Origin of the sequence: Pollutimonas rozaliensis, assembly GCF_048751585.1 — a bacterium.
Lineage (GTDB): Bacteria > Pseudomonadota > Gammaproteobacteria > Burkholderiales > Burkholderiaceae_B.
This window is the reverse complement of record NZ_JAZHOB010000005.1, coordinates 282,355-340,025: the sequence shown is the minus strand read 5'-3', so window position 1 is coordinate 340,025 and position 57,671 is coordinate 282,355. Positions and strand designations below refer to the sequence as shown.

Annotated in this window: 49 protein-coding genes, 1 tRNA gene and 1 riboswitch (2 of these 51 only partly in view); of the genes, 28 read left to right on the top strand and 22 right to left on the bottom strand. The window is 60.1% G+C overall.

What is annotated here, in order from left to right:
• The 3 genes from V0R37_RS11740 to V0R37_RS11730 form a co-directional block, all read right to left on the bottom strand.
• Window positions 1-720 carry the 5' portion of a COG3014 family protein gene (locus tag V0R37_RS11740; protein ID WP_420374690.1) on the bottom strand. Its footprint begins 624 nt before the window's first position, so the window shows 720 of its 1,344 coding nt (coding positions 1-720); it begins with the start codon at window positions 718-720; its stop codon lies off the left edge, out of view.
• A gap of 202 nt (window positions 721-922) precedes the next feature.
• Complete coding sequence (locus tag V0R37_RS11735) at window positions 923-1,837, bottom strand: cobalamin-binding protein (protein WP_420374689.1); 915 nt, start codon at window positions 1,835-1,837, stop codon at window positions 923-925.
• Window positions 1,838-1,841: 4 nt separating this feature from the next.
• Window positions 1,842-3,740 carry a TonB-dependent receptor domain-containing protein gene (locus tag V0R37_RS11730; protein ID WP_420374688.1) on the bottom strand — a complete coding sequence of 633 codons (1,899 nt, stop codon included), beginning with the start codon at window positions 3,738-3,740 and terminating at the stop codon, window positions 1,842-1,844.
• A gap of 127 nt (window positions 3,741-3,867) precedes the next feature.
• Window positions 3,868-4,032: riboswitch (cobalamin riboswitch) on the bottom strand.
• 150 nt (window positions 4,033-4,182) lie between these two features.
• Between V0R37_RS11730 and metH the strand changes: the two genes are divergently transcribed.
• Window positions 4,183-7,956, top strand: a complete 3,774-nt coding sequence (gene metH / locus V0R37_RS11725; RefSeq protein ID WP_420374687.1) for a methionine synthase — start codon at window positions 4,183-4,185, stop codon at window positions 7,954-7,956.
• A 19-nt stretch (window positions 7,957-7,975) separates the two neighbouring features.
• A complete protein-coding gene (locus V0R37_RS11720) occupies window positions 7,976-8,812 on the top strand; it encodes a helix-turn-helix transcriptional regulator (protein WP_420374686.1) in 837 nt (278 codons plus the stop codon).
• A 9-nt stretch (window positions 8,813-8,821) separates the two neighbouring features.
• Here V0R37_RS11720 and V0R37_RS11715 read toward each other — a convergent pair whose 3' ends face one another.
• Window positions 8,822-10,282: a DHA2 family efflux MFS transporter permease subunit gene (locus V0R37_RS11715; RefSeq protein ID WP_420374685.1), complete on the bottom strand. Its 1,461-nt coding sequence runs from the start codon at window positions 10,280-10,282 to the stop codon at window positions 8,822-8,824.
• A gap of 74 nt (window positions 10,283-10,356) precedes the next feature.
• Here V0R37_RS11715 and V0R37_RS11710 point away from each other — a divergent pair, with 74 nt between their 5' ends.
• The 4 genes from V0R37_RS11710 (at window position 10,357) to V0R37_RS11695 (ending at window position 12,608) form a co-directional block, all read left to right on the top strand.
• Window positions 10,357-10,545 carry a DUF3460 family protein gene (locus tag V0R37_RS11710; RefSeq protein WP_420374684.1) on the top strand — a complete coding sequence of 63 codons (189 nt, stop codon included), beginning with the start codon at window positions 10,357-10,359 and terminating at the stop codon, window positions 10,543-10,545.
• A gap of 9 nt (window positions 10,546-10,554) precedes the next feature.
• Window positions 10,555-11,433: a segregation and condensation protein A gene (locus V0R37_RS11705; RefSeq protein ID WP_420374683.1), complete on the top strand. Its 879-nt coding sequence runs from the start codon at window positions 10,555-10,557 to the stop codon at window positions 11,431-11,433.
• A gap of 37 nt (window positions 11,434-11,470) precedes the next feature.
• On the top strand, window positions 11,471-12,322 hold the full coding sequence (gene panC, locus V0R37_RS11700; RefSeq protein ID WP_420374682.1) for a pantoate--beta-alanine ligase: 852 nt from the start codon (window positions 11,471-11,473) through the stop codon (window positions 12,320-12,322).
• Window positions 12,323-12,383: 61 nt separating this feature from the next.
• Entirely contained in the window at window positions 12,384-12,608 is a 225-nt protein-coding gene (locus tag V0R37_RS11695; RefSeq protein ID WP_420374681.1) for a response regulator transcription factor, read from the top strand.
• A 22-nt stretch (window positions 12,609-12,630) separates the two neighbouring features.
• On the opposite strand, the gene V0R37_RS11690 is transcribed toward V0R37_RS11695, so the two are convergent.
• Window positions 12,631-13,290 (bottom strand): hypothetical protein, encoded by a 660-nt coding sequence (locus V0R37_RS11690; protein WP_420374680.1) that lies wholly within the window; start codon window positions 13,288-13,290, stop codon window positions 12,631-12,633.
• Between the two features lie 93 nt (window positions 13,291-13,383).
• Here V0R37_RS11690 and V0R37_RS11685 point away from each other — a divergent pair, with 93 nt between their 5' ends.
• The 7 genes from V0R37_RS11685 (at window position 13,384) to V0R37_RS11655 (ending at window position 24,859) form a co-directional block, all read left to right on the top strand.
• Window positions 13,384-14,151, top strand: a complete 768-nt coding sequence (locus tag V0R37_RS11685) for a prepilin peptidase (protein ID WP_420374679.1) — start codon at window positions 13,384-13,386, stop codon at window positions 14,149-14,151.
• A 13-nt stretch (window positions 14,152-14,164) separates the two neighbouring features.
• Entirely contained in the window at window positions 14,165-14,770 is a 606-nt protein-coding gene (gene coaE, locus V0R37_RS11680) for a dephospho-CoA kinase (RefSeq protein ID WP_420374678.1), read from the top strand.
• Between the two features lie 53 nt (window positions 14,771-14,823).
• Window positions 14,824-15,576: a cell division protein ZapD gene (gene zapD, locus V0R37_RS11675; protein ID WP_420374677.1), complete on the top strand. Its 753-nt coding sequence runs from the start codon at window positions 14,824-14,826 to the stop codon at window positions 15,574-15,576.
• 165 nt (window positions 15,577-15,741) lie between these two features.
• Window positions 15,742-17,013, top strand: a complete 1,272-nt coding sequence (locus tag V0R37_RS11670) for an MdtA/MuxA family multidrug efflux RND transporter periplasmic adaptor subunit (protein ID WP_420374676.1) — start codon at window positions 15,742-15,744, stop codon at window positions 17,011-17,013.
• Between the two features lie 9 nt (window positions 17,014-17,022).
• The gene (locus tag V0R37_RS11665) at window positions 17,023-20,130 is read left to right on the top strand and encodes a multidrug efflux RND transporter permease subunit (protein ID WP_420374675.1); all 3,108 of its coding nucleotides are present in this window, start codon (window positions 17,023-17,025) and stop codon (window positions 20,128-20,130) included.
• Window positions 20,127-23,309 carry an efflux RND transporter permease subunit gene (locus V0R37_RS11660; RefSeq protein WP_420374674.1) on the top strand — a complete coding sequence of 1,061 codons (3,183 nt, stop codon included), beginning with the start codon at window positions 20,127-20,129 and terminating at the stop codon, window positions 23,307-23,309. Before V0R37_RS11665 ends, V0R37_RS11660 begins: the two co-directional genes overlap by 4 nt.
• A gap of 47 nt (window positions 23,310-23,356) precedes the next feature.
• Window positions 23,357-24,859: an efflux transporter outer membrane subunit gene (locus tag V0R37_RS11655; RefSeq protein WP_420374673.1), complete on the top strand. Its 1,503-nt coding sequence runs from the start codon at window positions 23,357-23,359 to the stop codon at window positions 24,857-24,859.
• Here the strand turns inward: V0R37_RS11655 and V0R37_RS11650 are convergent.
• Window positions 24,850-25,920 (bottom strand): Nudix family hydrolase, encoded by a 1,071-nt coding sequence (locus V0R37_RS11650; protein ID WP_420374672.1) that lies wholly within the window; start codon window positions 25,918-25,920, stop codon window positions 24,850-24,852. The genes V0R37_RS11655 and V0R37_RS11650 overlap by 10 nt on opposite strands.
• The gene (locus tag V0R37_RS11645) at window positions 25,913-26,779 is read right to left on the bottom strand and encodes an ATP-binding protein (protein ID WP_420374671.1); all 867 of its coding nucleotides are present in this window, start codon (window positions 26,777-26,779) and stop codon (window positions 25,913-25,915) included. The genes V0R37_RS11650 and V0R37_RS11645 overlap by 8 nt, the downstream gene beginning before the upstream one ends.
• A gap of 139 nt (window positions 26,780-26,918) precedes the next feature.
• On the opposite strand from V0R37_RS11645, the gene V0R37_RS11640 reads away from it, so the two are divergent.
• The 3 genes from V0R37_RS11640 to V0R37_RS11630 all read left to right on the top strand — a co-directional run bounded on the left by V0R37_RS11640 (window position 26,919) and on the right by V0R37_RS11630 (window position 29,154).
• Entirely contained in the window at window positions 26,919-27,884 is a 966-nt protein-coding gene (locus V0R37_RS11640) for a polyprenyl synthetase family protein (RefSeq protein ID WP_420374670.1), read from the top strand.
• Window positions 27,885-27,956: 72 nt separating this feature from the next.
• Window positions 27,957-28,033, top strand: a tRNA-Pro gene (locus tag V0R37_RS11635).
• A gap of 212 nt (window positions 28,034-28,245) precedes the next feature.
• Window positions 28,246-29,154 (top strand): LysR family transcriptional regulator, encoded by a 909-nt coding sequence (locus V0R37_RS11630; RefSeq protein ID WP_420374669.1) that lies wholly within the window; start codon window positions 28,246-28,248, stop codon window positions 29,152-29,154.
• Here the strand turns inward: V0R37_RS11630 and V0R37_RS11625 are convergent, their stop codons facing one another.
• The 4 genes from V0R37_RS11625 to V0R37_RS11610 are packed head-to-tail and all read right to left on the bottom strand — an operon-like array spanning window position 29,155 to window position 32,148.
• The gene (locus V0R37_RS11625) at window positions 29,155-29,877 is read right to left on the bottom strand and encodes an amino acid ABC transporter ATP-binding protein (protein ID WP_420374668.1); all 723 of its coding nucleotides are present in this window, start codon (window positions 29,875-29,877) and stop codon (window positions 29,155-29,157) included.
• Window positions 29,878-30,579, bottom strand: a complete 702-nt coding sequence (locus V0R37_RS11620; RefSeq protein ID WP_420374667.1) for an amino acid ABC transporter permease — start codon at window positions 30,577-30,579, stop codon at window positions 29,878-29,880.
• A 13-nt stretch (window positions 30,580-30,592) separates the two neighbouring features.
• The gene (locus V0R37_RS11615) at window positions 30,593-31,294 is read right to left on the bottom strand and encodes an amino acid ABC transporter permease (protein WP_420374666.1); all 702 of its coding nucleotides are present in this window, start codon (window positions 31,292-31,294) and stop codon (window positions 30,593-30,595) included.
• Window positions 31,295-31,317: 23 nt separating this feature from the next.
• Complete coding sequence (locus V0R37_RS11610) at window positions 31,318-32,148, bottom strand: ABC transporter substrate-binding protein (protein ID WP_420374665.1); 831 nt, start codon at window positions 32,146-32,148, stop codon at window positions 31,318-31,320.
• Window positions 32,149-32,701: 553 nt separating this feature from the next.
• On the opposite strand from V0R37_RS11610, the gene V0R37_RS11605 reads away from it, so the two are divergent.
• Window positions 32,702-33,982 (top strand): aminotransferase class V-fold PLP-dependent enzyme, encoded by a 1,281-nt coding sequence (locus V0R37_RS11605; protein ID WP_420374664.1) that lies wholly within the window; start codon window positions 32,702-32,704, stop codon window positions 33,980-33,982.
• 94 nt (window positions 33,983-34,076) lie between these two features.
• On the opposite strand, the gene V0R37_RS11600 is transcribed toward V0R37_RS11605, so the two are convergent.
• The 4 genes from V0R37_RS11600 to V0R37_RS11585 all read right to left on the bottom strand — a co-directional run bounded on the left by V0R37_RS11600 (window position 34,077) and on the right by V0R37_RS11585 (window position 38,149).
• Window positions 34,077-35,054, bottom strand: a complete 978-nt coding sequence (locus V0R37_RS11600) for a Bug family tripartite tricarboxylate transporter substrate binding protein (protein WP_420374663.1) — start codon at window positions 35,052-35,054, stop codon at window positions 34,077-34,079.
• A 95-nt stretch (window positions 35,055-35,149) separates the two neighbouring features.
• Window positions 35,150-35,914 (bottom strand): enoyl-CoA hydratase/isomerase family protein, encoded by a 765-nt coding sequence (locus tag V0R37_RS11595; protein WP_420374662.1) that lies wholly within the window; start codon window positions 35,912-35,914, stop codon window positions 35,150-35,152.
• 32 nt (window positions 35,915-35,946) lie between these two features.
• Window positions 35,947-37,134 (bottom strand): CaiB/BaiF CoA transferase family protein, encoded by a 1,188-nt coding sequence (locus tag V0R37_RS11590; RefSeq protein ID WP_420374661.1) that lies wholly within the window; start codon window positions 37,132-37,134, stop codon window positions 35,947-35,949.
• A 13-nt stretch (window positions 37,135-37,147) separates the two neighbouring features.
• Window positions 37,148-38,149, bottom strand: coding sequence for a Bug family tripartite tricarboxylate transporter substrate binding protein (locus V0R37_RS11585; protein WP_420374660.1), 1,002 nt, complete (start codon window positions 38,147-38,149; stop codon window positions 37,148-37,150).
• A 139-nt stretch (window positions 38,150-38,288) separates the two neighbouring features.
• On the opposite strand from V0R37_RS11585, the gene V0R37_RS11580 reads away from it, so the two are divergent.
• The 7 genes from V0R37_RS11580 (at window position 38,289) to V0R37_RS11550 (ending at window position 47,853) form a co-directional block, all read left to right on the top strand.
• Window positions 38,289-39,077 (top strand): IclR family transcriptional regulator, encoded by a 789-nt coding sequence (locus tag V0R37_RS11580; RefSeq protein ID WP_420374659.1) that lies wholly within the window; start codon window positions 38,289-38,291, stop codon window positions 39,075-39,077.
• A 124-nt stretch (window positions 39,078-39,201) separates the two neighbouring features.
• Window positions 39,202-39,981, top strand: coding sequence for a response regulator transcription factor (locus V0R37_RS11575; RefSeq protein ID WP_420374658.1), 780 nt, complete (start codon window positions 39,202-39,204; stop codon window positions 39,979-39,981).
• 458 nt (window positions 39,982-40,439) lie between these two features.
• The gene (pgaA, locus tag V0R37_RS11570) at window positions 40,440-42,875 is read left to right on the top strand and encodes a poly-beta-1,6 N-acetyl-D-glucosamine export porin PgaA (protein ID WP_420374657.1); all 2,436 of its coding nucleotides are present in this window, start codon (window positions 40,440-40,442) and stop codon (window positions 42,873-42,875) included.
• A gap of 7 nt (window positions 42,876-42,882) precedes the next feature.
• Entirely contained in the window at window positions 42,883-44,922 is a 2,040-nt protein-coding gene (gene pgaB / locus V0R37_RS11565) for a poly-beta-1,6-N-acetyl-D-glucosamine N-deacetylase PgaB (RefSeq protein ID WP_420374656.1), read from the top strand.
• Window positions 44,919-46,256 (top strand): poly-beta-1,6-N-acetyl-D-glucosamine synthase, encoded by a 1,338-nt coding sequence (pgaC, locus tag V0R37_RS11560; protein ID WP_420374655.1) that lies wholly within the window; start codon window positions 44,919-44,921, stop codon window positions 46,254-46,256. The genes pgaB and pgaC overlap by 4 nt, the downstream gene beginning before the upstream one ends.
• Window positions 46,253-46,690, top strand: coding sequence for a poly-beta-1,6-N-acetyl-D-glucosamine biosynthesis protein PgaD (gene pgaD, locus V0R37_RS11555; protein ID WP_420374654.1), 438 nt, complete (start codon window positions 46,253-46,255; stop codon window positions 46,688-46,690). The genes pgaC and pgaD overlap by 4 nt, the downstream gene beginning before the upstream one ends.
• Window positions 46,687-47,853 carry a GGDEF domain-containing protein gene (locus tag V0R37_RS11550; RefSeq protein WP_420374653.1) on the top strand — a complete coding sequence of 389 codons (1,167 nt, stop codon included), beginning with the start codon at window positions 46,687-46,689 and terminating at the stop codon, window positions 47,851-47,853. Before pgaD ends, V0R37_RS11550 begins: the two co-directional genes overlap by 4 nt.
• A 74-nt stretch (window positions 47,854-47,927) precedes the next feature.
• On the opposite strand, the gene V0R37_RS11545 is transcribed toward V0R37_RS11550, so the two are convergent.
• Entirely contained in the window at window positions 47,928-48,977 is a 1,050-nt protein-coding gene (locus V0R37_RS11545; RefSeq protein WP_420374652.1) for an NADP(H)-dependent aldo-keto reductase, read from the bottom strand.
• Between the two features lie 155 nt (window positions 48,978-49,132).
• Between V0R37_RS11545 and V0R37_RS11540 the strand changes: the two genes are divergently transcribed.
• Window positions 49,133-49,591, top strand: coding sequence for an Rrf2 family transcriptional regulator (locus V0R37_RS11540; protein WP_420374651.1), 459 nt, complete (start codon window positions 49,133-49,135; stop codon window positions 49,589-49,591).
• Window positions 49,592-49,685: 94 nt separating this feature from the next.
• Entirely contained in the window at window positions 49,686-50,576 is an 891-nt protein-coding gene (locus V0R37_RS11535) for an NAD(P)/FAD-dependent oxidoreductase (RefSeq protein WP_420374650.1), read from the top strand.
• A gap of 21 nt (window positions 50,577-50,597) precedes the next feature.
• Here the strand turns inward: V0R37_RS11535 and V0R37_RS11530 are convergent, their stop codons facing one another.
• Genes V0R37_RS11530 through V0R37_RS11520 form a run of 3 tightly spaced genes read right to left on the bottom strand, consistent with a single transcriptional unit; the run spans window position 50,598 to window position 53,634 of the window.
• Window positions 50,598-51,584 carry a tripartite tricarboxylate transporter substrate binding protein gene (locus tag V0R37_RS11530; RefSeq protein ID WP_420374649.1) on the bottom strand — a complete coding sequence of 329 codons (987 nt, stop codon included), beginning with the start codon at window positions 51,582-51,584 and terminating at the stop codon, window positions 50,598-50,600.
• Between the two features lie 32 nt (window positions 51,585-51,616).
• Entirely contained in the window at window positions 51,617-52,840 is a 1,224-nt protein-coding gene (locus tag V0R37_RS11525; RefSeq protein WP_420374648.1) for a CaiB/BaiF CoA transferase family protein, read from the bottom strand.
• A gap of 14 nt (window positions 52,841-52,854) precedes the next feature.
• Complete coding sequence (locus V0R37_RS11520) at window positions 52,855-53,634, bottom strand: enoyl-CoA hydratase/isomerase family protein (RefSeq protein ID WP_420374647.1); 780 nt, start codon at window positions 53,632-53,634, stop codon at window positions 52,855-52,857.
• A gap of 56 nt (window positions 53,635-53,690) precedes the next feature.
• On the opposite strand from V0R37_RS11520, the gene V0R37_RS11515 reads away from it, so the two are divergent.
• Both V0R37_RS11515 and V0R37_RS11510 read left to right on the top strand, forming a co-directional pair.
• Window positions 53,691-54,722 carry a LysR substrate-binding domain-containing protein gene (locus tag V0R37_RS11515; protein WP_420374646.1) on the top strand — a complete coding sequence of 344 codons (1,032 nt, stop codon included), beginning with the start codon at window positions 53,691-53,693 and terminating at the stop codon, window positions 54,720-54,722.
• 10 nt (window positions 54,723-54,732) lie between these two features.
• Window positions 54,733-55,329: a 2-hydroxychromene-2-carboxylate isomerase gene (locus tag V0R37_RS11510; protein ID WP_420374645.1), complete on the top strand. Its 597-nt coding sequence runs from the start codon at window positions 54,733-54,735 to the stop codon at window positions 55,327-55,329.
• A 15-nt stretch (window positions 55,330-55,344) separates the two neighbouring features.
• Here V0R37_RS11510 and V0R37_RS11505 read toward each other — a convergent pair whose 3' ends face one another.
• The 3 genes from V0R37_RS11505 to V0R37_RS11495 form a co-directional block, all read right to left on the bottom strand.
• The gene (locus V0R37_RS11505; RefSeq protein ID WP_420374644.1) at window positions 55,345-55,824 is read right to left on the bottom strand and encodes a carboxymuconolactone decarboxylase family protein; all 480 of its coding nucleotides are present in this window, start codon (window positions 55,822-55,824) and stop codon (window positions 55,345-55,347) included.
• 173 nt (window positions 55,825-55,997) lie between these two features.
• On the bottom strand, window positions 55,998-56,894 hold the full coding sequence (locus V0R37_RS11500) for an RNA polymerase sigma-70 factor (RefSeq protein WP_420374643.1): 897 nt from the start codon (window positions 56,892-56,894) through the stop codon (window positions 55,998-56,000).
• Between the two features lie 35 nt (window positions 56,895-56,929).
• Window positions 56,930-57,671, bottom strand: the 3' portion of a protein-coding gene (locus tag V0R37_RS11495; RefSeq protein WP_420374642.1) for an MFS transporter. 458 nt of this gene lie beyond the right edge of the window; 742 of the gene's 1,200 nt are visible here — the last part of the coding sequence; the start codon falls outside the window, past its right edge — the gene reads right to left on this strand; its stop codon occupies window positions 56,930-56,932.

Here is a 57,671-nt window from a genome sequence, read left to right as displayed (position 1 = left end):
GAAGGCGCGCTGCAGGCTTTGATGGGCACGATCGTAGTCAGCCTTGTTCTCTCCGTTGAGCAGGAAGTACAGACCATGCAGATACAGCGATGCCGGGTTGACGTAACCCGTGTATGGCGCCCAATGCTCGATATCGACCCCGGCGGCTTTCAGCGCGCCGCTGGAATCGGAAACGCTGCGCTCGACCAGGTCGGAGTTCTGTTCCTTTTTGATTTCGTCGCGCTGCTTGTCGATTTCGCTTTCAAAATGCTCGGAGGCGCGCCGCTGCCTGTCATCCGTGCGGTTCCATTCGATGCGTGCATTATCGTAGTCGCCCTGCTGCCAGAAGTTCAGCGCCTTGTAGGTGTTCAGCATGACGGTGTCATACACGGCGGGGCTGTAGGGCATGACGTTGTCGTTGACCAGCACGGCCATGGTCTGATTGGCTCCGCTGGCCACCAGATTGCGTGTGTCGTCCTCTTTCATGAGTTCTTCGGCGCCATCGAGCATTTTGGTCGACCGCTCGAACAAGCCGTTGTGTCGCAGCAGGGTTCCAGCCTCTAGAGCCCAAAGCAGGTCGCGGGGCGCCCCGTCTTTCTCGTCGGCTTGCGCGATGGCGTTTTCAGTGGCGCCGGGGATATTGCCGGCGTTCAGATCCGCCGTATAGTTTCGGGTGGCTTGGGGAACGGCGCAGCCGCTAAGAGCAACCGCCAATAAACCCGTAACCAAGAGTGCTTTCATTATTTTTCTCTGCTTAACGTTGAACCCATCGGCTTGGCCGCCGATCCTCCTTCCCGCTAGGGTGATGAATTGTTACATGAAGCGTATTTTTTTACAAATTAGACAGTTTTAGAAAACTATGCTTGCATAATTTCCCGTGAATCGGGCATCAAGCCGGGAATGTGCCAGGCCGGCGTGGTTTCCTCTGTAACGTAAACGGGTCCTAGCGGGCCTGCTCCAGATAGGAGCAAAGCGCTTCCACGGCGCCGATAAGGCGCGGTCCCGGCCGGAAGAATGCATCCGGATCGATGCCATATACATGGCCGTTCAGGGCTGCCGGAAGGTGCAAGGCGGTCCAGCGATTGCGCACCTCATTCAGGCGAATGCCGTTGGCTGTGGGGGCGATGATGACCTCTGGCCGCCTGACCAGCACACTTTCGGCATTTATCTGAGGGGCGGCTATCGCGGTGTCGGTGTAGATATTCACACCGCCGCATAGGCGCAGCGCGTCATTCAACAAGGGGTCCTTGCCTATCGTATATAGGGGCGATGTTCCGACTTCAATGAACACAGAAACGGGCTTGCTGCCGATATGGCGGGTGCGCAAGGCCGCGATGCGCGTCTGAAGCGCCTTGGAGGCGGGAAGGGCGGTGCTTTCCGTGGCGAACAGTTTCCCGAACCGGAGGATCTCGGCGGGGATGTCGTCCAGTGTCCGCGGCCGGGAGTAGAGCAGCGGTATGCCCATGCGGGATAGCGTCGGAGCCAGCGTTTGCGCGGCGCCGGAGGGCAGCCAGGCGATGGCGACATCGGGACGAAGCGCCAGCGTCTTTTCGACATTGGCGTTCATCCCGTCGCCCACACGGGGGATGGCCTTTGCCGGGGCGGGGAAGTCGCTGCTGGACACGGTTCCCACGATCTTGTCGCCGGCCCCGGCGGCGAAGATCAGCTCGGTAATATGCGGCGCCAGGGTAATGGCGCGGGCGGCTGGCGGCTGGACTTCAGCCGTCGGGGCCGTATCGCTTTGCATGGGTCCGGCCTGAGCCCGCGCGGGTGTTGGGGCCAATGCCCCAACGCCCGCCACGAAGCAGCATGCGGCAAGGCGTGCCGCGACTGCCCATGTGCGCAAACCGGACTTCATGCGCCTACATCCGGAACGAGAAGTTCACGAATATGTTGGAGCCGGGCATGTTGTAGCCGTAGACATTGGTGTAATCCTTATTGAAAAGGTTGTTCCAGCGTACCTGCACCCCGACGTTTTTGCTGAAATCATAGGCCGCCGTCAGGTTGTACAGGCCGTAACCGCCGATGGAGACTTTGTTATCCGCATCGTTGTAGCGTTTGCCGGTGAACTGATATTCGGCACCGACTCTAAGAGCCTCGAAGCGATGGTCCACTCCCAAACGGTACACCTGCCTGGCGCGCCAGCGCAGCTGGTTTCCGGAGTCGTCGTTACGGGGATCCAGGAAATCCGCTCCGGCACGCAGCGTCGTACGTCCGATGTCGTACTCCGCACCCAGGGTCAGTCCACGCAGCGTGGCCGAATTCACGTTTTCGGCATGGAAGGTGCCGCTGAAGCCGCCGCAGTCCAGGAAGCAGACGTAGCCGTCGATGAGCTGCCTGACCTTGTTTTGATAGGCCACCGCGCTCAGGCGTGTCGTATCGGACGTATAACGGATGCTCGCTTCGATGTTCCGGGATTTTTCAGGCTCAAGGTCGGGATTGCCCACAAAGCCGAAGTTCAGCGGCGCATACAGTTCGGTGAAGTTGGGGGCGCGGAAGCCCGTATTGCCTGCGACACCCACCCGCCATTGGTCGTTCAGGTCCAGATCGTAGGCAAGTCCACCGGTGGACTGGTTGCCATAGCCTGAAATGTTGTCATTGCGCAGGCTGGCCTGCAGATGATGCCGATTGAAGTCGCCACGGTATACAAGGCCGGCCGAGTTGGTGTCGCGCCGATTGATGGTGAATCCGGACGAGCCCGAAGGCCGCTCTTCCTGGCGTTCCAGGACAAGCGATACATTCTGGTCTTTCGAAAGTTTCAGGTTGTTCTGCCAGGAATAGCTTCGTTGCTGGCTTCCAAGCGTGCTGGAGCCGAACTCGCCCGAGAACATATCTACGCTGCGGCTGTCGATGAATTCTTTGGAATAGCCGAACCGCAACACGCTCTGCCAATAGCTGGTGATGTCGTCGGTGCTGGTAACGGAATAGGCTTGTTGCCGGGTGATTGCGTAGGCGCGGCGCGGATCGGGGCCTGAATCGAAGTCGCCATTCATATAGCCGTTGTAAGCGGTCAAACCGATATGGTGGCCCGCCCTCCAACGGTATCCCAGCGAGGCATTAAGAGACCGTTGCGTATAGCCATCGGCGTCTCTATTGTATGAATCAAATGCGGTGGGGCTTTCGGGGCGGCGCGTGGCATTGAATCCGCTGCTTTCAGCCAGGCTGCTGGACAAGGCGTAATCCCAGCCGTCCTGCGCGCCGGAAATTCCCACGCTGGATTTGAATGTGTCGTAGGTGCCGTAGCCGATATTGCCCCAGGCGCCCAGCGGCCGGTCTTCTCCTGTTTTCTTGGTAATGATGTTCACGACGCCGCCAATCGCATCGGAACCGTACAGACTGCTGGCGGCGCCGCGAATAACTTCAATGCGTTCAACCGTGGCCGGATCGATCGCGTTCCAGTTAGTCACGCTCGTGATCATGCTGTTGACGCGGATCCCGTCGATCAGGACCAGGGTGTGGCGCGGTTCGTTGCCTCGCAGCATCACGCCCGTGGCGGTCTGCGGGCCGCCATTGCTGTAGAACTGTATCCCCGGCTGCTTGGCCAGTATCTCGGCAATGCTGTTCTGGCCTTCTTTTTGAAGGTCTTCCTTCTTGATGACCGTGACGTCGCCAATGACGTCCTTTTCCAGTTGCGCCGTGCGGCTGGCGGTCACGACAATATCGTCGAGCCGGGGAACGGAGTTGGCGGTTTGGGCCGCTGCGGCCAAAGGGAGAAAACAGGAGAGAACGGCAAGCGCTTGCCGGTTTAAGGTGAAAGGCATGATAGACCCTGAAAAACGTGCGTCCCCGCACGTCGCAAGAAAAAGCATCTTCGCATCGGCCAGGACCGGCCGGACAAGCCGGCAAGCGGCAAAGCGCCGAATTGGAAGATGAACCAAGGGATGATCAAGGCCGGTATCGGGCTGGCATGCGGGGCATGCTTACCGTTGCGGGGGCAGCACAGTTTGGGCGCGGGATTCTTGCCGGAGCAAGCACGACGTCTGTTTCCCATTTAACTTTCGCAAGGCATGGCCGCTGGTCGACGGGACGCGGGCTTCTGCCTCGAAAGCACCTCTTTCGTGACGAAATATATCACAGCGCTTGGGGCTGAAGGCTTGGCAACCCTGCTGATAAAGCGGCTTTGCCCTGCGTGTCCCGGGGGGGAAGGCTGGAGAGCATCGGTGGGCGATACAATGGAGGCCTTGTTTACTGTCAGGTAGCCACGTGTCCCATCCGTCCTTGCCCTATCCCCTTTCCGCTTACACGCATGGCGCCGAGTTCGCGCGCCTGCTTGCCGAACGTATCCTGATCCTGGACGGGGCCATGGGCACCATGATCCAGCAATACAAATTAAGCGAGATGGATTTCCGCGGCGAGCGGTTCGCGGAGCATTTCAAGGACGTGAAAGGCAATAACGAATTGCTTTCGCTGGTGCGCCCCGACATCATTTCCGACATCCACCGCAGCTACCTGGAAGCGGGCGCCGATGTCATCGAAACCAATACCTTCGGCGCCACCGCCATCGCCCAGGGCGATTACGGCCTGCAAGAACTGGCCTACGAGCTGAACGTGGAATCCGCCAAGCTGGCGCGCGCCGCCTGCGATGCCTTCAGCACGCCCGATCGGCCGCGCTTCGTGGCGGGCGCGCTGGGGCCGCAGCCCAAGACCGCTTCCATCTCGCCCGACGTCAACGACCCGGCCGCGCGCAACGTGACCTTCGAACAACTGCGCGACGCTTACACGGAACAGTTGAACGGCCTGCTGGATGGCGGCATCGACATCGTCCTGATCGAGACCATTTTCGACACGCTCAATGCCAAGGCGGCGATCTTCGCCGTCGAAACCGTCTTCGAAGAGCGGGGCGTACGTCTGCCCGTCATGATCTCGGGAACGGTCACCGACGCGTCCGGCCGCATTCTTTCGGGCCAGACGGTCGAGGCATTCTGGAATTCGGTGCGCCATGCGCGGCCCGTCACCATAGGGTTGAACTGCGCGCTGGGGGCGGCCTTGATGCGGCCCTACGTGGCCGAGCTGTCCAAAATCTGCGACACCTATGTTTGCGTCTATCCCAATGCCGGTCTGCCCAACCCCATGGCCGAGACCGGTTTCGATGAAACCCCCGAGGACACATCTTCGCTGCTCGAGGAGTTCGCCAAGGCCGGCCTGGTCAACATGGCTGGCGGTTGCTGCGGCACCACGCCGGACCATATCCGCGCCATCGCCGCCAAGGTGGCCAGCCTGCCGGTGCGTGCCGTGCCGCGGATCCCGGTCAAGACCCGCCTGTCCGGCCTGGAGCCGCTGACCATAGACGAGGACTCGCTGTATGTGAACGTGGGCGAGCGCACCAACGTGACGGGCAGCAAGATGTTCCTGCGCCTGATACGCGAGGAAAAATACGACGAGGCGCTGGCTGTCGCGCGCCAGCAGGTCGAGAACGGCGCGCAGATCATCGACATCAACATGGACGAGGCCATGCTGGATTCGGCCGTGTGCATGCGCCGCTTCCTGAACATGATCGCGTCCGAGCCCGATATCGCGCGCGTCCCCATCATGATAGACAGCTCCAAATGGGAGGTCATCGAACAAGGCCTGCGCTGCGTGCAGGGCAAGCCGGTGGTCAACTCCATCTCCATGAAGGAAGGCGAGGCGGCCTTCCTGGAGCATGCGCGCCTGTGCCGCAAGTACGGAGCCGCCGCCGTGGTCATGGCTTTCGACGAAAAGGGGCAGGCTGACAGCCTGGAGCGGCGCAAGCAGATTTGCGAACGCGCCTACCGCCTGCTGGTCGACGAGGTGGGCTTTCCTCCCGAAGACATTATTTTCGACCCCAACGTGTTCGCCATTGCCACCGGCATCGACGAGCACAATCACTACGCCGTCGATTTTATCGAGGCCACCGGCTGGATCACGAAGAATCTGCCCTATGCGCGGGTATCGGGCGGCGTTTCCAACGTCAGCTTCTCCTTCCGCGGCAACGAGGCCATGCGCGAAGCGATACACACGGTGTTCCTGTATTACGCCATCCAGCAGGGCATGACCATGGGCATCGTCAACGCCGGGCAGTTGGGCGTTTATCAGGATATCGACAAGAAAGTCCTGGACATGGTCGAGGATGTGGTGCTGGACAGGGCCCAGCCGCTGGGCAAGACCGATCCGGCCGACGAGCGGACTTCCACCGAGCGCCTGGTCGAGCTGGCCGAGACCATCAAGGGTTCCGGCGCCAAGAAAGAAGAGGACCTGACCTGGCGTGAGCAGGCGGTCGAGCAGCGGCTGTCGCATGCGCTGGTGCACGGCATTACCACCTTCATCGTCGAGGATGCCGAGGAAGTCCGCGCGAAAATCGCCGCCGCGGGCGGCAGGCCCATACAGGTCATCGAAGGGCCTTTGATGGACGGCATGAACATCGTCGGCGACCTGTTCGGCGCCGGCAAGATGTTCCTGCCGCAAGTGGTCAAGTCCGCGCGCGTCATGAAACAGGCGGTGGCCCACCTTATTCCCTTCATCGAGGAAGAAAAACGGCAGATCCAGGCGGCGGGCGGCGACGTGCGCTCCAAAGGCAAGATCGTCATCGCCACCGTCAAGGGCGACGTCCACGATATCGGCAAGAACATCGTCACGGTGGTCTTGCAGTGCAATAACTTCGAAGTCGTGAATATGGGCGTCATGGTTCCCTGTTCCGAAATCCTGGCCAAGGCCAAGGAAGAGAACTGCGATATCGTCGGCCTGTCGGGCTTGATAACGCCCAGCCTGGAAGAGATGGCCTACGTGGCATCGGAAATGCAGCGCGACGACTATTTCCGAAGCCGCAAGCTGCCGCTGCTGGTCGGCGGCGCAACGACCAGCCGCGTGCATACGGCCGTGAAGATCGCCCCCAACTACGAAGGGCCGGTTATTTACGTACCCGATGCCAGCCGCTCGGTGGGCGTGGCCACCAACCTGATGTCGGACCAGGTCGACACCTACCTGGCCGAAGTGGCCGAAGAATACGACCTGGTGCGCACACGCCATGCCAACCGCAAGGCGACGCCGCTGGTCAGCCTGGAGCAGGCGCGCGCCGATCGTCCCAAGATAGACTGGTCCAGCTACACGCCGCCGCGGCCCAAATTCATTGGCCGCCGCAGCTTCAAGAATTACGACTTGTCCGAGGTCGCCCAGTTTTTGGATTGGACGCCCTTCTTCCAGACCTGGAGCCTGTTCGGCCAGTATCCCGCCATCCTGGACGACAAGGTGGTGGGCGAGCAGGCGCGCAAGGTATACGCCGAAGGCCAGGCGATGCTGAAGAAAATCATCGAAGGCCGCTGGCTGACAGCCAGCGGCGTCGTGGCCTTCTATCCGGCCAATACCGTCAACGATGACGACATCGAGATCTACCGCGACGAGTCCCGCTCTGAAGTCTTGTTCACCTGGCGCAATGTGCGCCAGCAAACGGTCAAGCGCGAAGGCGTCGACAACAAATGCCTGGCGGATTACATCGCGCCGAAAGAGACGGGCATACTGGACTATATCGGCATGTTCGCGGTCACGGGCGGGCTGGGCATCGAAAAGCACGACAAGGCCTTCCTGGACGACAACGACGATTACTCCAGCATCATGCTCAAGTCCATCGCCGACCGCCTGGCCGAGGGCTTTGCCGAATGCCTGCATGCGCGCGTAAGACGCGATTTGTGGGGCTATGTTGCGGACGAGTCGCTCAGCAACGAAGACATCATTGCCGAAAAATACCAGGGCATACGTCCCGCGCCGGGCTACCCGGCTTGTCCCGAGCACGTGGTCAAGAAGGATATGTTCCAGGTGCTCGAAGCCAAAGAGATCGGCATGCAGCTGACTGAAGGCTATGCCATGTATCCGGCCTCCAGCGTCTCGGGCTTTTACTTCAGCCACCCCATGTCGCAGTACTTCAACGTGGGGAACATCGGCGACGACCAGGTAAAAGACTACGTGCGGCGCAGCGGACGCGACGAGGAAGACGTGCGCCGCAGCCTGGCCAGCACGCTTAGATAGGCGCGGCAAGGCCATGGTCATGCAAGACAGCAAGCCTGGCATGGCGGCCTCCGCCGAGCAGGCCGGGTTCGCCCGGCGCAAGGCGCTGGGGGATTTCCTGCGGCGCGCGCGCGCCAGGGTGCAGCCCGAGGCAATGGGGCTGCCGGCCGGCGTTCGCCGGCGCACGCCGGGCCTGCGTCGCGAAGAGGTGGCCCAGCTGTGCGGCATCAGCGTTACCTGGTATACATGGATAGAGCAGGGGCGCGACGTTTCCGTCTCGGCCAGCGTCCTGGCCAGGCTGGCATCGGTTCTAAGCCTGGCCCGCGCCGAGCGCCATTATCTGTTCGAGCTGGCCGAGTGCGCCGATCCCGAGCATGGACGCGACCTGGTCACCCCGTTGCCGGCCCGCCTGGCCGATTGCGTACACAGCATCACGGCGCCCGCGTACATTCTGGATCGCTGCTGGAACGTGCTGGCGCGCAATACCGCTTTGCTGCATCTGTTCGACGGCTGGCCGGATCGCGACGAATCGCCCAATCTGTTGCGCTATATTTTCCTGGATCCGGCGGCCCGCGAGCTGGTCGTGGACTGGGAGCAGCGCGCCAGCCGCGTCGTGGCGGAATTTCGCGCCGACGCCGGCGCGCATGCGGATGAGGCCGACGTGCATGCCGTGCTGAACGAGCTGCTGCAGTCCAGTACCGTCTTCGCGCATTGGTGGACGCGGCACACGGTGGTCGACCGGGAGGGCGGGCTGCGCCAGTTCCGCCATCCCGGGGCCATCCTGCACTACCAGCAGATCACTTTCCGGCTGGCCACCCGGCCCGATTGCAAGCTGGTCATGCTGCTGGATAACGGAGCGGCGGCTTCGGCGCCTTAGGCCGTACGTCTACTTCCGGGCCGGTTTGTTGGCATGCAGATGGTCGCCCGCGTGGGGATCCAGGCGGGCAAATGACAGAGCCGAGGCCGCGGTCACGAGACCGATCACCACAAATCCCCAGACGATATCCACCAGCGCCAGTTCCGTCCCGCCGCGCCAGTTCATGCTTAAGTTCAAGGTGACCGCCGCGCAGGCGACGCCCAGGCTGATGCCCAACTGCTGGGCCATGGCGGCGAAGCTGCTGGCCCGGCTCATTTCCTCGGACCCCAGATCCGCGTAGGTCAGTGTATTGACGGCGGTGAATTGCAGCGACCGGAAAAAACCGCCCACAACGAGTATGAGAGCCATGATCCATATGGGGGTGTCCGCCCGGAAAAGCCCGCACAACGCGACGAAAGCGCCGGCGATCAGCGCATTGGCGATCAGGACGCGCTTGAAGCCGAAGCGCTGGATAATGGGCGTTGCCACCAGCTTCATGGCCATCGCGCCGATGGCGCTTGTAAAGGTGATCATGCCCGCCGAAAACGGCGACAGCCCGAAACCCACCTGCAGCAGGATGGCCAGCAGGAAGGGGGTGGCTCCGATGGCGAAGCGGCACAGGTTGCCGCCCAGGGTCGAAATGGCGAAAGTCGGGATCCGCAGCAGCGCCAGGTCGATAATGGGGTAAGCGGTATGTCTGGCGTGCCAGATATACAGCAGGCCGCAGACCACCCCCACGCCGACCAGGGCAAGCAATTGCGCCAATGGCAGCGACCGATGGCCGATGGCCTCGAAGCCCGATACCAGGGTGGCCAGGGATACGCCGCTCAATAGGAAGCCTACCCAGTCCAGGCGGCGCGGCTGCACCGGGTAGTCGTCCTGTATGTAGTACAGAATCAGGGCGATGCCTACGATTCCGACAGGTATGTTGATCAGGAAAATCCAGTGCCACGAGGCGTAGGTCACCAGAAAGCCGCCCAGCGGCGGTCCGATCAGCGGACCCAGCAAGGCCGGCAGCGACAGAAAGGCCATGGCCTTGAGCAGTTCCGTTTTGGGCACTTTGCGCAGGAGAATGATCCGGCCCACAGGCACCATCATCGCGCCCGCCAAGCCCTGGATTACCCGGGAGAAGACCAATTGGCCTATGTTCTGGGATGCCGCGCAAGCGATGGAACTGAGCGTAAAGAGTAAAATGGCGGCCAGGAAAACCCGCTTGGCACCGAAACGGTCGGCAGCCCATCCGCTGATCGGCACGAATACGGCGACAGCCAGCAGGTAGCTGGTAATGGCCACATTCATGCGTACCACGCTGGAATTCAGCGACTGCGCCATGACGGGCAGGGCCGTGGCAACCACCGTCGCATCCAGCATCTGCATGAACAGGGCGCAGCCGACGATGAACGGTATCATTCGAATGGCGCGGCGCTCGCGCGCCGATAGCGCTTGGCCGCTATGGGCGCTGGACGGTGAGGCTGGCGTTTCGGAAGGCATCAGGCAGTTTAAGTTGCGGCCGAGTGAAGTACACTCGGATTTCCAAGGTTAACCACATCTGGCAAGCAAGCATTATGGCAAAGAATTACGAGTCCGAAATTACCCAGTTCCTTAAAAAATACAAAACGGAACACCCCGACACCGAATTACGGCAGCGCGAAGGCCGCGCCCGGCTGTGGGACAAGCATATCGATCCTGAATTCCAGGAAGGCTACCGCGCCGGCCGGGTTCCGCAAAAGCCGTATGTCTACCAAGCCGACTAGCGGTTCCGCATGCCCTTGCCCAAGGTAGCGGCCCAAGACCTTTCCGCCCTGGTCGACCCGGCCATAGACAGTACGCCCGACGTCATCGACAGCGTGGCGCTTGCCCGCTTGTACGGCGAGCCGCTGTTCGCCATGCCGCAAGACCTGTATATACCGCCCGATGCGCTGGAGGTATTCCTGGAGGCCTTCCAGGGTCCGCTGGATCTGCTGCTTTACCTGATCCGCAAGCAGAACTTCAATGTTCTGGACATCCCCATGGCCGAGGTCACCCGCCAATACCTGTCTTATGTGGATCAGATCCGCAATCAGAATCTGGAACTGGCCGGCGAGTACCTGCTGATGGCGGCGATGCTTATCGAAATCAAGTCGCGCATGCTGTTGCCCGTCAAGAAGTCGGATACCGGCGAAGAGGTTGACGACCCGCGCGCCGAACTGGTCAGGCGGTTGCTGGAATACGAACAAATGAAGCTGGCCGCGCAAAAGCTCGACGCCTTGCCGCAATTGGGCAGGGACTTCCAGCGCACGCATGCGCACGCTGACGTGCAGGTGGAGCAATCCCTGCCGGACATCAGTGCCGAAGACCTGCGCGGCGCCTGGCTCGAAATCATGCGCCGGGCCAGCCTTAATGCCCACCATCGCATCACGCGCGAGCAGTTGTCCGTGCGCGATCACATGAGCCAGATATTGCGCCGCTTGAGCGACGTGCAATTCATGGAGTTCACCGAGCTGTTCATGGAGCGTGTCCATCAAGGGGATGCGGCCGCCATCGTGGTCGTGCATTTCCTGGCCATGCTGGAACTTGCCCGCGAGTCCCTGCTGGAAATTACGCAGGCTGAACCCTACGCGCCGATTTACGTGCGCCTCTCGTACATGCGCGCCGCCGCCTGAATGGCGGGCGGACGTCCCATTCCGAACGGAGATTTTCTTGAAAGTCGTTCACACCATTGAAGAGCTGCGCGATCAATTGCGCGGGCAATTGCGGGTCGCTTTCGTGCCGACCATGGGCAATCTGCACCAGGCGCATTTGTCGCTGATGAAGCTCGCTCGCCAGCATGGCGACCCCGTTGTCGCCAGCATTTTCGTGAACCGCCTGCAGTTCGGTCCGAACGAGGATTTCGACCGTTATCCGCGCACCCTGGCCGCCGACATCGAGAAACTGGAGCGTGAGCGCGATGTATACGTGCTGTTCGCGCCCAATGAGCGGGAAATGTACCCCGAGCCCCAGAACTTCCAGATCCAGCCGCCGCCCGATCTGGGCGGCATCCTGGAAGGCGAATTCCGCCCGGGCTTTTTCGGGGGCGTCAGCACGGTGGTCATGAAACTGTTTTCCTGCGTGCAGCCCAGCGTGGCGGTCTTCGGCAAAAAAGACTATCAGCAGCTCATGGTCGTGCGCAATATGTGCCGCCAATTCCAGTTGCCTGTGAACATACTGGCCCACGAAACGGTACGGGATGCCGACGGTCTGGCCCTGTCGTCGCGCAATATGTATTTGCAGCCGGCCGAACGCGCTGAAGCGCCGCGCCTGTACGCCACTCTGAAAAAAGTGCAGGCGGGCATCGAGGCGGGCGATACCGACGTCCAGGCGCTGGAATCGCAGGCCGCCGAACACCTGTCGGCGCACGGCTGGCAGGTCGATTATGTGTCGCTGCGCCGCCAGCGCGACCTGCTGTGCCCCCAGGTCGACGAGATCCGGGCCGGCGAGCCGCTGGTTGTGCTGGCCGCCGCCAAACTGGGAGCCACCCGCCTTATCGACAACCTGGAAATCTGTAAGAAGTGACAGCAGACGTGTCCGAATCCCCATGACAGAATGCGTCACCGATAACAACAAGGAGACAAACATGGGGAATGTACACGATGCCGGCGACTCGCACTTTTCGGTGTTGACTCCACGCGAACGCGACGTCATGGACTACGTCGCGCGCGGCAAGCCAAACAAAATCATCGCCGCTGAATTGGGCGTGTCGCAACGCACCGTCGAAGCGCATCGCGCACGCATCTTTCAGAAAATGCAGGTCAGAAACGCGGTCGAGCTTGCCCACTGCGTTCTGGCCAAGCGCGGCTAGGGCCGGTCGGCGGCCCCAGGCTTTAGCCGCACTGCAACGGCGCCTTCGTTGCAAGTTCGTCGATGGCGTCGACATCCGCTTGGCGGGTCAGCCGGTATTCCAGCGTGGGCGTGACATCATTGATCATATTGATGCGCAGCACGTTGTCGTTCACAAAGGTCATGCTGGCCATGCTGGCTTGCCCGTTCAGCTTCAGCACGATGCGCAAAGGCTGCGTGCCGATCACATCCCAGCAACCTTGCTGAACAATATTGTGCTTGGCATCGGGCTTGTCCAGCAGGACCGAGCGCGAACGCCATTGGCCGTCCGGCGCCAACGTAAGCGTCAGGCGCTGTGCCGAGCATGCCGTACCGCCCGTCAGGCAGGGTATCGTGCCCAGAAACGTCTTTGCTTCGGCCAGGGGGCGAGCCTTGATGACGGTTTGCTTCCCGGCGTTTGCTTGCTCGGCTTGGGGCTTGGCGGCCTTCTGATCGGCTCCGAAGCCCAGTTGTATCTGCGATGGCGCGCGCGCGCTGTTGCGGCCCTGGGCCTGGCTTTGCGCGTCGGCCTCGGTGCTGTCGTGCGGGGTGTCGTAATAATTGGGCGTGCGTTGCTGGGCGCAGCCAGCCAGCAGCAGGGCCAATACCAAAGCACCCAAAGGCTTGACGCAGGGGTGTTGAATGAACGAGCTTGAACTAGACATGATGTTCCATCGACAGTAGAGGCCAGGAACATGCATTCTACGCACTAATTGCCCTCGCCGTAAAACAGCGGATGCTGCCCGGGAGCCTGAAACATGCCGGATTTACCCTCATCTTTAATTACGCTTGCCGTGGCTGGCGCCATGGCCGCGCTGGGTGCCGCGGCGGGCGGCGGTTGCGGCTGTGTCGCGCTGGCTTACCGCCGCGGGATCGATGCCGGCGCGCCAGCCGATGCATCCACCATGGCGCGGTCCTTGCGGATGGTCATCTGGCCCGGGGGCGTGGCGGGGGCCAGGCGGCGCCTGTTATTTTCCTTTTCCCTGGCGTCCGGTTTCTCCAGGCCCGCCGCCTTCATCATGGCGGCGGCTTTCTCGGCCCTGTTTGCGCGGCATGGGCTCAGTGCCTGTTTTCTTGTCACCGCCATGGCCGGGGCCCTGTTGCTGCTGTCCGCTCTTATCGATGCGCAGACGGGCCTGCTGCCCGACGCCCTGACCCAACCCCTGCTGTGGCTGGGCCTGGCCGCTTCATGGATGGGGGTCGGACTGCCTTTGCACGATGCATTCGCCGGCGCCATGCTGGGCTACAGTTTGCTGTGGTGCCTGTTGACGGCCCTCCGTTGGTTCAGTGGTCGCGACGCCATGGGCCATGGCGACCTCAAGCTGTTGGCCGCCTTGGGCGCCTGGCTAGGGTGGCAGCCCTTGCCTTGGGCATTGCTGCTGGCCTGCCTTGCCGGCCTGGTTTTCGCCATGTGGCGGCAAAAGTCGCTGCGGCCCCGCGGAGCCTATCCCTTCGGCCCTTTCCTGGCCATGGGCGGCGCCGGTGTTTTCCTGAACTCAACTGCGGTACATTCGTGGTTTTGGTAGCCGAGGTGCCGCTGTGTACAAAATTGGCTTGACCGGTGGAATAGGCTCCGGCAAAAGCCGCGTTGCCGATCTGTTTGCCGACTGGGGTGCCGCCGTCATCGATACCGATGTCATCGCGCACGAATTGACCTCGCCTGGCGGTGCCGCGATTGAATCGATACGGCACGAATTCGGCCCCGACATCATTTCGCCGACGGGCGCGCTGGACCGGCAAGCCATGCGCGAGCTGGTCTTCGAAAGCCCGCAAGCGCGGCAGCGGCTTGAATCAATTATTCATCCAATGATAAGTTCAGTTACACAAAAGAGGGCTGATGCGGCACAAGGATGTTATCTTGTCTTTGTCGTTCCCTTGCTGGTCGAGTCGGGGCGCTGGCGGGATCGGGTGGATCGCATCTGTGTCGTCGATTGCGATCCGGAAACACAGATCAGGCGGGTCCAGGCCCGCAGTGGGCTGACGCCAGAGGCTATTGCGCGTATCATGTCAGCACAGGCGTCACGAGAGGCGCGTTTGGCTGTTGCCGACGATGTCATCGTCAACGACGGGCGCACCAGTCTTGACGAACTCGTGCGTCACGCCCGCGAACTGCACGAGGCTTGGTGCATGCGGGCACGTCAATAGACGGGCTGCTCTTCCAGTAGTCGTTCCTTGTCATTGAAAAGGTTTTTGGTCGCGTGATTCTTTATGAATATCCTTGCAACGAGCGCGTAAGGTCTCTATTAAGAGTCGAGCACCTGTTCGACCGGCTGTTCTTTTTCGCCAAAGGGACCGATGTCCACCATCACCAGATTTCGGTCGCCACCCTGTTCGATCTTCTTGATATCTGCGACCGCACCGACCTGCGCGGCGCGGTATTGCAAGATCTGGAACGGCAGCGCGTTGCGCTTGGCGCGTTGCGCCAGCACCCCGAGGTCGATGCCCGCACGCTGGATACCATGCTGGCCGAGATCCAGGGGGTGGCCGCCGAACTCGGCGCTCAAGGCCGCGTAGGCCAGGAATTGCGCGACAACGAATGGCTGGCCAGCTTGCGCGGCCGCATCGCCGTGCCCGGCGGGTCTTCGCAGGTCGACATGCCGTCGTATTTTTCCTGGCAGATCAAGCCTCCCGAAGTTCGCGCCACAGATCTGCATCGATGGATCACCCCATTCCTGCCTCTTTATAAGGGCCTGGCACTTATCTTGCGCCTGCTGCGCGATTCCGGCGATGTGGTCGATCTGGTGGCCCGGCAGGGCGCCTATCAAGAGATGCTGGGCGGCAAGGTATTCCAGCTTCTGCGGGTATGGGTCGACGCGGCGCTGAACATCTTCCCCGAAATGAGCGCCAATAAATACGTGATATGGGTGCGTTTCGCATCGCAGGACTGCGAGCTCAAGCCGCAGCCGGTGGCCAGCGACGTGCCATTCAAACTGGCCCGCTGCAACGTTTGAAGCCGGGTCGATAGAGCCGGCGGGGGCTGCTTTTACGCGGCGTTCACCCTTTACGCCGCGCTTCAATAGTTGTTGCGTTCCATTTCAAATCCGGGATTTCTGTGTTCCTGTGGCCGTCAATAGGCGAAAATGTCGCCTGTTTCGTTCGAACCCGGAGAACATTGCATGGCGGAACCCCGCTCCGTATCCCATAGGCCCGGCCATCGGCGCTGGCCATGGCTCGTTCTTGTCCTTATCGTGTTGGCGGCCGGCGCATACTGGCTTGTGGGGCGTGATGCGGGCTCGATGAAGGGAGGGCGGCCGGGCCTTGGCGGCAACCGCATGGCCGCCATGGCCAACATGAAAACGCCGGTCCGGGTCGCCACCGTGCAGCAGGGCTCCATACAGCACACACTCAAGGCCATAGGCACGGTGACCGCGTTCAATACGGTCACGGTGCGCAGCCGGGTGGACGGAGAACTGCAAAAAATCTTCTTTTCCGACGGCCAGAAAGTCAATGCCGGCGACATGCTCGCGCAGATCGATCCGCGAACCTACCAAGTCCAACTGGACCAGGCCCTGGGCCAGCAAAAGCAGAACGAGGCCCAGTTGCAGAACGCGCAGCGCGATCTGCAGCGCTATCAACTGCTATTCAAGCAGAACTCCATAGCCAAACAACAGGTGGACGCGCAGGCCGCCCTGGTCCAGCAGTTTCTAGGCTCGCGCAAAAGCGATCAGGCGGCGGTGGACAGCGCCCGCCTTCAATTGGACTTCACACGCATTACCGCGCCCATATCGGGGCGCCTGGGCTTGCGCAAAGTGGACGAGGGCAATATGGTGAATGCCTCGAATACCGACGGCATCGTGGTCATCACGCAAACCCAGCCCATCTCCGTGCTGTTCACCCTCCCGCAGGCGCAATTGCCCGAAGTCCTGGCCCAGCTGCGCGCCGGTAAAACCCTGACCGCCGATCTCTACGATCGCGACGATCTGCGCAAGATCGCCACGGGCGAGCTGATGTCCGTCGACAATCAGATCGACGTTGCCACCGGCACCGTCAAGTTCAAGGCACGTTTTGCCAACGAAGACGAATCTTTGTTTCCCAATCAGTTCGTCAATGTCCGGTTGCGGGTCGACACCGCCCGGTCGCTGCTGGTCCCGACCATGGCGGTCCAGCAAGGCTCCATAGGGGCATTCGTTTATGTCGTCGATGAGGGGGACAAGGTGCACATTCAACGCATCGTGACTGGGCGCGTCGATGACAAACTGATCGCGGTCGAGTCCGGCCTGAGCGAGGGACAGCGCGTCGTGGTCGAGGGCCTGGATCGCCTGCGCGAAGGCGCGGCGGTCGAGGTCGTTACCGGCGCCCAGGCCAGCCCGGCGGCGGCCATGCCGGCAGGCCTTGCGGCGGGATCCGGCGACGGCGCGGCCCCGGCGGCCCCGGCCAGCGCGCATTAAGGCCAGGCCGTGAATCTGTCGCGCCTGTTCATCCTGCGGCCCGTGGCCACGACGCTGGCCATGGTCGCGCTGCTTATCTCGGGCTTGCTGGCTTATCGGCTGTTGCCGGTATCGGCATTGCCGCAGGTCGATTATCCGACCATTCAGGTAACGACGCTGTATCCCGGAGCCAGCCCCGACGTCATGACGGCGCTGGTAACCTCGCCGCTGGAGCGCCAGTTCGGCCAGATGGCCGGCTTGACTCAGATGACCTCGTCCAGCTCGGGCGGTTCGTCGCTGATCACGCTGCAGTTCGATTTGGACTTGCCGCTGGACGTGGCCGAGCAGGAAGTGCAGGCCGCCATCAATGCCGCTTCCAACCTGCTGCCCAACGATTTGCCGGCCCCGCCCATCTATAACAAGGTGAACCCGGCCGATACCCCGGTCATCAGTCTGGCCGTGACTTCCCCGACGCTGCCCCTGTATCAGGTGCGCGACCTGATCGACATACGCGTGGCGCAAAAGCTGTCGCAGATATCGGGCGTGGGGCTGGTCAGCATTGCCGGCGGGCAGCGGCCCGCCGTGCGTATCCAGGCCAACCCGGAAGCGCTGGCGGCCCACAACCTGACGCTGGCCAGCCTGCGTACGGCCATCGTAGGCGCCAACGTCAATCAGCCCAAGGGCAATCTGGATGGTCCCGAGCGTTCCACCACCATCAATGCCAACGATCAATTGCGTTCCGTCCAGGACTACGAGCAACTGATCGTCGCCTACGAGAACGGTGCGCCTTTGCGGCTTCGCGATGTTGCCGATGCCCGCCAGGACGCCGAGAACATACGGCAGGCAGCCTGGATCGGGACCACGCCGGCCATCCTGCTGAATATCCAGCGCCAGCCCGGCGCAAATGTGATCGAGGTCGTGGATCGCGTCAAGGCCATGCTGCCATCGCTGAAGCAGGCCCTGCCCGTGGGCGTCGAGATCAGCGTCGCCACCGACCGTACGCAGACCATACGCGATTCGATCGACCATGTTCAGTACGAAATGATCCTGGCCATTATTCTGGTGGTCCTGGTGACCTTTGTGTTCTTGCGCAGCTGGACGGCCACCTTCATTCCCAGCGTGGTGGTGCCCCTGTCCCTGGTCGGGACCTTCGGCATCATGTATCTGGCCGGATTCAGCATCAACAACCTGACCCTGATGGCGTTGACCATCGCCACCGGTTTCGTGGTCGACGACGCCATCGTCATGATCGAGAACATCGCGCGGCATATCGAAGAGGGCGAGAGCGCGCTGAAGGCCGCCTTGAAAGGCGCGTCGCAAATCGGCTTTACGCTGGTATCGCTGACCCTGTCCCTGATCGCCGTGCTGATTCCTCTGCTGTTCATGAGCGATGTCATAGGCCGGCTGTTTCGCGAATTCGCGATCACGCTGGCGGTCGCCATATTGCTGTCGCTGGCGATTTCACTGACGCTTACCCCCATGATGTGCGCGCGCTTGCTGCGGCCCGAATCGGAAATGAAGTATGGGCGCTTCCAGCGGAAAGCCGGCATATGGATGGACGACCTGATCCATTCCTACGATAAAGGCCTGCAATGGGTGCTGGCGCATCAACGCGCCACGCTATGGGTCGCCCTGGGCACCCTGTTGCTGACCGGCCTGCTGTACGCGGTGGTGCCCAAGGGCTTCTTCCCGCAGCAGGATACCGGCCTGATCCAGGCCATAAGCCAGGGGCCGCAAACGGTTTCCTTCGCGTCGATGGCGCAGCGCCAGCAGCAGGCGGTAGATCGCATACTGAAAGATCCCGATGTCCAGGCGGTGTCCTCGTTCATCGGCATAGACGGCACGAATGCCACGCTGAATACCGGGCGCATGCAGATTGCGCTGAAGCCGCTGGGCGAGCGCTCGGCGAATGCCCAAGCCATTATCGACCGGCTGGCTGCGGATCTTGCCGCGTTGCCCGATATCCAGGTGTTCATGCAGCCGGTCCAGGATCTGACGGTGGAGGATCGCGTAAGCCGTACGCAATACCAGATGACCCTGTCCGATCCCGATCACGGCATCCTGCTGGAGTGGACCCCCAGGCTGGTGGATGCGCTGCGCGAGGTGCCGGGATTGCGCGATGTGGTCGATGACCTGCAGGGCGGTGGTCTGCAGACCACGCTGGTCATCGATCGCGACGCGGCGGCCCGTCTGGGCGTCAGCAACGCGGTTATCGACGATGCCCTGTACGACGCCTTCGGGCAGCGGCAGATATCCACCATCTTTACTCAATCGGCACAGTACCGCGTGGTGCTCGAGGTAGCGTCCCAGTTCAGGCGGAATCCCCGTGCCCTTGGCCAGATTTATGTGCCCACCACATCGGGTACGCCGGTGCCGCTAAGCAGCTTGGCGCGCATCGAGGAAACCAGTTCTTTATTATCCATAGAGCGCTTGGGGCAGTTTCCCGCCACCACCATTTCGTTCAACCTGGCGCCCGGCATGGCTTTGTCGGACGCCGTGGAATCGATACGGGCCGCGCAGGCCGAGCTGGGCATGCCCGCTTCGCTGGATTTGCGCTTCCAGGGAGCGGCGCGCGCCTTCCAGGCTTCCCTGTCCAGCACCCTGTGGCTGATGCTGGCGGCGGTCGCCGCCATGTACATTGTTCTGGGCATTCTGTATGAAAGCTATATTCATCCAATCACGATACTGTCCACCCTGCCTTCGGCGGCGATAGGCGCCTTGCTGGCTTTGCTGATCAGTGGATCGGATTTGGACATGATCGGCGTCATCGGAATCATTCTGCTGATAGGCATCGTCAAGAAAAACGCCATCATGATGATCGACTTCGCGCTGGATGCCGAACGCACCCGTGGGCTGGCGCCCAGGGCGGCCATACATGAGGCGGCACTGCTGCGGTTTCGGCCCATACTCATGACCACGCTGGCGGCGCTATTCAGCGCCATACCGCTTATGCTGGCAACGGGCTCGGGCTCCGAGCTGCGCCAGCCACTGGGACTGGTCATGGTGGGCGGGCTGTTGTGCAGCCAGATCCTGACGCTGTTCACCACGCCCGTCATCTACCTGATGTTCGATCGGCTGGCGCGGCGCGCAGGCACGTACCACAAGACGCGCGAGGCCGATGGCGGGCTAGCTCCATGAGGCTGTTTTCCTTATTCATCATGCGGCCGGTCGCCACCACGCTATTGTGCGCGGCGCTGGTGCTGACGGGCGGGCTGGCCTTCCTGTTCCTGCCCGTAGCCCCTTTGCCGCAGGTGGATTTCCCCATGATATCGGTCTCGGCCAAGATGGCGGGAGCCAGTCCTGAAACCATGGCGTCCAGCGTGGCGACCCCATTGGAGCAGTCATTGGGGTCGATTGCGGGACTTAGCGAAATGAGTTCGCGCAGCACCGAAGGCTCGACCCGCATCTTCATGATGTTCGACATGGACCGGGACATCAACAGCGCCGCGCGGGACGTGCAGGCGGCCATCAATGCGGCGCGCAACATGCTGCCGTCCAGCCTGCGCAGCAACCCCACCTATCACAAGGTGAACCCCTCGTCGGCGCCTGTCATGGTGCTGGCCCTGACCTCGAAGACGGCGACGCAGGGACAGTTGTACGATCTGGCATCCACCGTGCTGGCGCAGAAACTGTCGCAGGTGGCGGGTGTGGGCGAGGTCGAGGTCGGAGGAAGCTCGCTGCCGGCCATACGCGTCAGCCTGAACCCGCAGGCGCTGAATAGCGCCGGCGTGGCGCTGGATGAAGTGCGAACCGCCCTGTCGAGCGCCAACACCATGCGCCCCAACGGCGTGGTGGAGGACGACCGCTACAACTGGCAGCTCAGCTCGGGCGGGCAACTGAACCGGGCCGAACAGTACAAGCCGCTGATCGTGGCCTGGCGCGATGGCTCGCCGATAAGGCTGCAGGATGTCGCGAAGGTCGAGGATTCTGTCGAGGACCTGTTCAACGCCGGCTACTTCAACGACAGCCCGGCCGTTCTTCTGATCATCCGGCGCCAGGCCGACGCCAACATCATCGAAACGGTCGACGCCATACGCGAACAATTGCCGGCGTTCGAAGCCATGCTGCCGGCCCATGTCGCGCTGACCGTCGCCCAGGATCGCACGCCCAGCATACGCGCATCCTTGCACGAGGCCGAGATCACGCTGCTGATCGCCGTGGTCCTGGTGGTGCTGGTCGTGTTGCTGTTCTTGCGCAATATACGCGCCGCCCTGATCCCCGCCGTAGCGGTGCCCGCTTCGCTCATCACCACCTTCAGCCTTATGCTGTGGTTCGGCTATACCTTGAATACGATTTCGCTGATGGCGCTGATTGTGGCCACCGGTTTCGTGGTCGACGATGCCATCGTGGTGCTCGAAAACATCATGCGCCATATCGAGAAGGGCATGTCGCCGCTGCGGGCCGCTATCCGGGGCGTGCGGGAGGTGGGCTTCACCGTGCTGGCCATGAGCCTGTCCCTGGTCGCCGTGTTCATCCCCATGCTGCTCATGGGCGGATTGGTGGGCCGCCTGTTCCGGGAGTTCGCCGTTACGCTGTCGGTGTCCATATTGGTGTCCCTGCTGATTTCCGTCACCTTGACCCCTATGATGTGCGCGCGTATCTTGCGGATCGAACCCGCCCGCGAGCCGCGCCGCGCCGGCATGCTCAGGCGGGCCTTCCAGGTTATGGGGGCTTTTTTTTGCCGCCGGGCCGCCCCAAGGCAAAAAGCGCCCCCTTGGGGGGCAGCAAGCCGAAGGCGCAGCGTGGGGGCATTTTTCTGGCGCGGCTACGAGCGTTCGCTGGGCTGGGCGCTGGCCCACGGCCGCTTCATGATGCTGCTGCTTGCGGCGACCATAGGCCTCAACTTCTACCTGTACACAGTCGTTCCCAAAGGTTTTTTCCCGCAGCAGGATACTGGGCAACTGCTGGGCTTCTTCCGCGTTGATCAGGGCACATCCTTCCATGCCATGAGGCCCAAGCTGGATCGGTTCCGGCAAACCCTGATGCAGGATCCGGCCATCGAAAGCGTGACCGGTTTCGTGGGCGGACGCGGCGGCAGCAACTCCAGCTTCATGATGATACAGCTCAAGCCCCTTGCCGAACGCAAGGCCAGCGCCACCGAGATCGTCAACCGCCTGCGTGGAAAATTTCAGGGCGTCCCGGGCGCGCGGCTTACGCTGGTGCCGCAACAGGACATCTTTGTGGGAGGGCGCCAAAGCAGTGGCGGATCCTATGATTACTCGCTGATGGGCAGCGAACTGGCCGTGCTCAAGGAGTGGTTGCCGAAAGTGCAGAGAGCGTTGGCCGGCTTGCCTGAGCTGGTGGACGTGGATACCGATGTCGAAGACAAGGGGCGGCGCGTCGAGCTGGTCATAGACCGCGACGCGGCCACCCGCCTGGGGGTGAATATGTCCTTGATCGCTTCCACCTTGAATAACTCTTTCAGCCAACGGCAGGTTTCGGTCATCTACGGCCCGCTGAACCAGTACCACGTTGTCATGGGCGTGGACCAGCGCTACGCCCAGGATGCCGAATCGCTGAAGCAGGTGCAGGTGGTTACGGCGGACGGCAGCCGCGTTCCCCTGTCCGCCTTTACGCGTTTCGAAGTGGGCAGCGCGCCGCTTAGCGTGAACCACGAAGGCCTGTTCGCGGCGGAATCGATTTCGTTCAGCCTGGCGCCGGGCGTCTCGCTGGAGCAGGCCACACGCTCCATCGAGAATGCCGTCGCGCGCACCGGCCTGCCCACCCAGCAGATACAGGCGGGCTTCCAGGGTACGGCCCAGGCGCTCCAGGAATCCATGGCGCAGCAGCCCTGGCTGATACTGGCGGCCTTGCTGACCATGTATATCGTCCTGGGGATCCTGTATGAAAGCTATGTACACCCCATCACCATTCTTTCGACCCTGCCTTCCGCCGGAATCGGCGCCTTGCTGGCCTTGCTGATGCTGGGCGAGGAGTTCTCGCTGATCGCCCTGATAGGCGTATTCCTGCTGATAGGCATCGTCAAGAAGAACGCCATCATGATGGTCGACTTCGCCTTGCTGGCCGAAAGGCGGGACGGCCTGTCTTCGCGCGAAGCCATCTACCAGGCCTGCCTGGTGCGCTTCCGGCCCATAATGATGACCACGGTTTCCGCGCTATTCGGCGCATTGCCCCTGGTGCTGGCCACGGGCGCCGGCGTGGAGATGCGCCGGCCGCTGGGCCTGACCATCGTGGGCGGGCTGATTCTAAGCCAGATATTGACCTTGTATACGACGCCGGTGGTGTATCTGTATCTGGATCGCTTCCGCCTTTGGGCCAATCGCAAGCGCGGCGTGAGCGCCGCAGCGTCGGCATGAGGCGGCCTGGACGGGATGCCGTCCGGTTTTTATGGATTTGGAAAAGTATGGATAGTCTCGTTGCGCTGAATGGATTTAACCGGACCGCGGTGAAGCGCCTGGCCGCCGCCGGGATGGCGCTGATGCTGGGCGCCTGCGCCGTGGGGCCTGATTATGAGCGGCCTCCCGTCGATACGGGCCTGACTTATAAGGAAGCGTTGGCTGCCACTCCGGCGAGCGCGGCCGATTCCGCCGGGCGGGGCTGGGTGCCGGCGCAACCGGGTGATGCCGCATTGCGCGGCGATTGGTGGCGGATGTACAGCGACCCGGTGCTGTCCGGCCTGATGGAGTCTTTGCAAGAAGAGAATCTGAACATCATTCAGGCCGAAGCCCAGTATCGCCAGGCGCAGGCCTTGCTGCAGTCCAGTCGTTCCGGTTTCTTCCCCACGCTGGGTGCTTCGGCTTCGAGCACCCGGTCCGGCAGCGGCGGCAATGGCAGCGTAGGCTCGTTTTCCGGCAGCGGCGACAGCACCGGGAATCAGTACACCCTAAGCGGGAATGTAAGCTGGGAGCCCGATCTATGGGGCAAGGTGCGCCGGTCGGTGGAGTCCAGCAGAGCCGGCTTGCAGGCCAGCGCCGCTGACGTCGCGGTAACGCGCTTAAGCATGCAATCAACCCTGGCGCAGACTTATTTCAGGCTGCGGGTCATGGATGCTGAAAAGCGGCTGCTGCAACAAACGGTGGCGGCCTACGAACGCTCGCTGACAATGACGCAGAACCGCTATGACGCGGGAGTGGCGGCGCAGGCGGATGTCGAGGTATCGCGCACGCAGCTGGAGAATGGCCGGACGCAACTGCTCGCCCTGGATTGGCAACGAGCACAGCTGGAACATGCCATTGCCGTGCTATTGGGCAAGGCGCCATCCGCATTCGCGCTGGAGCCCACAACGACCTTGGCGTCCGTACCCGCTATTCCCGTTGGCCTGCCGTCCCAATTGCTGCAAAGGCGGCCCGATGTCGCTTCGGCCGAGCGCCGCACCGCCGAAGCGAACGCGCGCATTGGCGTGGCTCAGGCGGCCTGGTTCCCCGATCTGACGCTTAGCGCCCAGGCGGGCTATCGCAGCGGCCAGTGGGCGCAGTGGCTGACGGCGCCCGCCAGCTTCTGGTCGCTGGGCCCGGCGCTTGCCTTGACGATTTTCGATGGAGGGGCCCGCGAAGCGCAGGTCAAGGAAGCGCGCGCCGGCTACGACGCGCAAGTCGCGGCTTACCGCCAGACGGTGCTGACCGCCCTGCGCGAGGTGGAAGACTATCTGGTGCAACTGCATGTGTTGGGGCAAGAGCAGACAACACAGGGCCGCGCACTGGCTGCCGCCCGGGAATCCCTGCGCTTGACGCAGAACCAGTACGAAGCGGGGCTGATCGACTACCTGAGCGTGGTGCAGGTCGAAACCACCGCCCTGAGCACCGAGCGGGCCGCCCTGTCGCTGGCCTCCGAGCGCCTGGTGGCCAGCGTGCAATTGATTGCGGCCCTGGGCGGAGGCTGGGACGCCGCCGCCTTGCCTCAGCCCTGATCGATCAGGTGGCGCATGCCGGCGATGCCGTGTGCGCCATGTTGCCGCGCATCGGCTTGCGTGGCGGGCGATTGCCCGCCGATGGCGAAGACCGGCAAGCCGGCCTGGGCCGCCAGCAAGGTGAATTGTTCCCACCCCATGCCAGGCTGGCCGGGATGCGAGGGCGTATCCAGCACATGGCCCAGCACGGCAAAGTCGGCGCCCAGGGCGCGTGCCGTCGTCAGGTCGGCGATATCGTGCGCCGACACCGCAATCAGGCCAGGGACTTTAGCCCGGAGTCGTGCGGCCGCCGATGCGGCGTGCTCATCGTCGCCTGGCGGTGACGACGTAGCGGCAAGCGGCGCCCGGGCATCGGCCGCGCGGAAATGCACGCCATCGGCCTGCGCCCACCAGCTTTCCGGATGGCAGCTGTTGACCAGGCAGCGTGCCCCGGCGTCATGGCACAGTTGCACGATCCGCTTGAATGCGGCATAGGCATCGTGCTCCGATACAGCCATCCAGGAGGGTTCGCGGAACTGCACCAGCCTGATGCCGGTTTGCAAGGCTCGCGCCAGCTTTTCCAGGTAGGGCGCAAGCCCCTGCTGGCCGCCGATGGATGTGATCAGGTACTGTTCGGGCAGTTGCAGCCAGCGCATGGGCGGCTCGGTCGCCGGCAGCAGGGGGCCGACGGGCAAGTCCGCTTTCGGGTCGACCCAGGCCAGTTCCTGGTTCTCGCGGCCGGTGGGTATGCCTGTCCAGCCATACACGCGGCAAAACGCCAGTTCCACGATATTTTTTGGGTATTCGTGGGTATAGGTTACCCAGGGCGAGGCATCGGTAACCCGTATGCCCAGCTCTTCGTCAAGCTCGCGGGCCAGAGCTTCCAGAGTGGACTCGCCCGCCTCGATCTTGCCGCCCGGCAACTCCCACCAGCCCGCCCAGGGCTTGTCGCTGGGCCGCTGGGCCAGCAGCAACTGGCCGTCGGGGCGCAGGATAAGACCGGCCGCAACCCTGATAAAGGGTTTGGCGGCGGGTGCCGCGGCGACCGCATCCGACGGCGTTGCAGGCATGCTTTCAGACATGGCGAGCCGCCCAGTCGCGCGCGAACTGGCGTGCGACCCGTCCCGAGCGCGATCCGCGTTCCAGCGCCCATTGCAGCGCTTCCGTGCGCGAGGCTTCGATGTCCGCCGGCGAACAGCCATGCTCGGCCAGCCAGTAGTGCACGATGTCCAGGTAGTCGTCCTGCTTGAAGGGGTAGAAAGACAGCCACAGGCCAAAGCGCTCGGACAGGGAAATCTTTTCTTCCACGGTTTCGCCAGGATGGATTTCGCCGTCGGACTGATGCTTGGCGCTAAGGTTTTCGCTCATGTATTCCGGCATCAGGTGGCGGCGGTTCGACGTGGCATAGATAAGCACGTTATCGCCCGAAGCGCTGACCGACCCGTCCAGCACCGATTTCAAGGCCTTGTAGCCGGGCTCGCCTTCCTCGAAGGACAGGTCGTCGCAGAAGATGATGAAGCGTTCGGGCCGCACGCTGAGCAGATCGACGATGTCGCCCAGGTCGCCCATATCGGCCTTGTCGACCTCGATAAGGCGCAGACCCTGATCGCCATAGGCGGCCAGCATGGCCTTGACCAGAGAGCTCTTGCCGGTGCCGCGGGCGCCGGTCATCAGGACGTTATTGGCCGGCTTCTTGTGCAGGAAATGCTGCGTATTCCGGTCGATGATGGATTTTTGCCGCTCGATGTGCTGAAGATCCTGCATATTGATGCTGGAAACATTCTGCACCGCATCCAGCCAGCCGCGCGCGCCCCGCTTGCGCCAGCGGAAGGCATGCGCCGTCCAGTCGATTTCGGGTGGGGCGGGGGGAAGCCACGCCTCTAGCTGCGCCAAAACACGTTCGGCGCGGCCAATCAGCGTACTCAGGTCGTTGGCAGTCACAAAAATCTCCAGGAACAAATCGTGGCAAAACCCACATTATCGCTAATTTGGTCAGGGCCGGCCTTTGGAGTCGTCACGTATAATCCTAGCCTTGATCTGAAGGATCGTATCAACACTAACTTTGAACCCGGACCACGCTTTGAATCTCCCCGAGTTAATTGCCCCCATTGAAGACGATATGAAGGCAGTCGATGCGGTAATACGCGCGCGCCTCGATTCAGATGTCGTCCTGATCCGCACGATAGGCGACTACATAGTGGGAGCGGGCGGAAAGCGGATGCGGCCCGCCATGGTGCTCATGGTGGCCAATGCCCTGGGCTACAAGGGAAGCAAGCATCATCTGTTGGCTGCGGTGGTCGAGTTCATCCACACCGCTACCTTGCTGCACGACGACGTCGTCGACGAGTCCGACCTGCGCCGCGGCCGCAGCACCGCCAACGCGGTATTCGGCAATGCGGCCAGCGTGCTTGTGGGGGATTATCTGTATTCGCGCTCATTCGAAATGATGGTCGAATCGGATTCCATGCCGGCCATGTCGGTCCTGTCGGCGGCCACCACCGTTATTGCCGAAGGCGAAGTGCTGCAACTGCTTAACGTCCACGATCCCGATGTTTCGCTGGAGCGCTACTTGCAAGTCGTGCGCTACAAGACGGCCAAGCTGTTCGAGGCTGCCGCTCAAGTGGGCGCCATCGTTGGCGGCGCGACGCCGGACCAGATAGCCGCCGCTGCCGCCTATGGCCGGCACATCGGCACGGCGTTCCAGTTGATCGACGATGTGCTGGATTACAGCGGCGACGCCGAGGCGCTGGGCAAGAACGTGGGCGACGACCTGCGTGAAGGCAAACCCACCATGCCGCTCATCCGGGTCATGGAAGTGGGCAGCGCCCAGCAAAAAGCATTGATCCAGGATGCCATACGCACCGGCGATGCCGACTTTGTCGCCGTGGCGCGCGCCATACAGGATACGCAGGCGCTGGAATATACCCGCGAGGCCGCTGTGGCCGAAGCCGGATTGGCCCGGGATGCCCTGGCCGGCTTCCCCGTTTCCGTTCATCGCGAATCTTTGTTAGAATTTTGTTCTTTCGCGGTAGAACGCGATAGGTAGTAAGCTGTAAATCCCGTTGTTGCCGGTTTTGTTTCTTGCTGAACATGCCCGGCGGCAAGCTTCACGAGTAATCGGGGCGTAGCTCAGCCTGGTAGAGTACTGCGTTCGGGACGCAGGAGTCGCATGTTCGAATCATGTCGCCCCGACCAAAAATCGATATCAAGCCCTTGCTTTGCAAGGGCTTTTTTGTTTCTTGCTGTGGGGCGGCATCGAATGAGAAATGCGCTTATGCGCCAATTGCGGGCCAATCAGCGCGTATGATTCGAAAACCCCGCGAAGTCGGCGATGGCCCGGGCGGGGACCCGAGTGGCCGAATACGAAGGCCGAAAACTATGTAGGGATGAATAGCGCAGGTGATGCCATGTTGACGTTCAAGCAGATCGAGGCGCTGTATTGGGTGGTGGAGCTTGGCGGATTCGCCAAGGCGGCCGACAAGCTCAATACGACGCAGTCGGCGATTACCAAACGGATCAAAGAGCTGGAAGCCGATTTCGATATCCAGGTTTTTGACCGCTCGTCGAAGAAGGCGGTCATTACCCAGAAGGGCCGTGAAATCTTCGAGATGGCGGACAGCCTGCTGTCGCTGCGCGATGTGATGCTGATCAGGCTCAAGGGACACCACACATTCTCGGGCACGCTTCGCCTGGGGATCACTGAAATCACCGCCATGACCTGGCTGCCCGATCTAATGCGCCAGTTGAAAATATTCTTCCCGCAACTGAAGGTGACGCCCATCATCGGCATGGCGGCCGAGCTGCATAAGAACTTGCTTGAGGCGCGTCTGGATATGGCCTTCTTGCACGGCGAGCTGCGCGGCCCCTTGCTCGAGGCCGAGCCGCTGGGGGTGTTGAAGTTTGCCTGGATGGGCAGCCCGGAGTTCATTTCAGGCGACAAGATATATACGCCGGAGGAAATTTCGAAGATGTTCCTGATTCGCCAGGATCAGGAGTCAGGACTTAACGGCATTTATGATGAATGGCTGAAGCCCTACAGTGCGGAGCAAAACCTTTTTACGATCAATAGCCTCTTGGCGATGGCGGGCCTGACGGTTGCCGGTTTTGGCGTGTCGTGCCTGCCGGTGGACTATTTTTATAGCCTGGTACAGCAAAGAAAGCTGATCGTCGCCCAAACCACCAAGCCCACGCCCCAGTCGCAATATTGTTCGATGTACTTGAAAAACATGAACAGCGCGCTATACCAGGAGATTGCGGAACTGGCGCGGGAGTGCTGCAATTTTGCCGTGCCTTACGGCACAGTGGTTGCCACATGATCAGTGCTTGATATCGGACAGGAATTTGCGTGCCCGATCAGAGGCCGGTTGTGTGAAGAACTGCTCGGGTTGCGCCGTTTCGACGATCTTGCCGGCGTCCATGAACCATACGACATCGCCGACATCCCGGGCAAAGTTCATTTCGTGCGTCACGCAAACCATGGTCATGCCGTCTTTGGCCAGTGATTTCATCACCAGCAGCACTTCGTTCACCATCTCCGGGTCAAGCGCGCTGGTGGGTTCGTCGAAGAGCATGATACGGGGCCGCATGGCCAGGGCCCGGGCAATCGCGACGCGCTGCTGCTGGCCGCCGGAAAGCTGAGCGGGAAACGCGCCGGCTTTGTGAGACAGGCCCACCCGTTCCAGCAGCGTCTCCGCCGACTCTTGCGCTTGCTTCTTGTTCATTCGCCCAAGCATGACCGGCGCCATCATCAGATTGTCCAGGACATTCATGTGGGGAAACAGATTGAACTGCTGAAACACAAAGCCGATATGGCTGCGCAGCTCGTCGATCGAGCGGCAGGTGTGGACGGGCGTGTCGTCCACGTAAATCTCGCCCTTTTGGATAGGCTCAAGGCGGTTAACGGTGCGGATCAGGGTTGACTTTCCGGAACCGGAAGGACCGCATACGACGATGACTTCCCCTTGCTTGACCTGCGCGTTGATATCGTCAAGGGCCAGGTAGTCGCCATACCATTTGCTTACGTTCTTGAATTGAATCATTTAGATCACCTGAACAACCATTGTGCGTTTGATCTGTATGCGGTTTTCAACCAGCTTCACCAAACCGCTGAGGATCAAATTGAGTGTGAAGTACGTGAGCGCCAGCAGTCCGAACACTTCGAAGGGTTTGGTCAGCAGCATGTTGTTGACCTGGGCGGCGGCGAATGTCAGTTCATGGACGCTGATCACAAACCCCAACGAAGTTTCCTTGACTGTCGAGATGAACTGGCTGAGCATGCTTGGCAGGGTGTTGTACAAGGCTTGCGGCAGAATAATGCGCCGCATGGTCTGGGTATAGCTAAGGCCCAGCGAGCGGCCGGCCTCGAGCTGGCCCGCGGGCAGGGCCTGGATGCCGCTGCGGATGATCTCGGCCAAGTAGGCGCTTTCATAGATCACCAGTGCCGCGATCATGGTCGTGGCGCCGCCCACCGGCCGATTGATGATGATGGGCACAAAAAAATACGCCCAGAAAATAAACATCAGCAGCGGCAGGCCCCTGACGATATAGACGATGGCGGTGCTGGGCCAGTAGAAAATGCGGATGGTGCTGATTCGGCCCAGCGCAAGCAGGATGCCGAACGGAAATGCCAGTGCCAGGCTTATCAGTGCCAAACCGACGGTCGCCACCAGGCCGCCCATCGCACCGTTGGGATACTGGCCCACCAGCAGGAGCAGCCAGTTGTCAGAAAGAATATCCAGCATATTGCCCCTCCTGTCAGCGTTTGGCCGCGGCGGCGCGGTGTTTGGAAATGTAGGCCCCGCCGAACATCAGCAGGAGGGACACAGCCAGATAAAGCGCCGTGACGACGGTATAGACCTCAAAGGTCTTGAAGGTGGCGGATTCGATCTCGCGCCCCGCGCCGGTAAGTTCGATCAGGCCGATCGCCATGGCCAGGCTGGTGTTCTTGAAAAGCAGCAGCGTCTGGTTGGTCAGTGGCGGGATGGCGATGGTGAATGCCTGGGGAAGAATGACTTTACGCATGGAGCGCATATAGCTCAGGCCCAATGAGCGTGACGCCTCCAACTGGCCGTCCGGAATGGCACGGATCGCGCTGCGCAAATCTTCGGCGACATAGGCCGCCGTCACCAGTCCAATGGCAATCGTCGAAAACAGAAACTCGCCTCCCCACCGATTGACGGCGTCGTTCAGCGCCATAGGCAGCAGCGCCGCGACGCCAAAGTACCAAAGCAGGATATGCACCAGCATGGGCACGTTGCGGTGAAATGCCACATACAGTGTAATGATGTAGTTAAGGGGGCGGCGGTCGAGCATGCGCAGTATGGCAAGCACGCTGCCCAGCCCGAACGCCAATAGCCAGGCAAGCGCAGTCATCTTGAGGGTCGTCATCAGGCCCCCAAGAATCAGCATGGGGTAGCCGTTGCTGAGCAACGCACCGAAATCTAGTGTGTAGTTCATGAAACGACCGCCCCTTTTTCCGACTAACCCTTGATTTCCTCAAACTTGAATTCGCGCTTGGTGTAGAACTTCGTGTCCTTGCCGAACCACTTGTCGAAGATGGTCTGTGCCTTGCCCGATGCTTCCAGTTGAGCCATGGTCTTGTTGACTTCCGCCAGCAATTCTTTTTCGCCCTTGCGAACGCCTATGCCCCAAGGTTCGGTGAACAGGGCCTTGTCGATGATTTCCGCCTTGACGGCCGATTTATCGGAGTCTTGCTTGAATTTCAGCAGCATCAATTCAGAGCCGACAAAACCGGAGACCTTGTTTTGTACCAGGGCCAGGTACGAGGTTGGGGGATCTTTGAACGTCACGGTGGTAACGTCAGGGATAAGCCGCTTCGCGCCTGCTTCGGAGGATGAACCGCTGACGGCGCTGACCCGCTTGCCTGCCAGATCAGCGGGTGTCTTCAGCGTGCCGGCATCGGCGCTGCGGATCAGGATTTTTTGCGGACTGACATAGTCGGCATAGCTGTAATCGATTTGTTTGGCGCGATCCGGAGACCAGCCCAGGTTGGCCGCCACAACGTCGACGCGGCCGGCAACCAGTTCCGGAATACGCGCTGCGACAGAGATCATCTTGACCTCGAGCTTCACGCCCAGGTGATCCGCTATCTCTTTGCAAAGATCGACCTCATAGCCGACGACTTCGCGCGTCTTGGGATCCTGGAAGCTGAAGGGCTCCGATGTGCCCAGTGTGCCGCAGACCAGCGTGTTGCGGCTCTTGACATCGTCCAGCGCGTTGGCGGAAGCGGCGCAACTGGCGCCCAGGGCCAGCACCATGGCTGTGGCTTTCAATGTGTCTTTGAGTTTCATGAGTCTCTCCGAAGATGGGTGATTATTGTCGATTAACTGGCTGATATGGCCGCGCGGTCTTCTTGAGCATGTCGCGTCTTGTCTTGATGCCGGCTGCAAAGCTATTTCGGCATGCCTTCATGGCCATTGGCTGCATCATGCAAAAAGTTTCAGGGATGAAAAAGGGAATTAATGTTCAGCTTGAATATTCCCCCAGGGAATGTCTTTGCCTGTAAAAGTCGAATTTGCACGGGGGTATTTATAAAGCTTTTATAAATCAATATCATGGAGGCATTTTCTGCACTCGCTAGGCACTCGGTAAAGACCCTTGCTCCGGTTTGAAATGAACAAGAGGATAGTGCTCTATACGGGATAACACCTAGTGATTGCGGCGAAACTTCCAGGCGTTCTCATCCCAAAAATAGATTCCATACTCATAAAGGGAATCCTCGGCAGAACGCCGACACATCGCTTTATTTCATGTGTTCCTATATAAAAATCTCTCTTTCTTTAAACGGGGATCGATTCCATAATCGCCGTAGTTTCGCAACGCCAACTACGTCGAGAGCATCGTATGTCATCTTCCCAAGGCCAGTTTCTTCCCGCGGATATCATGTCCGAAGTCAAGCTTCGATTCCACCAAGTGGATCATGACCATACTGGGCAGAAACGCTTGTATTTTGATAATGCCGGTGGCGCTTTTCGATTGAAATCCGTGCTGGAACGCATGGCGGAACTGGATGCTATTCCCGACAATATAGAGCGGGCTCATACCGTCGCACGTTATCTTCAAGATATTCAAGCGACCGGCGAGGCGGATTTCCGCTGCCTGCTCAATGCGCAAGGCGGTAGCGTCTGTACGGCTCAGACGGCCTCCGCGATTATGTTCGAGATGGTGCGAACTATTGCGGAGAACGTTGCTGGCTCCAACATGGTGACCACCACGCTGGAGCATCCGTCGTCGTTCGATGCCATGTCCATTTATGCTCAACGCACAGGTAAGGCACTGCGGGTTGCGCAAAGCAATCCTGATACGGGCGGCATCGATGTCGACGAACTGGTGGACTTGATCGACCAGGATACATGTTTGCTCAACGTTATCTACGCATCCAATATTTCGGGCGCCAAACTGGACCTGGAGGCGATTGTCCGGAAAGCGCGAGCCATCAAGTCGGATCTTTACATTCTTGTGGATGCCGTTCAGCATGCGCCCCACGGGTTGATCGATCTACAGCGCACGCCAGTGGATGGCATCAATATTGCACCGTACAAGTTTTTTGGCGCGCGCGGTTCGGGGATGGCCTGGCTGTCAGAGCGGGCTGCAGTGCTGCCGCACCATAAGCTTCATGGAAAGCCCGCCGGCGCATGGGGCTTGGGCAGCGGTGTGCCGTGGCAGTTCGCGGCCCTCACGGAAATTGTGTCCTATGTATGCTGGCTGGGCGAAAAATTCACCAGTTCCCAGGATCGTCGTGCCTTGTTCGAAAGCGGCATGAATCAAATCGAACTGCACGAGCGCGCCTTGCTATCGCGGCTATTGAATGGCGAAGGCGCGGTCAAGGGGTTGCGGCAAATTCCAAAAGTAACGGTATACCTGGACCATCCCGACCTGAGTAAACGCGATCTCATTATCATGATCGGCATTGGCGACCTCGAATTCTCGCGGGCGGTCCTGGAATACGAGCGGCGCGGCGTCATCGTCTACGAGCGGGTTGCCAGCAGTATCTACTCCAAGCGCATGCTGGACTCGTTCAAGCTGAAGGGCGGCGTACGGGTATCGCCTTTGCATGTGCATACGCCCGAAGACATGGATGCATTTCTTAGGGTTACGGCGGAAATAGCCGGAGCGCTGGCGTAAGCTGGGGCGTCCATGCTGGCTGTGGGGCGGATCGTTTTCAAGCGGCGGAGTGCCGCGATAATGAGCACCCCATACCGCCTATCATCCCTTACGCTCAATCTACACGTATATTCGCCTCTGTTATGATTTTTCCCCAGCTGGCATGGCTTTTTTTCACCACATCCGCAAACTTTTCGGATGAGCTTGGCCAGGCATCCACATATTGATTCTCGAACTGCTCTTGTGTATCTTTAGCTTCCAGTGCGCTGACCAGAGCCTTGTTTAACTTTTTCAATACGTCCGGCGGAATGCCCGCCGGGCCGACAACGCCCCACCACAGTTCGCTGCCTGTATCGGCATAACCCTTGACTCCGGCCTCGTCCATGGTCGGAACATCAGGCAGGAATTTTGAGCGCTGGGGACTGGTAACCGCCAGTGGGCGCAGCGTCCCGTTCTTGAAGTGGGCCATGCTGGTGTTCAGCGTATCGAACATAAACGTTATGTTGCCCGCCAACAGGTCCGTCAGCGCTGGCGCGCTTCCACGATAAGGCACATGCGTGTAGGGCGAACGGGTCAGCAGTTTGAGCAATTCGCCTGACAGATGATTGGACGAACCGTTACCAGCGGAGCCAAACGTCAAATTGCTGGATTTATCCGATGCTTCGTCGGTAAGGCTTGCTACCGATTTGAACTCCGATTTCGAATTGACGATCAGCACATTGACGTACTTTCCAAGCAGGCCGACCGGACTGAAGCTCGTGTTCGGGTCATAGCTAACGGTTTTATTGATATGCGGGGCTATTGCCTGAGTCCCTATGCTGGCGATTCCTATCGTATAGCCATCAGGTTTGGACCGTGAAATCGCCGCAATCCCAAGGGTGCCGCCGGCGCCGCTCTTGTTCTCGACGACAATGGGCACACCCAGTTCTTCGCTCATCTTCTTTGCGACTGGACGGGATATGACATCCATGGGGCCACCCGCCGCAAACGGCACCACCCAGGTAATGGGGCGCTCCGGCCAGCCGGCTTGAACCGGCGAGGCCGCAAGCATCGCCGCGGCGATCAAGGCGGTTTTGATTGTGGAACAATTCATCGCTTTCTCCGTAGAGTAACTAACTTGCATTTGACGCCGCACTATTTTTCAAGCGGCATCGGATCAAAGGGAAGCCGCCATACGCGGCGGCCCGCTTAGGTCTTGCTTCCGCCAAACTGGCTTCTTGCGGCACGCGCATCGTCGCTGCCGTTGCACAGCAATGCTTGGTCGACATCCATGAACGTGCTGACGTAGTTCAGTGAGTTGGCATATGCGTTGACGCTCTGCTTGCTCATCCTGACGACATAGCCCGGCGACGCGGCCGCCTTCCGGCCCAGGGCCAGTGCCGTCGCAACGGCCTCTCCCTGGGGAGCCAGCCAATCCGCAAGCCCCCACGCTTCCGCCGTGCCGCTGTCCATTTTTTCGCCCAGCAGCATGATCTGCTTGGCGCGGGACGCCCCGACGATATTGACCAGCCTGGGGACGGTATGCCAACCCAGTGGAATGCCTATTTGGACTTCAGGCACGTATAGGAAGGCGTTGTCGGCCATGACCCGCCAATCGCACGCCAGTGTCAGCGCGATGCCGCCCCCGACGTTGAATCCTTCGACAGCGGCGATCGTCAGTTGAGGGAGGTCTTCCCATGCCTTGCACATGCGTCCGCCCCACGTTGCGATGTGCCGCCTTTCGTTAAGTGATTTATCGTCGATGTCCCAGCGTGCTGGGTCTTTAAGGTCGACGCCGGCCGAGAACGCCGAGGGGCTTCCTGCCAAAATCACCACCGAGATATCGACCCGGTCTCGAAATTGCTCCGCGGTTTTTGTCAGGTTTTGCATGGCTTGCAATGACAATGCGTTGCGCTTTTCGCCGCGATCGTAGGTAACCAGCGCGACGGATCCGTGTTCTTGTATCGTAATCATTTCGTTCATTTGGGGTTATTGGTTGATGATGTTTATTTGATGAGGTTTTCGCGCATTGCGGTATCGATGCTGTCATCGGAATAGCCGAAGCGCTTAAGGACGTCACGGCTGTGCTGTCCTATTGCCGGGGGAGTCAGACGTACTTGGCGGGGGGTGCGAGCCAGTTTTATCGGAATGCCGGTTGCTCGATAGTCGCCAATTTCCACACGCATCTTTCGCGTTTCCGTGTGGTCCAATGCAAGCGCTTCCTCGACCGTCAGCATCGGGGAGCATGGCACGCCAATGTCCATCAAACGCTGAAAGAGCGCCTTGGCATCACACTTGGACAGCATTTCGGTCAACTCCTTGGTCAATTGGACTCGGTGGGTGACACGCTTGCGATTGGTGGCGTATTCGGGCTGCTGCGCCAGTTCCGGCTTGCCCAGTTCTTTGCATAGCGAGGCAAACTGACGATCATTGCCTATCGCAATGAAAAGGTCGTTCGTTTTGGTCGGGAACAAATCGTAAGGAACGATGTTGGGATGGCCATTGCCCGTCCGTTGGGCAACACCGCCATGCAGGACATTGACCGTATGCGGATACAGCATGCCCAGCGCCGTATCAAAAAGAGTGATCTCCAGTGCCTGCCCCCGGCCGGACTTTTCCCGTTCATACAGGGCGAAGGCGACACCCATGGCCGCATTCATTCCGGTGCTGATGTCCACGATGGGAATGCCCATGCGCACAGGACCATGCTCCGGAGTCCCGTTGATGGACATCAACCCGGACAGGGATTGAACAGCCGCATCGTAGCCGGGCAGGCCACCGAACTCGCCGTCTTCTCCAAAGCCCGATACGCGGCAATGGATCAGCCTTGGATAACGTTCGGTCAGTACAGATAGATCGTCAAATCCCCACTTTTGCCAAGTGCTGATCTTGAAATTTTCAATCAGGACATCCACTTGCCCCAGCAGTTGAAGAAACATGTCGCGACCGGACGGCTCGGAAAGGTCGAGTGCAAGGTCTTGCTTGTTTCGGTTCAGCCCGATGTAGTAAGGCGCGTCGTTATTGACGGATGGCGGGCCATACTGCCGTGTGTCGTCGCCCGAGAAAGATTCAACCTTGATCACTTCGGCGCCATGGTCTCCAAGGATTTGGCCCGATAGCGGTCCAGCCAGGACACGTGACGCATCCAGGACGACGACCCCGTCCAAAGCGGATTTAGCAAGCTGTGATTTCATGTTCATCTGGCTCTTAATCGACACGAGCGCCGGATGCCCGGACGATGGGAGCCCACCTGGCGACTTCATCCTGAATGAACTGACCGAACGATTGAGGAGTGGTTTTTTCGTACATCACACCCAGCCGCTTCAATTGCTCTTGCACATCCGGTTTCGACAACACGCGCTGCACCGATTCATTCAAGCGCTTGACGATTTCATCCGGTGTGTTCGCAGGCGCCGCCAGCCCATACCAGGACGAAACATCGAATGTGGGAAATCCCGATTCAGCCATGGTCGGCAAATCGGGGGATCGATCGATCCGTTCCGCGGTCGTGACGGCCAAGGCGCGTAGACGCCCGCTTTCCACAAAAGGCCAGATAGACGGCACGTTATCGAACATGAAGGAAATCTGGCCGCCAACCAGTGCTGTCGCAGCCGGTGCGCTGCCGCGGTATGGAATATGCATCACGTCAATACCGGCTTCGGATTTGAACATTTCCCCGGCGACGTGAATGGATGTGCCATTGCCGGATGAACCAAAGTTCAACTTGCCGGGATTGGCCTTGGCGTAATCCACGAGCTCCTGAACGGTCTTGACGGGCAGTTCCGGGTTGACAACAAGGACGCTTGGAACTTTCGCGCCAAGCGCGACAGGTTTGAAATCCGTGGCAAGATTGAAGCCTGGATTCGAGTAAAGCGTCTGGTTGATCGCGCTTGTAACGGCCACCATCAGCAGGGTGTAGCCGTCTGGATTGGCCCTGGCGACGTACCGTGCGGCCAAGTTGCTCCCCGCTCCTGGCTTGTTCTCTACAACAACACTCTGATCCAGGTCTTTTCCAATTTCCGCAGCCAGAACCCGAGCCAGGACATCCGTAGGCCCCCCCGCGGCGAAGCCGACGACCAGACTGATGGGCTTGTCCGGATAGGCTGCGCGCGCATGGTTTGATTGAAAAAGAGTCGCAGCAAGCGTTGCTATGGACAAAATCGCCACGTTGATCATTCGGCGTCGCTGGAATTCCGTATTGCATTTCATAACTCGTTCCTTGATGGTTTACGGCAAAGTGTTGCGGCACTATGATACGGACAGCGATCATTTTTTTTTAATTATGTGTTCACAATGCGAACTTTAAAATGCGGATAGGCCAGACGGTTAAGAAATCACAGGACATTGCATGAACAAACCTATTAGGACTGGGCCGCAGGCATTAACGCGGGGCCTCGCCCTGTTGGCGGCGCTAAAAGAAGCCGCCCCGGAAGGCGTGCGCGTGACCGACCTGGCTCGAAGCACGGGAATCGAGAGGCCGACAGTACACCGCTTGCTGTTGTCTCTTGAGTCGGCGGGCTGGGTTAAAAAAGCCGAGAATGGAAGACGATATTTTGCTGATGCACAAGGAGGCCTGTCTTTGGCCGTCAGCACCATGGATAACAGCGCCACCCGGGAAGTTGTGGTGCGCGCTATTCCGGCAATGCGCAGGCTTGCCAGTAAATTGGGCGATGCCATCTTTCTGGTGACGCGCGAAGGCGATGAGTCCGTAGCGCTTCATCGGGAAATCGGTGACTATCCCATCCAGATTCTCGCCACCTATGCAGGCAAGCGCTATCCGCTTGGCGTGGGCTCGGCGGGCATGGCATTGCTGGCCGGCTTGCCGGACGATCTGGCTGTCAAGGTTGTGGAATCCAATTCGTTAAGACTGGAAGAATACGGAGGGCTGACGCCTCAGACCATCCATCGCTTGCGAAAGAACGCACAGTTGCGCGGCTATGCGGTGATGCAAAACTATGCGGTGCGCGGAGCAATGGGTGTCGGTTGCGCCTTGACGGACGAACGGGGAAATGCGGTTCTGGCGATGAGCGTCAGCGCGGTGACTGAACGCATGCCCTTGAAACGCCAAGGGGAAATTGCCCGTTTGCTTCAGCAGGAGCTGGAGGCATTACGAGTGCCGCCCAATCGTCAGTCCTAGGATAGAATTCAGGGGACATTGGTATTGCCTTCATTAATCCTGGCCCTCAAAAAAGTTTAATAGGCATCCCGCCAGGCCCTTCTTATGCGGAAGAGCCGAATTCGATACAGAACATTTGGCCCCCATGCAAGATAGTCCGCAACATATCCTTTTAATCGATGACAATCCCGAACAGCTTCGTCTTCTGGTCGAAGTGCTGGGCAGCAAAGACTACCGTATTACGGTCGCCATGGATGGGGTTCAGGGTTACACCCGGGCGGTGAGCAACAAGCCGGATTTGATATTGCTTGACGTGCGCATGCCCAATCCCGACGGTTTTATCGTCGCCCGCATGCTCAAGGCCAACCCGGTCACCGCGCGCATCCCCATCCTCTTCCTGTCCGCGCATCAGGGGCTGGAAGATCGCCTTACCGGCCTTCGCTCGGGAGCCGTGGACTATATCGTCAAGCCATTCCAGCCCGAAGAAGTGCTGGAGCGCGTGCGCATTCACCTGGAGATCGCTCGGGATCGCGGGCTGGGATCCCCTGCCGATGGAGCTGCTCCACGCGTCGACATGGATGCGCAATCGAACGTGCCGGCCGCGTACAAGACCTTGTTTACCGCTGCATCGCGGATCATCAGGGAACGGCAGGACAGTCCATTGAATGCGTCGGAGCTTGCCGCTATGTTGTCAGTGTCCGAGCGGCGCCTGAATGCGGCCTTCGAAGCCTGTTCAGGAATGAGCTTATTTGAATTCGTCCGTCATGAGCGTATGCGCAAAGCCGCGCTGCTTCTGTCGCAAACGACGATGGATATCTCATACATTGCGGCAGAGGTGGGTTACTCAAGAGCCACGAACTTTTCGACCGAGTTTCGGAAGTTCTGGGGAAAGGCGCCCTCGGCGTTCCGCAAGCACGCGCAATAAGCCGCCTGCATTCACTCCGACCTCGGTTTTTGGGCTCCGATATGCGGCTCGGACCGCTGGTATGAGCGGCAGCCGGGAGTGATGGCACGCCAATTTACCATCGTTGACATATGAGTCTTGGCGATAGTGATTATTCCAAACGTTTAGTCCAAAAAGCATAAGTTTGGACAGCCTCGCTACGCCAGAATAGCGGCTTCAAAACGAAGTCTCTTGTGTCCTTCCCAACCCATCTCCCAAATGGGCGGGCCAGGGGATAACGGCGCGACCGCGCCAACGATGCGCGACGACCTGCCCCCTGGCCAGCGTTTGTCGCAATCCGGCTCAAGTGCTGAAAAATCACTGTCAATCATTGGAGATTGATATGAGCCGTTGCCCTATAGCTGCGATTCAAATAGATGCTCCTGTTCAGAAAACGTTCGAATTACTTTTGCCGCCTGCGCACTGGATGGCAAGCCTGCATGGTAGGCGGCATATGCGCCGTCTCGTTGTGGGGAGTGCCGTATTTGGCGCAGGCCGACTTTTCGTCGGAGTATGACCGTCTGATCACCAGGGCGCGCGACGGCGATTATGGGCCGGCGCTCGAGATGCTGCGCAAGCATGAGCCCGGGACCACATCCCGCGCCGTGTACGATCACATCACCATTGCAAGCTGGGCGGGCCGCCCAGCCGAAGCGGTGACGGCGTACGAGGCCATACCCGTAGCTCGCACTATGCCTGCGGACGCGCTGCTGGCCGCGGCGCGCAGCTATCGCGACTTGAGGCGCTGGCCACAGGCTATCGCGCTGTTCCGCAAGGGCGCCGCGCGTTACCCGGATGTAACGGCATTTGCAGCAGGCGAAATCATGACATTGTCGGATGCCGGGCGTGTCGACGATGCCTTGCAAACCGGTTTGGCCCGGATCAAGCGGCATCCGCGGAATCCCGGCCTGAAACTGGCGCTGGCCTACGTATACACGCATGATGGAAAGCCCTACGATGCTCTGTTTCACACTGACCAGGCGATGAAGCTTGCGCCGGGCAGCAGGGATGTTCAGCGCGAATATGTCTTCGCCCTGAGCCGCGCCCGCTTGGCCGGCAGTGCTCTGGAGCAGGCCCGCAAGCACCCGGACCTGCTCAGCGATATCCACATGCGCGGGCTGGAGCTGGATGCCGTAGCGGAGCAAGTGCGGATCTCCGCGATGCCGTCGCGCAGCGAATCCGAACGTTTTGCCATCGCCGACCGAACACTGGCCCGATACGAGGCGCTGATCGAGGACTGGGAAAAGCCTGGATCCGATGCGCGCGCGGATATCATCCGGGCGCGCATCGATCGGTTGAGTGCGCTGCATTCACGAGTGCGCATGAAGGACGTGATACGTGAGTACGAAGCGCTGGTGGCCGAAGGCGTGGTTGTGCCGAGCTATGTCTTGAACGATGTTGCGTCCGCCTACTTGTATGAGCGTCACCCGGACAAGGCTCGCGATCTCTATCGCGGGCTTGCTCAAAGTCACGATACAAGACGGGCCGATACGGTGGAGCGGTTCAACACTGAAAGCGGCCTGTACTACGCCTATGCCGAGAATGAACAGTTCGTCGATGCGGACAGCGTGATTGATGAGCCCGAGTCGCGTTATGCGCCCTGGCTGTACTACAAGGGCCTGGCCTTGCCCATGCCCAATGACTTGTACTTGCAGAGCCGCCGCCTGGAGGGGGCGGCGCGGCTGCAGGCTGACGACACACCGGCGGCGCAGCGGCAACTGGAAGAAATGGTTCGCAGTGCGCCCAACCACACGGGTTTGCGTGCCGACCTCGCGACGGTCTATCGCTCCAGGCTGCTGCCGCGCTCATCCGAACGCTTGCTCAAGATGGCCGAAACCCTCGCGCCGCGCAGCGTGGCGGTGGAGACCGGGCAGGGATTTACCGCCATGGACCTTCAAGAATGGCGCCAGGCCGAAGCGTTGAGCCGCGACACGCATGAGCGGTATCCCGAGAATCTGAATGTGCGCAGGTTGAGCAGAGAGTGGGAGGTCCACAACAAACCCGAACTGCGGGTAAGCGGCTATCGGGGCCTGGCGAACGATAGCCCGGTGTATGGCGGCCATGACCTTGGCATCGATACAGTGGTCTATTCCTCGCCCATTGATTACAACTGGCGGGTTTTCGGGGGTGGGGGCTATGGCCGGGGAACTTTTGATGAAGGCGATGCGCACTATCGATGGCTGCGGGCGGGTGCGCAGTGGCGCAGCAGGGACCTGACTGTCGAAGGCGAGGTGTCGTCCCACAACTATGGCCACGGCACCAAGCCGGGCCTGCGGCTGGCGGTCGACTATGACGTGGATGATCGCTGGCAACTGGGTGTCGCAGGCGAAGTAATGTCCCGCAATACGCCGTTGCGTGCCCTGCGCAGCGATATTTCATCCAATAGCGCCGAGGCGTATGTGCGCTGGCGTGCTCATGAACAGCGCGAATGGAGACTGTCGGCCGCGTTCTCCCATTTCAGTGACGGCAATGATCGGCAAGGCCTGAGCCTGCAGGGACGGGAGCGTCTTTACACCGGCCCGCATTTCAAGCTTGACGGCGCATTGGAGATGGCAGCCCAGCGCAATAGTGGCGGCAGCGATGTGCCCTACTTCAACCCGCGCTCCGATTTCATGGTTCTGCCCGGGCTGCGTGGGACGCACACACTGTACAGGCATTACCAGACCGTCTGGGAGCAGATCGGCACGGTCGCGGCGGGTGGATACAGCCAGCGTGGCCATGGCGTCGGCGGCGTGGTGGCGTTGGGCTACGGTCAGCGCTATCGCCGCAACGATGTGCTGGACATGGGTGTAATGCTGACCGGCATCAGCCGGCCTTACGACGGGGAGCGCGAGCAGGAATTGCGCATCGTCTTTGATCTTAATTATCGTTTCTGATCCCGTTATGCACAGTCAATGCAATCGTATTTTCATATCCGGCCTGTTGATGCTCATCCTTGTGCTGGTTGCAGCATGCGCCAAGGACATCCCGGTCTATGTCGCGCCGAAAGATCGGCCGGTCGCGCAGCGCGACAAGCCCTGGCCTGAAAACCATTTCCTCGCGCTGGCCTACCACGATGTGGAAGACCAGGACCCGGATCAGTCCTACCTGAGCGTTCGTACCGATAAGCTGGTCGAACAGCTTACCTGGCTGCGCGAGAACGGCTATCAGGCCGTATCGGTCGATCAGATCATCGAGGCGCGGCAAGGGCGGAAGCCGTTGCCGGCGCGCGCCGTGCTGCTCAGTTTTGACGACGGCTACCGCAGTTTCTACACACGTGTGCTGCCTGTGTTGAAGGCGTTCGGCTGGCCGGCCGTGCTGGCGCCAGTAGGGGCATGGATGGACACGCCCCTAGGCCAGGACGTTGACTTCGGCGGCGCGATGACGGCGCGCGGACGCTTCCTGACCTGGCCTCAGATCGCTGAAATTTCAGGCTCCGGCCTGGTGGAGATCGCGGCGCACACCGATGCGTCGCATTACGGAGCTAGCGCCAATCCACAAGGCAACACCCAGCCAGCAGCGGCCATTCGTATTTATGACGACCGCACAGGAAGCTACGAAACCGATACATCCTTCAAGCGCCGGATGAGCCAGGACGTGGCCCGGATTACCCAGAAGATTCGGAAGGCCACAGGCAAGCCGCCGCGGGTATGGGTCTGGCCATACGGAGCTGAAGGTGGAAGCGCGCTGCGTATTGTGGCCGACAGCGGCTATGAACTGGCGCTTACGCTCGAGGACGGTCCGGCAAGCGTTGGGAGGCTTATGTCCGCGCCGCGCTTGCTGTTGGCCAATGATCCGCAGCTTCGGACGTTTGCGGAAAGCATCGTGGGCATGGAAGCAAGGCCCTTCATGCGAGTGGCCCATGTGGATCTCGATTATGTCTACGATGCCGATCCCGTGCAGATGGAACGCAATCTGGGTGAGCTGGTGCAACGTATCAAGGACATGCGGGTCAATACCGTATTCCTGCAGGCCTTTGCCGATCCATCGGGCGACGGTACCGTGAGGTCGCTCTACTTTCCGAATCGCCTGTTGCCGATGCGCGCCGATCTTTTCAATCGCGCGGCATGGCAACTTCGCAATCGCGCTGATATCGAAGTTTATGCCTGGATGCCGGTGCTCTCGTTTGATCTGGACGCAGGCATAGCGCGCGTCACACGTTGGGATCCAACCAGACCGCAGGCTTCTCCCATTGTGGATCCTGGCCAATATCAGCGGCTGTCTCCATTCGACCCCTTGGCTCGCGCACATATCGGTGATATCTATGAAGATCTTGCACGCCATGCCTTCTTCGATGGCATCCTGTTTCACGATGATGCGCTTCTGAGCGACTTTGAGGATGCAAGTCCCGGCGCGCTTGCTGCCTACCGGGAGGCCGGCTTGCCCGGCACTATCGAGCAACTGCGTGCGGACCCCGCCACACTTCAGCGTTGGACGCGCTTCAAGAGCCGCTACCTTGTCGACTTTACAATCGAGCTGGCCGACCGCGTGCGTGCCATCCGTGGTCCCAAACTGAAGACTGCCCGCAACATCTTCGCCGCCCCCATACTACAGCCCGAAAGCGAGACATGGTTCGCCCAGAACCTGGACGACTTCCTGAAAGCGTATGACTGGACGGCACCCATGGCCATGCCATTGATGGAGAACGTTCCTCGCGGACAGGAGCACGCCTGGCTCGACCGGCTGGTCGATGCCGTCGCCCAGAGCAGTCCCGATGCTTTGAATCACACCGTTTTCGAGCTTCAGAGTCGGGATTGGCGCAGGGGGCCGGGACGGCCCGAAGCGACGCCCATCGACACCGGCACCTTGGCGGATTGGATGAAGCGGCTGCAATTGCGCGGTGCCCGCAGCTTCGGCTACTACCCCGACGATTACGCCACGGATCACCCCCGGCTGCGCGACATTCGCCCTGCCATTTCCGATAATTGGTATCCAGCTCCATGATTGATCGCCTGTTTGCCTTACTCATACTATGCCTGGTGCTTGGCGTGCCCTTCGGGTTCACGCTCGTGCTGACCAGCGAGGCCTTGCTTGGTTTTGTGTTTTTCTATCCCTTGCTGATGTCGGGCTTGTGGATCTCCGGAGGCTTGTACTTCTGGTGGCATTGGGAGCGCCACTGGCCGCGCGACAAGAATCAAGAGATACCGCAGTTGCCCGGCGAGCCGCTGATTTCGATTCTGGTGCCTTGCTATAACGAAGTCGAACATGGCGAGGAAACCTTGATGGCGGCGCTGGCCCAGCGCTACCCGCATGTCGAAGTGATTGCCATCAACGACGGCTCGGTGGACGGTACCGGCGAGATGTTGAATCGCCTTGCCGCTAGGCATGACAAGCTGCGTGTCATCCACCTGGAGCGTAATCAGGGCAAGGCCATGGCTTTGCGCATGGGCGCCTTGGTAGCCAAAAGCGAGTATCTGGTTTGCATCGATGGCGACGCGGTGCTCGACCCGGACGCGGCCGCGTTCCTGGTGGCTTCGCTGATTGCTCATCCTCGGGTGGGAGCCGTCACCGGAAACCCGCGTATCCGCACAAGGTCGACGCTGATCGGCCGTGTTCAAGTGGGGGAATTTTCGTCGATTATCGGATTGATCAAACGCACCCAGCGCGTGTATGGCAAGGTGTTCACCGTCTCGGGTGTGATCTCCGCATTCCGGCGCACAGCGCTGGACCGGGTTGGCTACTGGAGCCTGGACATGATCACCGAAGACATCGATATCAGCTGGAAGCTGCAGCTTGATCACTGGTCCATCTTTTATGAGCCGCGCGCCCTGTGCTGGATCCTGATGCCGGAGACATTGCGAGGGCTATGGAAGCAGCGCTTGCGTTGGGCCCAGGGAGGGGCCGAGGTCTTTCTAAAGAATCTGCGTTCGATCTGGGTCTGGCACCATCGTCGCTTGTGGCCCCTGATGGCGGAGTTCGGCTTGTCAACACTGTGGGCCTTCGCGTTCGCCATATCCGTTGTTCTCTGGATAGTCAACCAGTTCACTCCCTTGCCCAATAACCTGCATATCGCCAATCTGCTGCCGCCCGCATTCACCGGCATGATGCTGGCCGTGGTATGCCTGCTGCAGTTTGCTGTGAGCCTTTTGATCGATTCACGCTACGAACCCCGTTTGCTGCGTTCCTTGTACTGGGTTGTGTGGTACCCGCTGGCTTATTGGATGGTAAGCCTGTTCACGACGCTAATCAGTTTTCCCAAAGTCATGCTCCGCAGGCGGGCCCGGCGTGCGCGCTGGACCAGTCCCGACCGGGGTATTAAATCTTCAGATGCATCATGATCATCACTACTGCACGTTCCCGTGCCGGCCTTCTGCTTGACGCGGTCCTGACCATCATCGGATGGATCGGTTTTGTTTATCTGTTCGGCACCGGCATACTGGCCATCATATACGGCGCGGCGCAAGGTCCGCGGGCACCGTTGCTGCCGCTTTTTTCCCCCACGCTGGGCACGTTATCCAGTTACGCCGTCATTGCCGCAGCCAACGCCGCGATCCTGATTGCCTGGGCGCTATACAACCATTGGCGCTTCAAGGATCAGGATCGCCGCAAACCGCTCAAGGCGGTCGGGGCCGGACACTTGGCACGCAGCTTTGCGCTGACTCTGGATCAGGTGGACGGTCTGGCCGTCACCAAGATAGCGACTATTCACCACGACGCCCAAGGCTACATTGTGGAAATCTCCCAGATCAATTCTGAATCGATGCTTCTATGAAGTTTGAACCTGTTAGTGCGGAGCAGGCGTTGATGCTGCTTGGACCGACGCTGGCTCTGCTGTTTGCTTCATGCTTCATGTGGATATGGCGCAAGCATGGCAAGCAACGTTGCATGCTCTACCAGGCCGCCGCGTTTGCATGCTTTGCCGGCGGCGCGGCTTTTAACGGTTTGTTTGTTGCGCGTGGACTGGACGCGAGTAGTGTGCTGGCAAACATCTTTTTTTCGCTCAGCGCCTGGCTGCTGGCAGCCGGCTTTGTGTGCCGTGCCCGAGAAAAGGACTTCAGTCCGGCCCTCTACGCTGCCGTGCTTGCCGCGATAGTCGCTGGGCAACTTTATTTCTTCTATGTCAGTCCACGGCTCGCGACACGGATGCACATCCTGAATTTCGGTTGCGGTTTCATACTGCTGCTGGCCTGGTCCAGGATAGGTGTGCTTCGGCGTGGCAGCTTCGCCAATCGGGCGCTTTATTGGGTTTACACCAGCTTTACGCTCAGCCTGTTCTTGTATGCGATACGCTTGGCGGTGGCGCCGATGGCCAGCGAGGCGCCCGGTGCTGAAGATGCGGCTGGCTGGGCCGCAACGCATCTTGCTTCCGTGCTTTTCATCGTTGTGTTGGCGGTGCTATTGCTGATTGGAGTTCTGGAAAAGAAAATCGTGGAGTTGCGGCGTGATCGTGATCACGACATGTTGACAACCATGTTGAATCGGCGCGGTTTCGTGAGCCAGGCGCAGCCTGTCCTGAACCGGCGCACCGCCGGCACCGCCGTCACCAGTCTGCTGTTGGTGGATCTTGATGATTTCAAACTCATCAACGATACGTATAGCCATGCGGTAGGCGACGCGGTGCTGGCCGAAGTAGGGAAAATCATTCGACGCACCATTCGGACGGGTGATATCGCCGGCCGTATCGGCGGCGAAGAGTTCGCCATTTTGCTGCCGGCCACCGATGTGCTGGGCGCGCGGGATCTGGCAGAAAGAATCCGGGTAAGCCTGGCCGCAAATCAGTTTCCCGGATTGCCGCGTACGCATAGGGTAACGGCAAGCATAGGCGTCGCATCGGGCAAGCTGACTGATACGCTGTATACGCTCATGAATCGGGCGGACGGCCTGCTTTATGAAGCCAAGAGGTTCGGCCGCAATCGAGTCATGCTGACCGCCTGATCCATGCCTTGAGGCTTTTGGCACGCATCGGCCACCTTGTCGGCGTTTGCTTTGCGGCGTCGCCTATCCGTCCATCAAGGCGATGGATTCGGATAACGCAGATGGATGGCCTGGATGGCATCCAGTACGTCTTTCGATAGGGTTACGCCGGCGCTTTCGATGTTCTCTTTCAATTGGCCGAGCCCGGTTGCGCCCATCAGGTTGCTGGTCACAAAAGGCTGTTGGTTCACAAACGCCAGCGCCATGGTTGCGGGCGACAAGCCCTGATCGCGGGCCAACTGCACATACTCGGCCGTGGCGCTTTCGGCTTGGGGCGAGGAGTAGCGGATGAAACGCGTGAACAGCGTCATGCGGGCGCCCTCCGGGCGGGCACCGTTAAGGTACTTGCCCGCCAATACGCCCATGCCCAATGGCGAGTACGCCAGCAGTCCCACCCCTTCCAGGTGGCTGAATTCCGACAGGCCGTTCTCGTAGACGCGATTGAGCAGGTTGTAGGGATTTTGAATGGAAACGATGCGAGGCAGGTTTCGCGTTTCGGCAAGCTTCAGATATTGCGCCACGCCCCAAGGCGTTTCGTTCGATACCCCGATATGGCGCACCTTGCCGGCTTTGATGAAGTCTTGCAGCACCTCCAGGGTTTCCTCGATGGGCACCGTGTAGGCGTCGTCTTTCCAGGGATAGTGGGGGCGGCCGAATGTGGTTGTGGTGCGATCCGGCCAATGCAACTGGTACAGATCAAGATAATCGGTTTGCAGGCGCTTCAGGCTGGCGTCCAGCGCTTCGGTCATGTTCTTGCGGTCCAGATGCGTCTGGCCGCCACGAATATGGCCGGGGCGTTTCGGGTCGGTGGCGGGGCCCGAGACCTTGCTGGTCAGTACGATGTCCTTGCGCCGCCCCGTCTTGGCCAGCCAGGTGCCAATATACGTTTCCGTACGGCCTTGTGTTTCCGGCTTTGGGGGCACGGGGTACATTTCGGCGGCATCCACCAGATTCACCCCGCGCGACAAGGCGTAATCAATCTGCTCGTGCGCTTCGGACTCGGTGTTCTGCTCGCCCCAGGTCATGGTGCCCAGGCCGATCAGGCTGACGTCAAGATCCGTGTGGCCAAGTTTTCGGTATTTCAATGTGCGCTCCGACGGTTAGGTTTTTGCCAAGGCCGGCTGGCAGGCCGGCGATGGAATCGATCTTAACACCGTCGTCGGATGCGGGGCGGAGCATCAAGTACGCAGTTCCATGTATGCTTAGGAAATCGGAACCGCCGCATAGACCCTTAAATCGAATGAGAACAGATAGCCGCCTTTCACGCATGCTGCACGTCCTGCTTCATATGGCCAGGCATGACCAGCCTTTTACTTCCGAAGAGATCGCCGGCATGCTTTCGACGAATGCCGCCGTTGTCCGGCGCACGATGGCGGGTCTGCGGCGGGCGGGCTATGTCCGTTCCGAGAAGGGACATCGCGGCGGATGGACCATCGCCTGCGACCTGAATGAGGTCACGCTGCTGGATATCCACCAAGCCGTGGGTGGTCCCAAGATATTTGCCATAGGCATCGATAACGATCACCCCGAATGCGGTGTCGAGCGCGTGGTGAATGCGTCGCTCAAGGACGCGTTCGAGCAAGCGGAATCCCTGCTGGTTTCCCGGCTCAAGGCTGTCAGTCTGGCCGATCTGGCGGGCGACTTCGATACCCTGTGCGCCAATAAAGGCAGTAGCCCTCACCGCCCAGCGAACACATAGACCCTCGGGATTCTTACCGTGAACGGCTTGTTGATTAATATCATGTATCAATATAAGATACATGATATTGGAAGAACGAACACGGGAGAATCTGATGGACTACGACGTCGTGATTATTGGCGGAAGCTATGCGGGCATGTCCGCGGGAATGCAACTGGCGCGCGCGCGTCGTTCAGTGCTGGTGATTGATGCGGGGCAAAGACGCAACCGTTATGCCGCCGCCTCGCACGGGTTCCTGACGGGCGATGGAACGCCGCCGGATGCGCTTGCGGCGCAAGGGCGCGCGCAGTTGCTGGCCTATGGCACCGTGGATTGGCGGGAGGCCCAGGCTCAGCGGGCGGAAAAAACCGAAGACGGCTTTCTTGTACTCGTGGACGGAATGTCCGCGGTCAAGGGAAAGCGGATCATTCTTGCCACCGGAATCGTCGACCATCTGCCCGACCTTCCTGGTTTGGCAGAGCGTTGGGGGCGTACCGTATTCCACTGCCCCTATTGCCATGGATACGAATTGCAGCAAGGACGTATAGGCGTGCTGGCCAGCTCGCCGTTGTCCATGCATCACGCGCTCATGCTTCCGGATTGGGGCGAGACCACATTCTTCCTGAACGGAAGCTTTGCGCCGGACACCGAACAGCTAGCGGCATTGCGGGCGCGCGGCGTCCATATCCAGGACGGCATGATCGAGCGCCTGGCCGGCGAGACGCTGGATGTCGTCATGAAAGATGGCCGCATAATTCCCCTGGACGGGCTATTTACCATTACACGCATCCTGCCGGGCAGCCCCATCGCGGCGCAACTGGGTTGCGAGTTCGACGAGATGCCCATGGGCCTGCAGATCAGGACGGACTCGACCCAGGCAAGTTCTGTTCCGGGGGTGTTCGCATGCGGCGATGCGGCCAGGCTGGCGGGCAATGTGGCGCTGGCCGTGGGCGATGGCGCAATGGCGGGCGTCGCCGCGCATCGCTCCTTGATGTTTGGCTTGTGAAGCAGCCTTCGGATTGTTTACCTATTCCGTCTTTATCCCGGCATTCTGAATCAGCGTTGCAGAGGTCCTGGCTTCGTTTTCTATCATCTGATGGAATGCTTCGTTGGATCCGCCGACCGGATTCGTGCCCAGAGTATCCAGCGTCGCCTTGATTTTTGGATCTTGCAGCACGGCGTTGATTTCAGTATTCAGTTTCTTGATCACCGCCTCGGGCGTTCCGGCCGGCGCCAGGACGCCAAGCCATGTCAGGTGCTGAAAAGCTTGTCCAATGACCTCTGTGACCGTCGGCACCTCTGACAAGCTGGGCCAGCGTTCCTCCGACGTCACGGCCAGCGCTTTCAGTTTGCCGGCCTTGATAAGCGGCATTGCCGCGGCAAGGGTTGCTGTCACGATCGGGATCTGGCCGCCGGCCGCGTCCGACAAGGACGGTCCCGAGCCTCTGTACGGCGCGTGTATCATCTTTATCCCGGTTGTATGCGCGAACATTTCAAATGCGATGTGGCTGGGCAAGCCGATGCCGGGGCTTCCGAAAGGTATGGATCCAGGGTTGGCCTTTGCCGCCTTGATAAGGTCGGACAAGGTGTCGTAAGGAGCGTTGTTGGCGGCGACGAACACCGACGGCCCCCTGGTCAATTCAATAATAGGAGCGAAGTCGGACAACTGGTAAGGCGCCGGCTTGAACAGCGAAACATTGACCGTATGATTGTTGCCGGTAAGCAAAAGCGAATATCCATCGGCGGCGGATTTGGCGACAATATCCGTGGCGATGTTGCCGCCGCCACCTCCTTTGTCCTCGACAACGACGGGCTGGCCCAGCGTGCGTGAAAGACGGTCGCCCACCATGCGGGCCACGGCATCCGCGCTGCCGCCGGGCGATGAGGGCACGACAATCCGCAGCGGCTTTTCCGGCCAGGCGGCGCGTACGGACGCCGGCAGACCCATGGCCGTGATGGCGATCAATGAAGCCAGTACAAGCTGCGGAAGATTGGCCTTTTGAAGCAATTTCATATTTTGTCTCCGGTGGTGATTATTAGTGTGCCTTACAAGGGTGCATCATCATGTGCGTGAACGATTCCAGCTTGTATGAGCTGTTGAATTTCTGATTCCGCATAACCTATTTCCGCCATCACTTCCCTTGTGTGTTCACCGTATAGCGGGGCGCCGCGCCGGGTGACCCCATTTCCGTTTGAAAACTTGATCGGCAGTCCCAGTGCATCGATCTCGCCCGCAACGGGGTGGTCCACCTTGATCACCATGTCGCGAACCCGTGTTTGCGGATCATCCAGGGTTTGTCTGATGTTCTTCACGGGTCCCGCGGGTACGCCGGCGCGCTCGAACGCCGCTACCCAGTAATCCGTCGGCCGGGTTTGAAGCACATCGGACATCAGCTTGACCAGTTCATCAAGATGTTTCATGCGACCGCCATTATCCGCGAAACGCTCATCGGTCAATAAGCCCGGCAGCCCGAGGACTTCCGAAACGCCGATCCATGTGGCCTTGCTGATGGCGCCGATATTGAGCCAGCCATCCTGCGTTGGAAAGGCCTGGTAGGGCGCGGCGACGGGATGGGCGGAGCCCATGGGACCGGGTGATTGGCCCGTTGCCAACGCCATGGCGGCCGGCCAGTAGGTATGGACGACGGAGGCTTCCATCAGCGACGTATCGACGTACTGCCCTTGGCCGGTGCGCAAACGTTCGATGTAGGCGGCAAGGACTCCTGTCGCGGCGAGGATGCCGGCCGTCACATCTCCCACCGGGACGCCGACTTTGACGGGGGGGCGGCCTGGTCCTTCCCCGGTCAGGCTCATAAGGCCGGCCATGCCCTGCGAGATCAGGTCGTATCCGGCTCGTTGCGCGTACGGGCCGGTAAGTCCAAAGCCCGTAATCTTGCAATACACAAGGCGGGGGTTCAGCTTCTGGAGCACGTCATAACCCAGTCCCATTTTCTCCATGGTGCCCGGCCTATAATTCTCGATGACGATGTCGGCTTGCTCCAGCAAGCGCTTGACCAGCGCCTGGCCTTGCTCCGCCTTCAAGTCCACGGCGACGCCGCGCTTGTTCCGATTGAGGATCATGAAAGACGCCGATTCGCCATGGATGGCGGGGGGCGTGGTGCGGCGGGTGTCGTCGCCCCCAGGCAGCTTCTCTATCTTGATGACCTGGGCGCCCATGTCCGCCAACAGCAGGCCGCCCACGGGCCCGGCCATGACGTGGGCCATTTCCACCACGCGGAGTCCGGCCAAAGGGCCTTTGGAAGTCGACATTTGAACCATGTTTCTTATGTTCCGGTAAAGGCGGGCGGACGCTTGCCCAGGAAAGACAGGTATCCTTCCTTGAAGTCGTTCGTGTCGAAGCAGTCGTAGCCTTCGCTTGATTCGGTCTCGTCAATGGCCGAGCCCTGAAGCAGCCTGGCGACGAACTTCTTGTGCCAGCGGGCCGACAAAGGGGCGCCCGCCACGATGCTGTTGACGATCTTCTGCAAGCCTTCCTCGTAGTCCGCATCTGCAAAAACGCGTGTCAGCAGGCCTTTTTCGTAGGCCTCGGCGGCCGCCATCAATCTTCCTTCCAGAAGCAACTCCAGTGTGACCTGGGGGCCGGCAAGGCGCAGCAAGCCTTCCAGTTCCGGATAGGCCAGTACACCGCCCAAGCGGGCTATCGGTACGCCAAAGCGGCTGCTTTCATTGGCCACGCGCAAATCGCATACCGCCGCAAGCTCCAGCCCGCCTCCGACGCATATGCCCTGGACAGCGGCGATCGTGGGAATGGGGCAATCGCGCACGGCAAGCATGGCCCTATGCCCATGCTTGCCGAATTCGATAGCCTGGGCCTTGCTTGCCCGAATTTTCTCAAACTCGTCGATATCCGCGCCGCTGCCGAATGCCTGGGCGCCCTTGCCGCGTATGACGATGCAGCGCAGTTGCGTGTCGTTGCCAAGCGCAAGCACCGCGTCGCCCATTTCGATCCACATGGCTTGCGTCATGGCATTGCGCTTGGCAACGTTATCTATGGTGATGGTCGCGACGTATCCATCGCGCCGCAGCACAATCTCTCCACTCATTGGCCGTCCTCCTGATAAGCTTCCGACTATAGGAGGGCCGGCGCCCTTCGTAAAATATGAAATGCGTCTACCGCTATAGCCTATCGATATGGGGCCATGTAGAGGCGAGGAGAATCTGTTTGGAACTGCAGCAACTAAGATATTTTGTATGCATTGTCGATGTCGGAAGCGTGTCACGCGCATCGCAGACCCTGCATGTGGCGCAACCGGCGCTAAGCCAGCAAATCAACCGCCTTGAAGAGGAACTGGGCGTCAAGCTGCTCGTACGCAGCGTACGGGGCGTGACACCCACCGAGGTGGGTGCCGCCATCTACCGGCAGGCGCAATCGGTGCTCAGGCAGATCGAAGCAACCCACTTGATTGCCGCTCAGACCGATACCGGGCCGGCGGGTCCGGTGACGGTGGGCTTGCCCTGGACCATGTCAACATTGCTTGGCGTACCCCTTATGCGCGAAGTACGAAGCAATCTGAAGTCGATCCGGCTGGAAGTCATCGAGGGGCCGAGCTCCATGCTTGCCCAGCTTTTGGCGCAGGGCAAGCTGGATGTGGCCATTGCGTTCGACAATACAACGGAAGGGGGGCTTTCCATGATGCCTCTTGTTTCCGAGTCCTTGCATTTGGTCGGGCCGCATGGCGCGCTTGAAGGTCTGACAGAGTGCACAATGGCGTACGTGGCCAAACTGCCTCTCCTGATGCTCAGCCGCCCCAACGGCATAAGAGAAGAGATAGAGCGCACTTGCGCGGCGGAGGGTTTCAAGCCCGATGTCGTAGCCGAAATCAATGCGCCAGGGCTGTTGATCGCCGGGGTCCGGGCGGGACTGGGCTATACGATCCTTCCCTCCTGTGCCATGGACGAGCACGTCGGGGCGGCCGCGCTGGATGTGGCCGTAATCGAAGGGGGGCGCCTGAGCCGTACGGTTTATTTGTCGAGATCGCGCCTTTTTTCCATGACGCCCGCGGCCGAGCATATTTATGGCCTGCTCGAGGAACTGATGCATAACGAGATCGCGGCTGGGCGCTGGCGCGCCAAATGGCTGTCCAATCCCGGGCAAGGTAGTAAAGTTAGATCTTCCCGACGACGACAATAAGGCGTGGCACATGAAGACGATTCAATATTACTTTTCACCGAAATCGCCCTGGACTTACCTGGGCCATGAAAGGCTGATCGGCCTTGCCCGGCAGCATGGCGCTCTCATAGAACCCAAGCCCGCCGATCTGGCCAGGATATTTCCGCTGTCCGGCGGCCTGCCGCTGAACAAGCGTCCGCCTCAGCGTCAAGCCTATCGACTTACCGAGCTGAAGCGGTGGTCGCATTACCTGGACCTGCCGCTTAATGTGCAGCCCAGGTTTTTTCCGGTCGATGAGACAGACGCGGCCAAGATGATTGCGTCGGTGATCAAGGCCGGCGATAGCGATGGCGCCCTGAAGCTGTCCGGCGCGGTGCTGCGCGCGGTCTGGGCCGAAGAGCGCGACATTGCCGATACCGCGACCTTGATCCAGATCGCCAATGATTGCGGCCTGGATGGCGCCGCCCTGCATGCCGGCCGTGAGGCCGGTGCGGGCCTGTACGAGCAATACACGAATGAAGCGATAGAGCTGCAGGTATTCGGTGCCCCGTGGTATGTCTATCGCGGAGAATCGTTCTGGGGCCAGGATAGGCTGGAGTTTCTAGAGCGGGCGCTGGCGGCGGATTGAATTGTCAATAGGGACTCAATCCAGGTTCGCCTTGTCCAGGCCGAACGCCTTGTCGGCCGAGCCCGGTACCGTCCTGAAAGCGACGTTCACCCGATTCCATGCATTGATGGACATCACCTCGAACGTCAGGTCGGACAGTTCCTTTTCGGACAGCTGCGCGCGTACCCGTTCGTAAGTGTCATCGGACACGCCTTGTGCCGGCAGATGGGTCAAGGCTTCGGTCCAGGCTAGCGCCGCGCGTTCTCTGGGAGCGAATAAGGTCGATTCGCGCCATACGTCCAGATGATGAATGCGCAGCGGCCGCTCGCCATGAATGTAGGCTTCCTTTACATGCATGTCCAGGCAGAACGCGCAGCCATTGATCTGCGAGGCGCGTATGGCGACCAGGTGGCGGATGGTTGTCTCGATGGCTCCGGTTCCGAGCTGGTTGCTGAACTCAAGGAACTTCTTGAACAGTTCCGGCGATTGCTGCATGTAATTGATGCGCTGTGTCATGGTTCTCTCCAGGTGACGATGAAGGAGCATCCCGCGAACTCGGGGGTCCCATGCGGCAATGCGCCGCTGGAAAACATCGTAGACTTGAGCGGCGATCAGCGGTAGACATTCAGGCGGACTCATGGTGTTGACCTGAAGGCACCAAAAAATCCGCAACGCCTTACGTGTGGCGCTTATCTGGCTTGGCGATCGCCCATTTGGCCTGAGGCGATGATATGCGCCAGCTTGTCCGGATTGCGCTGCACCTGGATCTGGACAACGCGTTCGCCATCCGATTCAATCGCCATCGCTGACTCCAGCTTGCCGTCGATGAAGCGCAGGAAAGCCCATTGACCATTAAGGACGGCAAGCCGCATGCGCGCTTTTTCGCCGAAGCGCAGGAACGATGCGTAGAAAAGCTGTGCGATGCGGCGGCCGCCCACCAAGGGGTGGGGAAAACTGGTGACCTTGCCGCCGCCGTCGCCCATCAGGACGGCATCTTCGGCCAGCAATGCGTTGATCGCGGCAAAGTCGCCTCCATGGATGGCTTGCGCGAAGGACTCCAGCAGACGTAGATGGGTTTCGCGCGGCACGGCGCGGCGCGCGCGCCCTTCTTTCAGTTGGGCTTTCGCCCGGCTTACCAATTGGCGGCAGGCTGCCTGCGTCTTGCCTATCGTCTTTGCAATGTTTGGGTAGTCTTCGTCAAAGACTTCGTGCAGCAGGAATGCCGCTCGCGCTTCGGGCGTAAGCCGTTCGAGCAGCGCCAGGAACGCAAGCGATACCTCTTGAGATTGTTCCTGAATCTGTTCGGGTGTGGCCGGAAATCCCGTCAGCTGGGGTTCGGGCAGCCATATGCCGGTATAGGCTTCGCGTTGCGTCTTGGCGGCGCGCAAGCGATCGATGGAAATTCGCGTCGTTACGGCAACCAGCCATGCCTCTGCGTTGCTGATCTCCGCGCGGGCGGCCGTGTGCCAGCGCAGCCAGGCATCTTGCACGATGTCTTCGGCCTCGGACACTGAGCCGAGCATCCGGTACGCGATCTGCTGCAATCTGGGCCTAAGCGAATTAAAAGACTGTGCGTCGTCATCCATGCTTGAACGTCCATGCGTATGGAACGGGATGGCCCTTAGGCCGCGCTTCCGGGCGCGGGTGCTTTTTTGTCCAGCCGAATCGACAACAGCAGCAACGCCAGTCCGCCCAAGGCAAGAAGAGACCCCACCCATCCCGTCGAGGCCCATCCGAAGCCGTGCGCGATCGCCATGCCGCCCAATAAAGGGCCCAGGGCGTTTGCGAAATTAAAAGCGGAGTGATTCAGCGCCGCGGCCAGGCCTTGCGCATTGCGTGCGATGTCCATCAAACGGGTTTGAAGCACGGTACCCAGCGCGCCGCCTATGCCGATGAGAAATACGGTAATAGAAATACCCCATAAGCTTGGGGCTGTAAAGCTGAAAAGAGCGGTGGTGGCGGCGCTCCAAAGCAGCACGCCGCCTATCGTGGGCATGAGCGCATGGTCGGCCAGCTTGGGCACCACGATATTGCCTACCGTCATGCCCAGGCCAAAGATGCCCAGCACGAAAGGCACGGTTTCCGGGGAGACCATGGTGACCTGCATCAAAGTGTCGGCAAGGTAGGTATAGACGGCAAACAGGCCGCCAAAGCCGATGGCTCCCACGGCCAGGGTCAGCCAGACTTGCCCATGCTTGAGCGCACCCAGCTCGCGCAGCGGACTGGAGCCCGGCGCAGCAGGGGACTTCGGACTTAATAGGGCAAGCAGTATCACCGTCAATAGTCCGGTAAAAGCAACCAGGGCGAATCCCCATCGCCACCCTACGGAATGCCCCAGCCAGTTTGCCAGCGGCACGCCGATA

Bases quoted from the DNA above. Each gene is read 5' to 3' on its own strand.
- V0R37_RS11660 (WP_420374674.1), top strand. From the start codon at position 20,127: ATGAGGCTGTTTTCCTTATTCATCATGCGGCCGGTCGCCACCACGCTA.
- V0R37_RS11730 (WP_420374688.1), bottom strand. From the start codon at position 3,740: ATGCCTTTCACCTTAAACCGGCAAGCGCTTGCCGTTCTCTCCTGTTTT.
- V0R37_RS11525 (WP_420374648.1), bottom strand. From the start codon at position 52,840: ATGTCGACTTCCAAAGGCCCTTTGGCCGGACTCCGCGTGGTGGAAATG.
- pgaD (WP_420374654.1), top strand. From the start codon at position 46,253: ATGATCATCACTACTGCACGTTCCCGTGCCGGCCTTCTGCTTGACGCG.
- V0R37_RS11625 (WP_420374668.1), bottom strand. From the start codon at position 29,877: ATGATTCAATTCAAGAACGTAAGCAAATGGTATGGCGACTACCTGGCC.
- V0R37_RS11515 (WP_420374646.1), top strand. From the start codon at position 53,691: ATGAAATGCGTCTACCGCTATAGCCTATCGATATGGGGCCATGTAGAG.
- V0R37_RS11500 (WP_420374643.1), bottom strand. From the start codon at position 56,894: ATGGATGACGACGCACAGTCTTTTAATTCGCTTAGGCCCAGATTGCAG.
- V0R37_RS11710 (WP_420374684.1), top strand. From the start codon at position 10,357: ATGGCAAAGAATTACGAGTCCGAAATTACCCAGTTCCTTAAAAAATAC.
- V0R37_RS11580 (WP_420374659.1), top strand. From the start codon at position 38,289: ATGAACAAACCTATTAGGACTGGGCCGCAGGCATTAACGCGGGGCCTC.
- V0R37_RS11535 (WP_420374650.1), top strand. From the start codon at position 49,686: ATGGACTACGACGTCGTGATTATTGGCGGAAGCTATGCGGGCATGTCC.
- V0R37_RS11620 (WP_420374667.1), bottom strand. From the start codon at position 30,579: ATGCTGGATATTCTTTCTGACAACTGGCTGCTCCTGCTGGTGGGCCAG.
- V0R37_RS11695 (WP_420374681.1), top strand. From the start codon at position 12,384: ATGGGGAATGTACACGATGCCGGCGACTCGCACTTTTCGGTGTTGACT.
- V0R37_RS11595 (WP_420374662.1), bottom strand. From the start codon at position 35,914: ATGATTACGATACAAGAACACGGATCCGTCGCGCTGGTTACCTACGAT.
- V0R37_RS11585 (WP_420374660.1), bottom strand. From the start codon at position 38,149: ATGAAATGCAATACGGAATTCCAGCGACGCCGAATGATCAACGTGGCG.
- V0R37_RS11575 (WP_420374658.1), top strand. From the start codon at position 39,202: ATGCAAGATAGTCCGCAACATATCCTTTTAATCGATGACAATCCCGAA.
- V0R37_RS11615 (WP_420374666.1), bottom strand. From the start codon at position 31,294: ATGAACTACACACTAGATTTCGGTGCGTTGCTCAGCAACGGCTACCCC.
- V0R37_RS11650 (WP_420374672.1), bottom strand. From the start codon at position 25,920: ATGTCTGAAAGCATGCCTGCAACGCCGTCGGATGCGGTCGCCGCGGCA.
- pgaC (WP_420374655.1), top strand. From the start codon at position 44,919: ATGATTGATCGCCTGTTTGCCTTACTCATACTATGCCTGGTGCTTGGC.
- V0R37_RS11530 (WP_420374649.1), bottom strand. From the start codon at position 51,584: ATGAAATTGCTTCAAAAGGCCAATCTTCCGCAGCTTGTACTGGCTTCA.
- V0R37_RS11540 (WP_420374651.1), top strand. From the start codon at position 49,133: ATGAGAACAGATAGCCGCCTTTCACGCATGCTGCACGTCCTGCTTCAT.
- V0R37_RS11600 (WP_420374663.1), bottom strand. From the start codon at position 35,054: ATGAATTGTTCCACAATCAAAACCGCCTTGATCGCCGCGGCGATGCTT.
- V0R37_RS11690 (WP_420374680.1), bottom strand. From the start codon at position 13,290: ATGTCTAGTTCAAGCTCGTTCATTCAACACCCCTGCGTCAAGCCTTTG.
- V0R37_RS11705 (WP_420374683.1), top strand. From the start codon at position 10,555: ATGCCCTTGCCCAAGGTAGCGGCCCAAGACCTTTCCGCCCTGGTCGAC.
- V0R37_RS11720 (WP_420374686.1), top strand. From the start codon at position 7,976: ATGCAAGACAGCAAGCCTGGCATGGCGGCCTCCGCCGAGCAGGCCGGG.
- V0R37_RS11520 (WP_420374647.1), bottom strand. From the start codon at position 53,634: ATGAGTGGAGAGATTGTGCTGCGGCGCGATGGATACGTCGCGACCATC.
- V0R37_RS11550 (WP_420374653.1), top strand. From the start codon at position 46,687: ATGAAGTTTGAACCTGTTAGTGCGGAGCAGGCGTTGATGCTGCTTGGA.
- V0R37_RS11630 (WP_420374669.1), top strand. From the start codon at position 28,246: ATGTTGACGTTCAAGCAGATCGAGGCGCTGTATTGGGTGGTGGAGCTT.
- pgaB (WP_420374656.1), top strand. From the start codon at position 42,883: ATGCACAGTCAATGCAATCGTATTTTCATATCCGGCCTGTTGATGCTC.
- V0R37_RS11735 (WP_420374689.1), bottom strand. From the start codon at position 1,837: ATGAAGTCCGGTTTGCGCACATGGGCAGTCGCGGCACGCCTTGCCGCA.
- V0R37_RS11505 (WP_420374644.1), bottom strand. From the start codon at position 55,824: ATGACACAGCGCATCAATTACATGCAGCAATCGCCGGAACTGTTCAAG.
- V0R37_RS11655 (WP_420374673.1), top strand. From the start codon at position 23,357: ATGGATAGTCTCGTTGCGCTGAATGGATTTAACCGGACCGCGGTGAAG.
- pgaA (WP_420374657.1), top strand. From the start codon at position 40,440: ATGGTAGGCGGCATATGCGCCGTCTCGTTGTGGGGAGTGCCGTATTTG.
- V0R37_RS11670 (WP_420374676.1), top strand. From the start codon at position 15,742: ATGGCGGAACCCCGCTCCGTATCCCATAGGCCCGGCCATCGGCGCTGG.
- V0R37_RS11605 (WP_420374664.1), top strand. From the start codon at position 32,702: ATGTCATCTTCCCAAGGCCAGTTTCTTCCCGCGGATATCATGTCCGAA.
- V0R37_RS11590 (WP_420374661.1), bottom strand. From the start codon at position 37,134: ATGAAATCACAGCTTGCTAAATCCGCTTTGGACGGGGTCGTCGTCCTG.
- V0R37_RS11610 (WP_420374665.1), bottom strand. From the start codon at position 32,148: ATGAAACTCAAAGACACATTGAAAGCCACAGCCATGGTGCTGGCCCTG.
- V0R37_RS11715 (WP_420374685.1), bottom strand. From the start codon at position 10,282: ATGCCTTCCGAAACGCCAGCCTCACCGTCCAGCGCCCATAGCGGCCAA.
- V0R37_RS11510 (WP_420374645.1), top strand. From the start codon at position 54,733: ATGAAGACGATTCAATATTACTTTTCACCGAAATCGCCCTGGACTTAC.
- V0R37_RS11685 (WP_420374679.1), top strand. From the start codon at position 13,384: ATGCCGGATTTACCCTCATCTTTAATTACGCTTGCCGTGGCTGGCGCC.